This is a genomic window from Flavobacterium sp. SORGH_AS_0622 (assembly GCF_030818825.1).
In the GTDB taxonomy this organism is placed as follows: domain Bacteria; phylum Bacteroidota; class Bacteroidia; order Flavobacteriales; family Flavobacteriaceae; genus Flavobacterium.
The window spans coordinates 2,422,205-2,479,875 of the sequence record NZ_JAUTAX010000001.1 but is presented as its reverse complement, the minus strand read 5'-3'; the positions used below and the strand labels follow the sequence as shown (position 1 = coordinate 2,479,875).

General features: G+C 32.4%; 58 protein-coding genes and 1 tRNA gene (2 of these 59 running past the window's edge). 26 read left to right on the top strand and 33 right to left on the bottom strand.

From position 1 onward, the window contains the following. Both QE431_RS10795 and aroB read right to left on the bottom strand, forming a co-directional pair. Positions 1–73 carry the 5' portion of an arginine decarboxylase gene (locus QE431_RS10795; RefSeq protein ID WP_281865664.1) on the bottom strand. The gene continues 1,331 nt to the left of window position 1, outside the view, so the window shows 73 of its 1,404 coding nt (coding positions 1–73); the start codon lies at positions 71–73; the stop codon falls past the left edge of the window. A gap of 307 nt (positions 74–380) precedes the next feature. Further along, on the bottom strand, positions 381–1,448 hold the full coding sequence (gene aroB, locus QE431_RS10790; protein ID WP_307295606.1) for a 3-dehydroquinate synthase: 1,068 nt from the start codon (positions 1,446–1,448) through the stop codon (positions 381–383). Between the two features lie 267 nt (positions 1,449–1,715). Between aroB and QE431_RS10785 the strand changes: the two genes are divergently transcribed. Continuing rightward, on the top strand, positions 1,716–2,885 hold the full coding sequence (locus QE431_RS10785) for a proline dehydrogenase family protein (RefSeq protein WP_281865662.1): 1,170 nt from the start codon (positions 1,716–1,718) through the stop codon (positions 2,883–2,885). A gap of 214 nt (positions 2,886–3,099) precedes the next feature. On the opposite strand, the gene QE431_RS10780 is transcribed toward QE431_RS10785, so the two are convergent. Further along, positions 3,100–4,884 carry an ABC transporter ATP-binding protein gene (locus QE431_RS10780; protein WP_307295603.1) on the bottom strand — a complete coding sequence of 595 codons (1,785 nt, stop codon included), beginning with the start codon at positions 4,882–4,884 and terminating at the stop codon, positions 3,100–3,102. Positions 4,885–5,150: 266 nt separating this feature from the next. Between QE431_RS10780 and QE431_RS10775 the strand changes: the two genes are divergently transcribed. The 9 genes from QE431_RS10775 (at position 5,151) to QE431_RS10735 (ending at position 10,298) form a co-directional block, all read left to right on the top strand. Continuing rightward, positions 5,151–5,225: transfer RNA gene (locus QE431_RS10775), tRNA-Val, on the top strand. A gap of 61 nt (positions 5,226–5,286) precedes the next feature. Then, entirely contained in the window at positions 5,287–5,538 is a 252-nt protein-coding gene (locus QE431_RS10770) for a GIY-YIG nuclease family protein (protein WP_307295601.1), read from the top strand. 130 nt (positions 5,539–5,668) lie between these two features. After that, entirely contained in the window at positions 5,669–5,920 is a 252-nt protein-coding gene (locus tag QE431_RS10765) for a GIY-YIG nuclease family protein (protein WP_307295601.1), read from the top strand. 128 nt (positions 5,921–6,048) lie between these two features. Further along, a complete protein-coding gene (locus QE431_RS10760; RefSeq protein WP_307295601.1) occupies positions 6,049–6,300 on the top strand; it encodes a GIY-YIG nuclease family protein in 252 nt (83 codons plus the stop codon). A gap of 379 nt (positions 6,301–6,679) precedes the next feature. Continuing rightward, positions 6,680–7,039 carry a VOC family protein gene (locus tag QE431_RS10755; RefSeq protein WP_307295599.1) on the top strand — a complete coding sequence of 120 codons (360 nt, stop codon included), beginning with the start codon at positions 6,680–6,682 and terminating at the stop codon, positions 7,037–7,039. Between the two features lie 107 nt (positions 7,040–7,146). Further along, entirely contained in the window at positions 7,147–7,608 is a 462-nt protein-coding gene (locus QE431_RS10750; RefSeq protein WP_307295596.1) for a MarR family winged helix-turn-helix transcriptional regulator, read from the top strand. Positions 7,609–7,800: 192 nt separating this feature from the next. Continuing rightward, entirely contained in the window at positions 7,801–9,000 is a 1,200-nt protein-coding gene (locus QE431_RS10745; protein WP_307295595.1) for a PQQ-binding-like beta-propeller repeat protein, read from the top strand. 107 nt (positions 9,001–9,107) lie between these two features. Beyond that, positions 9,108–9,683, top strand: coding sequence for an HD domain-containing protein (locus QE431_RS10740; RefSeq protein WP_307295593.1), 576 nt, complete (start codon positions 9,108–9,110; stop codon positions 9,681–9,683). Between the two features lie 219 nt (positions 9,684–9,902). Further along, a complete protein-coding gene (locus QE431_RS10735; RefSeq protein WP_307295591.1) occupies positions 9,903–10,298 on the top strand; it encodes a VOC family protein in 396 nt (131 codons plus the stop codon). Between the two features lie 17 nt (positions 10,299–10,315). Here the strand turns inward: QE431_RS10735 and QE431_RS10730 are convergent, their stop codons facing one another. Beyond that, positions 10,316–11,527: a hypothetical protein gene (locus QE431_RS10730; protein WP_307295589.1), complete on the bottom strand. Its 1,212-nt coding sequence runs from the start codon at positions 11,525–11,527 to the stop codon at positions 10,316–10,318. Positions 11,528–11,650: 123 nt separating this feature from the next. Here QE431_RS10730 and QE431_RS10725 point away from each other — a divergent pair, with 123 nt between their 5' ends. From QE431_RS10725 to map, 3 genes are all read left to right on the top strand, one after another. Further along, positions 11,651–12,220 (top strand): Crp/Fnr family transcriptional regulator, encoded by a 570-nt coding sequence (locus tag QE431_RS10725; RefSeq protein ID WP_307295587.1) that lies wholly within the window; start codon positions 11,651–11,653, stop codon positions 12,218–12,220. A gap of 81 nt (positions 12,221–12,301) precedes the next feature. Beyond that, positions 12,302–13,039, top strand: coding sequence for an SDR family oxidoreductase (locus QE431_RS10720; RefSeq protein WP_307295586.1), 738 nt, complete (start codon positions 12,302–12,304; stop codon positions 13,037–13,039). Between the two features lie 119 nt (positions 13,040–13,158). Then, entirely contained in the window at positions 13,159–13,923 is a 765-nt protein-coding gene (gene map / locus QE431_RS10715) for a type I methionyl aminopeptidase (RefSeq protein ID WP_307295584.1), read from the top strand. Between the two features lie 109 nt (positions 13,924–14,032). On the opposite strand, the gene QE431_RS10710 is transcribed toward map, so the two are convergent. Next, positions 14,033–14,440: a VOC family protein gene (locus tag QE431_RS10710; protein WP_307295583.1), complete on the bottom strand. Its 408-nt coding sequence runs from the start codon at positions 14,438–14,440 to the stop codon at positions 14,033–14,035. A 132-nt stretch (positions 14,441–14,572) separates the two neighbouring features. Here QE431_RS10710 and QE431_RS10705 point away from each other — a divergent pair, with 132 nt between their 5' ends. Continuing rightward, positions 14,573–14,923: a DUF2200 domain-containing protein gene (locus QE431_RS10705; protein WP_134141268.1), complete on the top strand. Its 351-nt coding sequence runs from the start codon at positions 14,573–14,575 to the stop codon at positions 14,921–14,923. A gap of 42 nt (positions 14,924–14,965) precedes the next feature. On the opposite strand, the gene QE431_RS10700 is transcribed toward QE431_RS10705, so the two are convergent. The 15 genes from QE431_RS10700 to QE431_RS10630 form a co-directional block, all read right to left on the bottom strand. Continuing rightward, positions 14,966–15,523: a DUF4256 domain-containing protein gene (locus QE431_RS10700; protein ID WP_307295580.1), complete on the bottom strand. Its 558-nt coding sequence runs from the start codon at positions 15,521–15,523 to the stop codon at positions 14,966–14,968. A 4-nt stretch (positions 15,524–15,527) separates the two neighbouring features. Beyond that, positions 15,528–15,914 (bottom strand): DoxX family protein, encoded by a 387-nt coding sequence (locus tag QE431_RS10695; RefSeq protein WP_307295579.1) that lies wholly within the window; start codon positions 15,912–15,914, stop codon positions 15,528–15,530. A 5-nt stretch (positions 15,915–15,919) separates the two neighbouring features. Beyond that, positions 15,920–16,387 carry an SRPBCC domain-containing protein gene (locus QE431_RS10690; protein ID WP_307295577.1) on the bottom strand — a complete coding sequence of 156 codons (468 nt, stop codon included), beginning with the start codon at positions 16,385–16,387 and terminating at the stop codon, positions 15,920–15,922. A 4-nt stretch (positions 16,388–16,391) separates the two neighbouring features. Next, positions 16,392–16,709 carry a helix-turn-helix transcriptional regulator gene (locus QE431_RS10685; protein ID WP_057117955.1) on the bottom strand — a complete coding sequence of 106 codons (318 nt, stop codon included), beginning with the start codon at positions 16,707–16,709 and terminating at the stop codon, positions 16,392–16,394. A 125-nt stretch (positions 16,710–16,834) separates the two neighbouring features. Beyond that, a complete protein-coding gene (locus tag QE431_RS10680) occupies positions 16,835–18,199 on the bottom strand; it encodes a hypothetical protein (RefSeq protein ID WP_307295576.1) in 1,365 nt (454 codons plus the stop codon). Between the two features lie 107 nt (positions 18,200–18,306). Beyond that, complete coding sequence (locus QE431_RS10675; RefSeq protein ID WP_134141274.1) at positions 18,307–19,356, bottom strand: linear amide C-N hydrolase; 1,050 nt, start codon at positions 19,354–19,356, stop codon at positions 18,307–18,309. A gap of 221 nt (positions 19,357–19,577) precedes the next feature. Continuing rightward, a complete protein-coding gene (gene abc-f, locus QE431_RS10670; RefSeq protein WP_307295574.1) occupies positions 19,578–21,164 on the bottom strand; it encodes a ribosomal protection-like ABC-F family protein in 1,587 nt (528 codons plus the stop codon). A gap of 202 nt (positions 21,165–21,366) precedes the next feature. Further along, complete coding sequence (locus QE431_RS10665) at positions 21,367–21,735, bottom strand: hypothetical protein (protein ID WP_241774379.1); 369 nt, start codon at positions 21,733–21,735, stop codon at positions 21,367–21,369. Between the two features lie 125 nt (positions 21,736–21,860). After that, a complete protein-coding gene (locus tag QE431_RS10660) occupies positions 21,861–22,793 on the bottom strand; it encodes a hypothetical protein (protein WP_057117959.1) in 933 nt (310 codons plus the stop codon). A 19-nt stretch (positions 22,794–22,812) separates the two neighbouring features. After that, entirely contained in the window at positions 22,813–23,664 is an 852-nt protein-coding gene (locus tag QE431_RS10655) for a substrate-binding domain-containing protein (RefSeq protein WP_057117960.1), read from the bottom strand. A 58-nt stretch (positions 23,665–23,722) separates the two neighbouring features. After that, entirely contained in the window at positions 23,723–24,196 is a 474-nt protein-coding gene (locus QE431_RS10650) for a DUF4265 domain-containing protein (RefSeq protein ID WP_057117961.1), read from the bottom strand. Further along, positions 24,196–24,588 (bottom strand): VOC family protein, encoded by a 393-nt coding sequence (locus QE431_RS10645; protein ID WP_281865645.1) that lies wholly within the window; start codon positions 24,586–24,588, stop codon positions 24,196–24,198. Before QE431_RS10645 ends, QE431_RS10650 begins: the two co-directional genes overlap by 1 nt. Before the next feature lie 49 nt (positions 24,589–24,637). Further along, entirely contained in the window at positions 24,638–25,507 is an 870-nt protein-coding gene (locus tag QE431_RS10640) for a nucleoside phosphorylase (RefSeq protein WP_307295570.1), read from the bottom strand. 104 nt (positions 25,508–25,611) lie between these two features. Next, positions 25,612–25,944: a translation initiation factor gene (locus tag QE431_RS10635; protein ID WP_057117964.1), complete on the bottom strand. Its 333-nt coding sequence runs from the start codon at positions 25,942–25,944 to the stop codon at positions 25,612–25,614. Positions 25,945–26,054: 110 nt separating this feature from the next. After that, positions 26,055–27,005 (bottom strand): isopenicillin N synthase family oxygenase, encoded by a 951-nt coding sequence (locus QE431_RS10630; RefSeq protein WP_307295568.1) that lies wholly within the window; start codon positions 27,003–27,005, stop codon positions 26,055–26,057. A 187-nt stretch (positions 27,006–27,192) separates the two neighbouring features. Here QE431_RS10630 and QE431_RS10625 point away from each other — a divergent pair, with 187 nt between their 5' ends. Then, the gene (locus tag QE431_RS10625) at positions 27,193–29,169 is read left to right on the top strand and encodes a dehydrogenase E1 component subunit alpha/beta (RefSeq protein ID WP_307295566.1); all 1,977 of its coding nucleotides are present in this window, start codon (positions 27,193–27,195) and stop codon (positions 29,167–29,169) included. A 67-nt stretch (positions 29,170–29,236) separates the two neighbouring features. Here the strand turns inward: QE431_RS10625 and QE431_RS10620 are convergent, their stop codons facing one another. Next, on the bottom strand, positions 29,237–29,638 hold the full coding sequence (locus tag QE431_RS10620; protein ID WP_307295564.1) for a glyoxalase: 402 nt from the start codon (positions 29,636–29,638) through the stop codon (positions 29,237–29,239). Positions 29,639–29,708: 70 nt separating this feature from the next. Between QE431_RS10620 and QE431_RS10615 the strand changes: the two genes are divergently transcribed. Beyond that, positions 29,709–30,125, top strand: a complete 417-nt coding sequence (locus QE431_RS10615) for a hypothetical protein (RefSeq protein WP_307295562.1) — start codon at positions 29,709–29,711, stop codon at positions 30,123–30,125. Positions 30,126–30,245: 120 nt separating this feature from the next. On the opposite strand, the gene QE431_RS10610 is transcribed toward QE431_RS10615, so the two are convergent. Together QE431_RS10610 and QE431_RS10605 are read right to left on the bottom strand one after the other, a co-directional pair. After that, positions 30,246–31,502 (bottom strand): mechanosensitive ion channel family protein, encoded by a 1,257-nt coding sequence (locus tag QE431_RS10610; protein ID WP_057117971.1) that lies wholly within the window; start codon positions 31,500–31,502, stop codon positions 30,246–30,248. Continuing rightward, entirely contained in the window at positions 31,495–31,779 is a 285-nt protein-coding gene (locus QE431_RS10605; RefSeq protein ID WP_057117972.1) for a DUF3817 domain-containing protein, read from the bottom strand. Before QE431_RS10605 ends, QE431_RS10610 begins: the two co-directional genes overlap by 8 nt. A gap of 104 nt (positions 31,780–31,883) precedes the next feature. Between QE431_RS10605 and QE431_RS10600 the strand changes: the two genes are divergently transcribed. The 4 genes from QE431_RS10600 to QE431_RS10585 all read left to right on the top strand — a co-directional run bounded on the left by QE431_RS10600 (position 31,884) and on the right by QE431_RS10585 (position 36,923). Beyond that, positions 31,884–32,417: a DUF6155 family protein gene (locus QE431_RS10600; RefSeq protein WP_057117973.1), complete on the top strand. Its 534-nt coding sequence runs from the start codon at positions 31,884–31,886 to the stop codon at positions 32,415–32,417. Positions 32,418–32,526: 109 nt separating this feature from the next. Next, positions 32,527–34,065 (top strand): DEAD/DEAH box helicase, encoded by a 1,539-nt coding sequence (locus QE431_RS10595; RefSeq protein ID WP_057117974.1) that lies wholly within the window; start codon positions 32,527–32,529, stop codon positions 34,063–34,065. 174 nt (positions 34,066–34,239) lie between these two features. Next, the gene (locus QE431_RS10590; protein ID WP_307295558.1) at positions 34,240–35,574 is read left to right on the top strand and encodes a DEAD/DEAH box helicase; all 1,335 of its coding nucleotides are present in this window, start codon (positions 34,240–34,242) and stop codon (positions 35,572–35,574) included. A gap of 83 nt (positions 35,575–35,657) precedes the next feature. After that, positions 35,658–36,923, top strand: a complete 1,266-nt coding sequence (locus QE431_RS10585) for an NAD(P)/FAD-dependent oxidoreductase (protein ID WP_057117976.1) — start codon at positions 35,658–35,660, stop codon at positions 36,921–36,923. Positions 36,924–37,069: 146 nt separating this feature from the next. On the opposite strand, the gene QE431_RS10580 is transcribed toward QE431_RS10585, so the two are convergent. Further along, complete coding sequence (locus QE431_RS10580) at positions 37,070–38,299, bottom strand: multidrug effflux MFS transporter (protein ID WP_307295556.1); 1,230 nt, start codon at positions 38,297–38,299, stop codon at positions 37,070–37,072. Between the two features lie 143 nt (positions 38,300–38,442). On the opposite strand from QE431_RS10580, the gene QE431_RS10575 reads away from it, so the two are divergent. From QE431_RS10575 to QE431_RS10560, 4 genes are all read left to right on the top strand, one after another. Next, a complete protein-coding gene (locus QE431_RS10575; protein WP_057117978.1) occupies positions 38,443–38,859 on the top strand; it encodes a hypothetical protein in 417 nt (138 codons plus the stop codon). An 86-nt stretch (positions 38,860–38,945) separates the two neighbouring features. After that, entirely contained in the window at positions 38,946–39,329 is a 384-nt protein-coding gene (locus QE431_RS10570; RefSeq protein WP_281865639.1) for a hypothetical protein, read from the top strand. 358 nt (positions 39,330–39,687) lie between these two features. Further along, positions 39,688–41,601 carry a DUF294 nucleotidyltransferase-like domain-containing protein gene (locus QE431_RS10565; RefSeq protein ID WP_057117990.1) on the top strand — a complete coding sequence of 638 codons (1,914 nt, stop codon included), beginning with the start codon at positions 39,688–39,690 and terminating at the stop codon, positions 41,599–41,601. 3 nt (positions 41,602–41,604) lie between these two features. Further along, positions 41,605–42,201, top strand: coding sequence for a 3'-5' exonuclease (locus QE431_RS10560; RefSeq protein ID WP_134141297.1), 597 nt, complete (start codon positions 41,605–41,607; stop codon positions 42,199–42,201). A gap of 206 nt (positions 42,202–42,407) precedes the next feature. On the opposite strand, the gene acs is transcribed toward QE431_RS10560, so the two are convergent. The 7 genes from acs to QE431_RS10525 form a co-directional block, all read right to left on the bottom strand. Then, positions 42,408–44,318, bottom strand: coding sequence for an acetate--CoA ligase (acs, locus tag QE431_RS10555; RefSeq protein ID WP_057117992.1), 1,911 nt, complete (start codon positions 44,316–44,318; stop codon positions 42,408–42,410). A gap of 492 nt (positions 44,319–44,810) precedes the next feature. After that, positions 44,811–46,280 (bottom strand): ketol-acid reductoisomerase, encoded by a 1,470-nt coding sequence (gene ilvC / locus QE431_RS10550; protein WP_281865637.1) that lies wholly within the window; start codon positions 46,278–46,280, stop codon positions 44,811–44,813. A gap of 45 nt (positions 46,281–46,325) precedes the next feature. Beyond that, positions 46,326–46,847: an acetolactate synthase small subunit gene (gene ilvN / locus QE431_RS10545; protein ID WP_057117994.1), complete on the bottom strand. Its 522-nt coding sequence runs from the start codon at positions 46,845–46,847 to the stop codon at positions 46,326–46,328. Between the two features lie 77 nt (positions 46,848–46,924). Beyond that, positions 46,925–48,613, bottom strand: coding sequence for a biosynthetic-type acetolactate synthase large subunit (gene ilvB / locus QE431_RS10540; RefSeq protein WP_307295551.1), 1,689 nt, complete (start codon positions 48,611–48,613; stop codon positions 46,925–46,927). 104 nt (positions 48,614–48,717) lie between these two features. Next, on the bottom strand, positions 48,718–50,391 hold the full coding sequence (gene ilvD, locus QE431_RS10535; RefSeq protein WP_307295549.1) for a dihydroxy-acid dehydratase: 1,674 nt from the start codon (positions 50,389–50,391) through the stop codon (positions 48,718–48,720). 269 nt (positions 50,392–50,660) lie between these two features. Continuing rightward, positions 50,661–51,779 carry a 3-isopropylmalate dehydrogenase gene (gene leuB / locus QE431_RS10530; RefSeq protein WP_057117997.1) on the bottom strand — a complete coding sequence of 373 codons (1,119 nt, stop codon included), beginning with the start codon at positions 51,777–51,779 and terminating at the stop codon, positions 50,661–50,663. Positions 51,780–51,856: 77 nt separating this feature from the next. Beyond that, complete coding sequence (locus tag QE431_RS10525; RefSeq protein ID WP_057117998.1) at positions 51,857–53,032, bottom strand: 2-isopropylmalate synthase; 1,176 nt, start codon at positions 53,030–53,032, stop codon at positions 51,857–51,859. A 155-nt stretch (positions 53,033–53,187) separates the two neighbouring features. Between QE431_RS10525 and QE431_RS10520 the strand changes: the two genes are divergently transcribed. Then, a complete protein-coding gene (locus QE431_RS10520; RefSeq protein WP_134141302.1) occupies positions 53,188–54,732 on the top strand; it encodes a hypothetical protein in 1,545 nt (514 codons plus the stop codon). A gap of 247 nt (positions 54,733–54,979) precedes the next feature. Here QE431_RS10520 and QE431_RS10515 read toward each other — a convergent pair whose 3' ends face one another. Then, positions 54,980–56,635: a M1 family metallopeptidase gene (locus QE431_RS10515; protein ID WP_307295546.1), complete on the bottom strand. Its 1,656-nt coding sequence runs from the start codon at positions 56,633–56,635 to the stop codon at positions 54,980–54,982. Positions 56,636–56,800: 165 nt separating this feature from the next. On the opposite strand from QE431_RS10515, the gene QE431_RS10510 reads away from it, so the two are divergent. Further along, entirely contained in the window at positions 56,801–57,499 is a 699-nt protein-coding gene (locus QE431_RS10510; protein WP_307295544.1) for a carbohydrate-binding family 9-like protein, read from the top strand. A gap of 83 nt (positions 57,500–57,582) precedes the next feature. On the opposite strand, the gene hisIE is transcribed toward QE431_RS10510, so the two are convergent. Then, positions 57,583–57,671, bottom strand: the 3' end of a protein-coding gene (hisIE, locus tag QE431_RS10505) for a bifunctional phosphoribosyl-AMP cyclohydrolase/phosphoribosyl-ATP diphosphatase HisIE (RefSeq protein WP_057118002.1). The gene runs 508 nt beyond the window's last position; the window shows 89 of its 597 coding nt (coding positions 509–597); its start codon lies beyond the right edge, outside the window; its stop codon occupies positions 57,583–57,585.

The window sequence follows — 57,671 nt, the reverse complement described above, 5'->3', positions numbered from 1 at the left end:
CTTTGTTTAGTTTAAATTCCTCTTGTGGAAAATAGTATGTTTGATTTATTAGATCAGAATATTTTGTATTCATTTATATGTCAATATTTTAGAGAGTGAAATTTTGTTTTTAATTTAGATGTTTTTAGAACTAAATCTTAAATTCAAACTCTAATATTGGCAAATATAATAGGCAGTTTTTCGTGCTCGGCTTTTGAACATTGGAAAACATCAAAACAAAGCGGGCTTTTACTATTATAAAAACGGTTCAACATTCTAAGTAAAGAACTGTTGAGACGGTTTCTATAAGAACTGAATTGTCTTTGTTTACTGTTTGTTTTCATCGTGGCAAATGTAAAAAATAATATATACCTAACGCAATGCTTTTGATTAAAAAAAGTTTAAGATTTATAATCTTGAAACGCGTCTAGAATTAATTTATTTTCAACGGATTGGTTAATTTTTATTTTTCCTATTCCTTCAATCAATGCAAATTGAATTGCGCCGTATTCATTTTTTTTGTCATGAATCAGTAATTCTAAGATCGGATCAATGTCATTTTCTTCAAAAATCACATCATCATAAATACCTTTAATTACCGTTTTGATTTCTCTGTATTCTTCTTCTGAAATTAAATTTTTATGCAGTGAAATATAACTTTCCAAGATCATTCCAACAGCTATAGCTTCTCCGTGCAGTAAAGTTGTTTTAGTATCGCTTTCTAAAAAATAGCTTTCTATGGCGTGTCCTAAAGTATGTCCAAAATTTAAGGCTTTACGAATGTTTTTCTCTGTTGGATCCTGAATTACGATTTCATTTTTGATTTCTACTGAACGGTAAATTAATTCGTCCAGATCATCAAAAATAATTGATTTTAAGTCTGAGAACTGTCTCCAATAAGGTGCATCGAAAATCAAACCGTGTTTTAGCATTTCAGCCAAACCAGAACGCATTTCGCTTTGCGGTAAAGTTTCAAGATATTGTGTATCTATTAAAACCATCTGCGGTACATTAATTACACCGATTTGGTTTTTAAGATTTCCTAAGTCAACACCTGTTTTTCCTCCAACAGAAGCATCAACCATAGATAATAAAGTAGTAGGGATATTTATAAAATCTAAACCTCTTTTGAAAGTAGACGCAACAAAGCCGCCTAAATCTGTTACAACACCACCTCCTAGATTAATTACAAGTGATTTTCTGTCACCTCCAAGTTCGGTTAAAATATTCCAGATTTCAATACAAGTTTCTATATTTTTATTGGCTTCACCAGCCTCAAATTCTATAATTTCAATTGTCAAATCTGTTTCAAGAAGGGGAATAAATTTATGCAGGCAATGTTCATTAGTTTGATCATCAACAATTATAAATATGTTAGAGTATTTATTTTCTCTTAAATGTTTATTTAAAGCTTCGTATGCATTTTGGTTAAAATGAACGAAATAATTATTGGCTTGAATAGATTGCATAATTCTTTAGTTAATTGAAACCGCAAAATAAGGCATTTTTAAGGAAATAATATTCAAACTTTACTGCTAATTTGTTTTAAAACGAATCATTCTAATTAACGGAGAGAGGCATATATTTTCTTTTTAATAGAAAGTAGCACGACATATTAAAATTTTACTTTCTAATTTGTCATATATAATAATCTCATTAACAATTTGAAAAAATATGATCGCATTTAGTAAATAATATTCAAAACACTCTATATCTTTGCACAAAAACTAAACTTAATGGAAAAAATATTCGATAACACTCAAGTTGCTTTTTCACTTAAAAGTGATACCGAACTTGATAGGGCTTATTTTCTTTTTAAAATGATTGACAGCGAGCCTTTAGTACGTATAGGAACGGCTGTTACTAATTTTGCAATCAAAGCACATCTTCCTGTTGAAGGACTGATTCGTGCAACTGTTTTTGATCATTTTTGTGGCGGTGTAAACGAAAATGACTGCTTAACTGTAGTTGATAAAATGTTTACCAAAGGTGTTTCTTCTGTATTAGATTATTCAGTTGAAGGAAAAGAAGAAGAAGAGCAGTTTGATGCAGCTTTGGAAATGACCTTAAAAACTATTGAATTTGCAAAAGAACGTTTAGCGATTCCGTTTGCAGTATTTAAACCAACTGGTTTAGGACGTTTTGAATTGTATGAGAAATTAGGCGAAAAACAAACTTTAACTCCAGCAGAACAAGAGGAGTGGAACAGAGTAGTTTCTCGTTTTGACCAAGTTTGCAGCGAAGCTCATAAAAAAGATGTAGCACTATTGATTGATGGTGAAGAAAGCTGGATGCAGGATGCTGCAGATGATTTAGTTACAGATATGATGCGTAAATACAATAAAGAAAAAGCTATTGTATTTAATACTTTACAAATGTACCGTTGGGATCGTTTGGATTACTTGAAAAAGCTTCATGATATTGCTAAAGTTGAAGGTTTCTATATCGGAATGAAGTTAGTTCGCGGCGCGTACATGGAAAAAGAAAACAAACGTGCTGAAGAAAAAGGATATGTTTCGCCAATTTGTGTTTCTAAACAAGCTACAGATGATAATTATGATGCTGCTGTAAATTATATGTTAGATCATTTGGATACTATGGCTATTTTTGCAGGAACACATAATGAATTGAGCTCATACAAGTTAATGGAAATGATGGCTCAAAAAGGAATTGCAAAAAATGATAATAGAATCTGGTTTGGGCAATTATACGGAATGAGCGATAATATTAGCTACAACTTAGCTGAAAACGGTTATAATGTAGCAAAATATCTGCCTTTTGGTCCCGTGAAAGATGTTATGCCATACTTAATTCGTCGTGCAGAAGAAAATACTTCTGTTGCTGGACAAACGAGCCGTGAGTTATCTATGATTAAAGCAGAACGTAAACGTAGAAAAGGGAAATAATTTTCAGTTTTCAGTCTCGTTTTACAGTTTACATATTAAAAAGGTTCCAACTAAAATTGGAACCTTTTTAATTCGTATTAAACCCGACAGGTTTTAAAAACCTGTCGGGTTTGCTGGAGATGTATGATTTTAGATTTTAACAAAAAAGTCCATTTGCTTTACAAATGGACTTTTTTGTATTGGAATTTGGAATTTTAAAAAATTGAAATTTTACTTAAGAATTACTAAACTGTAAATTACTTAAGTTCTTATATATTCCGTTTTCTAAGTTTATCAATTCTTGGTGAGTTCCTTCTTCGGAAATTTTTCCGTTATCTAAAACTAGAATTTTATCTGCGTTTCTAATAGTCGAAAGGCGATGTGCAATAATAATACTTGTTCTTCCTTCCATTAAAACTTCTAGAGCTTCCTGAACTAGTTTTTCGCTTTCACTGTCTAAAGATGAAGTGGCTTCGTCTAATATTAAAATACTTGGATTTTTAAGCAAAGCTCTCGCAATTGCAATACGCTGACGTTGTCCGCCAGATAATTTAACACCGCGTTCTCCAACTAATGTTTCAAATTTTTCTGGGAAACCTTCTACAAAATTGAATGCATTTGCTTGTTTCGCAGCTTGAATAATTTCTTCATCTGTAGCGTCTGGTTTTCCGTAAGCAATATTCTCTCTAATTGTTCCTCCAAAAAGAATAACATCTTGCGGAACAATACTCATATTACCACGAAGATCTTCCAAATCATAATCATAGATGTTTTTTCCATCAACAGTAATTTCCCCAGAAGTAATATCATAAAATCGTAAAAGAAGCGAAGAAATAGTCGATTTCCCAGCACCGCTTGGCCCTACAATTGCAATTTTCTGACCAAATTCAGCTTTAAAATTTACATTTTTCAACACTTGGATTTCCTGACGTGTCGGGTAACTAAAAGCTACGTTGTTGAATGTTACATCTCCCTTTATTTTTTCTTTGTTTTTGTTAGAATCAGAATTGATTTTTTCTGGATTTTCGTCTAATAATTCGAAAACTCTTTCCGTTGCGCCAATTGCTTTTTGAATCTGTGCATATAATTCAGCGATTCCACCAAATGAAGCTCCCACAAAAGTAGAATATAAAACAAATGATATTAATTGTCCTACGCTCATTTCTCCCGCTATACTCAAACGAACGCCAAACCAAACTACAGCTACGATAGCACCAAATAAGCAAAATATTATAAATGAAGCAAAATAACCGCGGTATTTACCACCTTTAATGGCCAATTTTACAACATCACTGATTTTACCTTTATATCGTGCAATTTCATACCATTCGTTTGCAAAAGCCTTCACAATGCTGATTCCCTGCATTGTTTCTTCAACAATTACCTGACTTTCAGCAACCTGATCTTGTACTTTTTTAGAATATTTTCTAATAAACCTTCCAAAAACTACTGCAGCAATTGCAACTAATGGAACAACTGACAGCATTAATAAGGTTAATTTTAAACTTTCGGTTGCCAGTAAAATTACACCTCCAATAATCAATATAAACTGACGTAAAAATTCTGCTATAGTCGTAGTTAAAGTATCTTGAATCTGAGTAATATCGGCGCTGATACGGCTGTTTAATTCTCCAACTCTTTTTTGAGAAAAGAAAGTCATGGGCAGTTTTACCAAATTTGTATATAAAGCCAAACGCAGGTTTGCTAATGTATTTTCAGTAAAATTGACAAATAATGATAATCTAAAGAATGAGAAAAATGATTGTAAAAACAAGATTGCAATTAAGCCTAAAGCAATATTGTTTGCTTCGTCATTGTCCTTATTTTTTACGCAGTCTACCAGCATTCCCATTAATTTAGGAAAGGCTAGGGCAGTAGCTCCTGTTAAAAGCAGAAAAATCAATCCGATGAAAAATTTCCATTTGTGATTTCCTGCGTATGTAAATATTGTTTTTGCTTTGGTAAGTGAAGTAGCAGTTATTTTTGATTTAGGTAAATCATTTTCTTTAAATCGTGCCATTAGAATATACTATTTTTAGGTATGCAAATGTATGACTATAGCAAATGAATACAAAGCAATATTAAGAATTACAGATCCAGATTTCGTTTTTTAACTTAATTATAAGAAAATAGAAAAATTTCTTTGTTTTTTAAGGAGCTGAAAAATAGATTGCTAAAGAAAAAGATGAGAAATAATTTCATTTTTTTTCTAATTATGCTTGCAAATACAAAATCTAGCTGTATATTTGCACTCGCAATCACAAACGATAGCAGCCTAGTAAAATAGGGCGATTAGCTCAGCTGGTTCAGAGCACCTCGTTTACACCGAGGGGGTCGGGGGTTCGAACCCCTCATCGCCCACAAAAATTCCAAAAACTCCAAAGTCTTATGATTTTGGAGTTTTTTTTTATTTTAATCATTCATGGAATTCATTGTATATATACTTTTCAGCGAAACTAAAAATAAATTCTATATTGGCTTTACTTCAAATTTAGTTGAAAGGCTTGTAAGGCATAATCAAAAAAGTAAAGGTTTTACTGGAAGCGTTAATGACTGGCAAGTTGTTTATACAGAAAATTACGAAACAAAGGAAACTGCTCATAAAAGAGAATTACAAATTAAATCTTGGAAAAGCAGAATTAAAATCGAAGAATTAATTAAAAATAAAAACTAGCTCAGCTGGTTCAGAGCATTCCGATTTTTCATCGGAAGTGGTCGGGGGTTCGAACCCCTCATCGCCCACAAAAATTCCAAAAACTCCAAAGTCTTATGATTTTGGAGTTTTTTTTTTATTTTAATCATTCATGGAATTCATTGTATATATACTTTTCAGCGAAACTAAAAATAAATTCTATATTGGCTTTACTTCAAATTTAGTTGAAAGGCTTGTAAGGCATAATCAAAAAAGTAAAGGTTTTACTGGAAGCGTTAATGACTGGCAAGTTGTTTATACAGAAAATTACGAAACAAAGGAAACTGCTCATAAAAGAGAATTACAAATTAAATCTTGGAAAAGCAGAATTAAAATCGAAGAATTAATTAAAAATAAAAACTAGCTCAGCTGGTTCAGAGCATTCCGATTTTTCATCGGAAGTGGTCGGGGGTTCGAACCCCTCATCGCCCACAAAAATTCCAAAAACTCCAAAGTCTTATGATTTTGGAGTTTTTTTTATTTTAATCATTTATGGAATTCATTGTATATATACTTTTCAGCGAAACTAAAAATAAATTCTATATTGGCTTTACTTCAAATTTAGTTGAAAGGCTTGTAAGGCATAATCAAAAAAGTAAAGGTTTTACTGGAAGCGTTAATGACTGGCAAGTTGTTTATACAGAAAATTACGAAACAAAAGAAACTGCTCATAAAAGAGAATTACAAATTAAATCTTGGAAAAGCAGAATTAAAATCGAAGAATTAATTAAAAATAAAAACTAGCTCAGCTGGTTCAGAGCATTCCGATTTTTCATCGGAAGTGGTCGGGGGTTCGAACCCCTCATCGCCCACAAAATTTCAAAACTCCAAAGTCTTATGATTTTGGAGTTTTTTTTTATGCCTATATTTTTAAAAGAAATATATAAGTCCTAAACAGATAGAAATCCTATCATATTCTATCATAGCCTAAGATTCGACCTAAACTACAGACTAAATTAAGTATTATTTATTAATTGCTTAAATAGTCAAAATGTTGTCCACATCTAGAATTCTAAAAAGTAATAATCTATAATTTTTCGCTACTAAAAAGAAATAGCTAAAAATATTTGCGTATTGTTGTCGTGTATATTATATTTGCGACAACAATTTAATTTTAAGAAATATGAGAGAACTAACATTTGCATCGCTACAAGTAAAAAATCTAGAAGCATCAAAAGACTTCTATGAGAAAAAATTAGGATTTGAAATTGGAAACACCAATCCCCAAGCCTGTATTTTTAAGTATAATGAAGGGCAGGCAAGTTTTGCAATTCGTACGCCTCTTGAACCTCTTGAAGAAAGAGAATTAGGAATTGGAGTCGCTCTTTGGTTTGCCGTTGACAAAAATGTAGATGAATTGAAAGAGCAATTCATAGAAAATGGACTTACAAACTGTGGTCCAATTATAGATACACCTTTTGGCAGAGCTTTTCACGTCAAAGATCTCGATGGTTATAAACTTACTTTCTTGGAAACAAAATAAAAGTAAGTTATTTACTTTTTAGAACCAATTTTCATTATCCAAGCTTATGATTATCTTTGGAATTAATAAAGACGATTTAATATCGACAAAAACGCTTCAATATCATTATGGCTAAAGAAATTAATTTTCATTTTAAAAGTCCAAAAGATAGCCCTGGTTATTTGCTGGGACAATTAACTATGCTCTGGCAGAGGAAACTAAAAAAAGTTTTAGATCCGTTAGACTTAACTCAGACACAATTTGTTTTGTTGGCGGCTTTAGGCTGGCTTTCAAAAAAAAGCAATTCTGTAACACAAGTAGACATTGCGAACCAAAGTAATGCTGATAGAATGATGGTATCAAAAGTATTGCGAACGTTAGAAGAAAAAGGTTTTATTACAAGGCAAGAACATGAAACTGATACAAGAGCAAAAACAATTCGGCTAACGGAAATAGGAGAAACTGTTTTACAAAAGGGACTTATTGAAGTGGAAAATGCCGACCTTGATTTCTTTGCTTCGTTAGACGAAAATCTATCATCATTCAATTCTAATATGGCAAAACTTATTGATAAAAATAAGAATGAATAAAAAATATTAATTCTCCAAAGTCATTAGATTTTGGAGTTTTTTTATGCTTTTATTTTTTCTTTTTATTATTGAGATATGGAAGCTACATCATCAAAATCCTATAATATTTTTTTTATTACATTTGGCAGAGATTGTTTTGTTTAGCAGCTTTATTGCTAAACAGAAATCGATTCATCAAACCCAAATCTTAAAATGAAAAAAAAATTAATAACTCTTTTATTTGTCTTTACTGCGATAAATATATTTGGGCAAGCTCCCGCCAATAAAACTAATTATTCTAATAAAGGTTTAAGCGAAAGTGAAATTGTGACGAATAAAGCCATGAAACCACTTAAAAAAGTTGCATTAGACGAAGCATCAATCTTAATTTACGATTACGATGGTTCTCTTTTTTCATATGACTTAGAAACTGAAACAATTGGCTGGACTGTAAAAGCTGCGGATTCGCACGCAGAAATGTGTGCCAATAAAGTAACAATAGCTGATGGAGTTGTTTATGTTCCGTTTATTAATGGTGAGATTTTCGCAATAGATAATGAAACAGGCGCTATTTTTTGGAAATCAAGATTAGGTAATATTACAGATCAGATTGTTTTAAAAGACCAGACTCCAGTTATACATAACGGAAAACTTTATATAACCGCCCAAAACCAAAATCAAGGCAGTAATTTATATGCTCTTGATATAAAAGACGGTAGTTTAGCATGGAATTATAAACTGGATTCGGCAACCAACGAAATTCCAGTACTTTTTTTTGATAACAAAATTTTTACCCAAAGCGGTTCAAATGTTTATAGTTTTGATGCACATACAGGAAAAGTTCTAAACCAAAAAAACTTTGAGGGAACTATGAACGGAAAGCCTGTAACAGATGGTCAAAATATATTTATAGAAAATGATAAAGATGTTCTTTTTGCTTTAAGTCCTGACAAATTAGATGTTGTTTGGCAGTTTAAATTAGCTGAAAATCAATACAATATTAAAGAACGCATACTTTGCAATGATAATAAACTTTATTTTGGAGCACAAGGAACCAATGTTTCTTCTCTTTATGCTGTTGATTCAAAAACTGGAACTCAGCTATGGAAAACTGATTTTAAAGATGATAATATCGAATACATTATCAAAGAAAATGAGAATATTTGGGGTTACACCAAAAAAGCAAAACTTTTTGAATTAGACTTAACAAATGGTGAAATAGCATTCGAAACTAAATTAACAACTCTGCCTGTTTCAAACATTGAATTTCCAAATGATGATAACTTGTTGTACTATTATTGTGATGCGGGTTTAATTCAATTTGATTTGAGAGAAAAAGACGAAAATGTATATTATATGAGAACTTCTCTTCTGGATAATATCTACACCGCATATCTCAAAATAATTCGATAATAAAAGCCGTCTTAAATTCTATAAAATGAAAAATCTTAAAGTAAAATTGTTGCAGATATTCAAAAAAAGCAATAAATTACATAAAATCTAAAAATTCATTATAGAATATGGAACAACAAAAGGACTGGTCAATAGACGAAATTCAGAATGTTTGGCAATTGGTTTCAAAACTACATGACGGACAAAAATATGGTGGTGTAAGTGAAGGGGAAAGAGTAGAGTATATCAATCATATAGGAAGTGTTGTTTTTGAAGTTTTAAACGCCACTCGATTAACAGAAAACATGAATTCTGATTTGGCTGTTAAATGTGCAATGCTCCATGACACAATAGAAGATACGACGTTTGATTATGAAAAAGTAAATGATTTATTTGGAAGCCAAGTTGCATCTGGAGTTCTGGCTTTAACCAAAAATGATCAAATAACTGATTCATTGGAAAAAATGCTGGATAGTCTTAACCGAATTAAACAGCAGCCTATAGAAGTTTGGGCAGTTAAAATGGCCGACAGAATATCAAATTTGTATGAGCCTCCATATTATTGGAATGACGAAAAAAAGCTGAAATATATTGAAGAAGCTGAAATTATTCATAATGAACTGAAAGATGGAAATGAATATTTAGCAAGACGATTAAAAATTAAAATTAAAGAGTATTATCGTTTTCTGAGTACCTCCAATTAATTTTCAGTCTACAAAAAACAACCTCCAAAGAATTCCCTTTGGAGGTTGTTTTTTATAAATTATTTCAAAACGGTCTCTATAATTTTGTTCTACTTCTATAAATGATAAAGTCTAATAATATCTATATGAGTTAAAATAAAAAAAACTACAAGACAAGTTGTGAATTAGAAATTGATTAACTTAGTATAATTGTATAATTCAATCTAATGAAAATTAATTATGAAAACGAAAATGATCTGGGCAAACCTAGTTTCGCATGATTTGCAAAAAACAATTCAGTTTTATACCGATTTAGGGTTCAAACAAAACGGAAAAGAAACTGACGAATTAGTTAGTTTTGCTTTCGGCGACAATAATTTTATAATCAACTTTTTTATTGAAAAAAGGCTTGAAAATGCTGTAAAAGGAAAACTTACCAATACAAAAAACGATAATGAAATTATATTTTCTTTATCGGCAGCCAGCAGGGAAGAAGTAGACCTTTGGTACGATAAAGTCAAAGAAATTGGCGGAACTATTTTTTCTGAACCAGAAAATTTTGAAGTGGGTTACACTTTTGGTTTTGCTGATCCTGACGGACATAAATTTAATTTTCTTTATTGGCCTGGAATGTAGTTTTTTAGAAACTATAGCTACTCTTTGAGCTGAATTACAATTCCTCCAAATCTTGCTTCTTGTGCAAAAAACAATTTACCATCAATTATACAATCACAAAATTGGTCGGTATCATTTTCTTTGATAATTTTTCCATCCTTATTTTTTGTAGTTGCTTTAAAACCGCCTGAGATTCCGAGGTTAGAAAACTCAAGTATATTTCCGTCTTTGTCGTTTGCGTCTTTAGCAGCACATTCTTGACAAATATATTTTGGATAACGTCCATAATAACTCACTGGCTCAGAACAATTGGCACACCATTGTTTTACTTCTTTCTTTTTATACTCATCACTCCAAACGCTTCCTTGCCACTCATTAATTTTTTCATATTCTTTAAATGAAGATTTTTGTTCCCTGCGCAATTCATTCAAATACTCTGTTATATGTTTTGCTAAAACCAATATTTTATGCTCAAAACCATAATGTATATTATATTTTAAATACCATTTTTCGTCTTTGATAAAATCGTTCCAAAATTCATCTACATTAGAATAAACAGTGATTTCATCATATTGTAATGACTGCCAATCTTCTTGTTTTGAAGGAAATCTTTCTCCTTTAGACAAAACAAATTTATCATTTACGAAAGTAAGTTTGAATGTATCAAAAGCATCGTAGTAGTACATTATAACATCCTGATCTTTTAACTGATTAATCTGAATCTTATAGAATTCAGCTAAATTTGGTTTAGCATTATATATTCTTATTCGATCTTCTAATTCTCTCTCAGAACGGTATTTACTTTCTAATAAATTTTCATTTTTATCTTCACTAAAAGCGATCGAACGGCTCGAACTTATTAAATTGCCAGAAATATTATCATATAACTCTTCAATGATTGAATCATTATTGTTTTCAGGTTTAAAAACTCTCTGCGTGATCAATTTGTATTTTCCATCTTCGCTTATTATTTCAATTTTATTGTAATTGAAATAATGCTTCCAATCTTCAAATTCTAAAATACGTAATGTTTCTAAGTCGACTTTATACTGCTTAGTTGGAATAATAGTACCATTATAACCATGATTTTCCCATTTGGTTTCGTCTTTAATGCTTAGAGATACTATTAAGAGTTTAGATTCATAATCAATGAATGTCTGCGAAAATTCCCAACCGGCATCTGGTATTATTTCAAAATTACCATACTCACATTTCCTTGGACTGAAAAAACTGCTTTTTATTATTTTCATTTTCTATGCAAAAAAAGATTTTTAACGCAAAGTAAGAATAAAGGGGCGCCTAATAAATTTTATTCAATTCTTTTTTTGCCATATGACAAATTTCGATTAAAAACTTATAACTAACTTTCGTGCATGAAAGAATTAGTAGCATATATATTGCAGTTTGGAAGTTTAAATCAGCACCAGATCGATTTAATTTTAAGCAAAGCCCAAGTAAAAGATATTGGCAAAGACAATTATTTTTCTGAAGCTGGGAAAATTTCCGTAGAAGTTGGTTTCATTATCGAAGGAATCATGAGAGTCTGTTACTACAATAATAAAGGCGAAGAAATTACCAAATATTTTATAGACGAAAATAATCTCGTTGTCGATTTAGAAAGTTTCGAAAACAGCATTTGTTCTTCTGCCTACGTTCAAGCTGTTACCGATTGTAAAATGATTGTTTTTTCTAAAAGAGATTGGGAAGAACTATTAAATACAATTATTGGCTGGGACAAAATAGTTCATAAAATTATCAATAAAGCTTTGATTCAGAAAGTGGCTAGAAGAAGTCCGCTGGTTTCAGAAGATGCTACAACACGTTATTTATCTTTTATGGAAATGTTTCCAAAAGTGGTTAATCGGGTTCCGCTTTCTTATTTGGCTTCTTATTTGGGTATCACGCAATCTTCTTTGAGCAGAATTAGAAAAAATATCCGTTAAAGTTGCTTTTTGCCAAATGGCAAATGTTTTTGTTTTTTATCAACGCAACTTTGTAATCAATAATTTAAAAATATAAAAAAAATGGATTCAGTATTAATTACAGGCGCAAATAGAAGCATTGGTTTAGAAACGGCAAAACAACTTTCACAAAAAGGATTGTTTGTTTATTTAGGAAGTCGCGATCTTCAAAAAGGAGAGGAAGTAGTAAACAAACTAACTCAGGAAGGTTTTAATAATATTAAAGCAATTCAGATTGATGTAACAAACGCTGATAGTGTTTTAAGTGCGAAAGAAATTATAGAAAACGAGCAGGGAAAATTAGATGTTCTAATTAATAATGCTGGAGTTTTAGGAGATGTACCGCAAGATTCTTCAACAACTTCTGTCGAAAAAATCCAACAGACATTTGACACTAACTTTTTTGGTGTTATCAGAGTTACTCAGACTTTTTTAGAATTGCTTAAAAAATCAAAAAATCCGAGAATCAGTAATATTACTTCTGGTTTGGGTTCGCTTACTTTACACAGCGACCCAGCTTGGAAATATTATACAATAAAAGCAGTTTCATACGTTTCATCAAAAACGGCTTTAAATGCTTTTACAGTTACTCTAGCTTATGAATTAAAAGATTTAGGTTTTAAAGTAAATTCAATTGATCCAGGCTACACTGCTACAGATTTTAATCATCACAGCGGACCTGGAAGCGTAGAAAGTGCGGCGAGTTTTATTATAAAACATACTGTAACTGATGAAAACGGACCAACTGGAAAATTCTTTAGTAATGATATTGAAGACGAAAGCGAAGAAAGTCCTTGGTAATAAAACCATATTAAAACCTCTAAAGTCTTTGATTTTGGAGGTTTTTAATTTAATAATCATCTTAAAAAAAATAAAAAGTGGTAATTTTGATTCAGATTTAATTCTAAAGAAAACAAATTATGTCAATTACAACAGAAGCAGAATTAGCAGGAATGAAAAAAGCGAGTGAAGCAGTTGCATTCACTCTAAAAGAAATGAGAAAGTTTGCCAAACCAGGCATGTCAACCAAAGAATTGGATGATTATGGCGGAAAAATTCTAAATGATCTCGGCGCTAAATCTGCACCTTATTTGACTTACGGTTTTCCTGGATGGACTTGCATTAGTGTTGATAATGAGTTTTGTCATGGCATTCCATCTGAGACTAGAATTTTAAAAGAAGGTGATTTGATTAATATTGATGTTTCTGCAGAATTAGACGGTTTCTGGTCAGACAACGGCGGCTCCTTTGTAATTGGTTCTGATGTAAACGAACATCAAAAATTGGTTGAAGCTTCGAGACAAATCTTGCACAAAGCCATTCATAATATAAAAGGCGGCGTTCGTATTTCTGATATTGGTTTTTTAATAGAAACTGAAGCTAAAAAAAGAGGATACAAAGTTATAAAAAACCTTACTGGGCATGGAGTAGGGCGAAGCCTTCACGAAGCACCGCACGAAATAGCCAATTATAGAGATCGTTTTAATGTCACGAGATTTAAAAAGAATTCCGTAGTTGCCATAGAAACGTTTATTTCAACAACGTCAACTTATGCAGAGACTTTGCAAGACGGCTGGACAATGGTAGGAAATAAAGGCGGTTTTATGGCACAACACGAACATACAATTGTAGTGACAGAAGGCAAACCAATCATTTTAACCGAAATGAATGAAATCTGGAATTAACGCAAACATAAAACTAAAAAACTCCATTAGAAATAGTGGAGTTTTTTTTATATCTCAAGATCAACCATTAACCATCAACCATCAACCATCAACAATTAAAAATTAAAAATTAAATCGGTTCCCAAAGCTCAATTTTATTGCCTTCTGTATCCATTATGTGTACAAATTTTCCATAATCGTAAGTTTCAATATCATCTAAGATTGTTACGCCATTTTGTTTGAGTTTTTCTAAAAGGCCTTCAATATTTTGAACACGGTAATTAACCATAAAGTCTTTTTTAGACGGAGAAAAATATTCATCTCCTTTCTTAAAAGGACACCATTGAGTCGATTCAATTTGCTCTGGATTATCAAGATTTCTCGATTCAAAACTTGCTGAACCCCAATCATTAATTTCTACTCCTAAATTTTTGGCGTACCAATCTTTAGTTTCCTTTGGATTGTCTAGAAAAAAGAAAATACCGCCAATTCCTGTCACTTTTGGCGTGTTGTCGTTTGAATGGTTTTGGTTTTCCATATAAATAGTTTTTTAGTTAGCAAAAATTGACATTAATAAAACAAATCTAAGGTATAAATAATTCTTGTATTGGAGTTTTTTTAGTTTTGAATTATCTTTACCTTAAAACCTAAATTATCTAAAAAGCGTGAAATGAAAAACGAAAGAGTATATAAATTACTATTTTCAAGCGTTTATCCTTTATATATTCAAAAGGCAGAAAAGAAAGGAAGAACTAAAGAAGAAGTAGATACAATAACAAAATGGTTAACAGGATATAGCGACGAACAACTTAAAGCTCAGATTGAGAAAAAGGCAGACTTTGAAACCTTCTTTGCAGAAGCTCCAAAATTGAATCCGAATGTATCCAAAATTACTGGTGTAATATGTGGTTATCGTGTGGAAGAAATTGAAGATCCGCTAATGCAGAAAGTTCGTTATTTAGATAAATTAATAGACGAATTGGCAAAAGGAAAAAAGATGGAAAAGATTTTAAGAGAGTAAATACAAAACCTCCAAATGAATTATTTGAAGGTTTTAATCTTTCTAAACTCTTAGTAAACCGCGAAAACCTCTTGCAGCATAATAAGATTCTGCACCGTTATGATATACAAAAACGGTATTGTATCTAAAATCACAGAAAATTGCACCTCCTAATTTTCTTATTTCTGGCGGAGTCAAAATCCAGCTTGATGTTTTGGTGTCAAACTTTCCAAGCTTTTGCAATTCTTTGTATTGTTCTTCGTTCAGAATTTCAATTCCCATTCCTTCGGCCATATTTACAGCGCTGTCAGCAGGTTTGTGCTCTTTTCTTTTTTCAAGCGCTTCATGATCGTAGCAGATACTTCTTCGTCCTTTTGGACTTTCTGCAGAGCAGTCAGCAAAAAGGTATTGGTCTGTTTTTTTATCATAACCAATAACATCTGGTTCACCTTCCGTTTTTTCCATTTCTTCCAGTGACCATAATTTTTTAGGATTAGCTTTTAATTTGGCTTCAATTTTTGTCCAATCTAAATCTTTATGACGGTTTTTATTTTGCTCAAAACGTTTTTCAAGCGTACTTAAAATCTCATCCTGTTCGTTGGTTGTCAATACTTTTTTCATTTGATTAACTTTTTAATTCACTAAAACACTTTCTTTCCGCTGGTCTGTAATACCACGAAAAAATAGTCAAAACAATTAATATGAATGGTCCAAAAAGTTCTTTTGCACCATCTCCACAAGCTAAATGAGAAACTACTGCTCCAGACATTGCAAAGAAGAAACCAGCATACGCCCATTCTTTTAATAAACCAAATTTAGGAATAAGTATAGCAATAACACCTAGTAATTTCCAAACCCCTAAAAGCGTTAAAAAATAAAGCGGATAACCTAAATGTTTCATCATTTCTGTTTCTTCTTTATTCTGGATTAATTGTACAATTCCAGTCGAAGCCATTCCTAGTGCCAGCCAAAGCGTAGCAATCCAGTAGAGAATTTTATTTCTTTTAGTCATAATACTTATTTTAGTTTCGTTACAATTTCTTCTAATCTATTATGTGCCATATTTAAACCTTGCGCAAAAGGTAATTTTAATTGCTGTTCTCTATGCTCAATAGATTTGTAAATAATCAGCATCGTTAATTTACTAGTTTCATCTGTTAGTTTTTCAAATTCAAAAAACTCTAATTGAGGCGCAAAATTTGCATTATCCATTTCAAAAGTTCTTGTAATTCTCTCATTTAGAACAAAATCATGAATTACGCCATTGGCGCTAAACACCACATTTCCGCTGGGATCGCTAGTTTCAAAATGCCATCCTCCGTGTTTTTTGCTTTCCAATTTTAAAACTTTTGTTCCCATCCATTGCGAAACAATTTCTGGATCAACATGCGCTTTAAACAATAATTCTAATGGCAGATCAAATTCTCTAGTGATAATGAGATCTTGTTTACCATCTTCTGCCGTTATTTTTGTCTTTCTTTCCATGTTTTTATTTTTTATGATTTTTCATGATTGATTCTAATTTATTGAAACGATCATCCCACATTTGTCTGAACGGCTCGATGAAGTTGTCAATTTCTTTCATTTTTTGAGGATTCAAATGATAATAAATTTCTCGTCCGTTCTGTACTTGATGTAGTAACTCACATTCATTCAATATCTTGATATGCTTAGAAATAGTCTGTCTAGACGAATCAAAGTTATCTGCTATTGCGCCAGGCGTCATTGCTTGAATGGCTACTAAACCTAAAATAGCTCGTCGGGTAGGATCGGCTATTGCTTGAAAAACATCTCTTCTAATTTCCATTACGCAGTTATTTGACTGCAAATATAATGAAGTCATTTGACTGCGCAATATTTTTTTACTTTTTTTAAATAAAAAAACCTTCAAACTATATAATTTGAAGGTTTTACTGTATGTTTTGTAATAACTTAAAGCTTAATCGAATATGTTTCAAATGTATAATCACTTACAGTATATACATTTGTTTTCCACAACAAAATATCATTTAAATAGTTTAACATTACATTGGTAGAAGATCTTGTATCGTAGACTTGGCCATAATCTCCAGTTTCCCATTCTCTTTGATCCGTTTGTTTGATATTTGGAAATTTATCTAATAAGCCAGCTGGAAATTTAAAAGGTTTTAAATTTAAAGTTCCTGTACTTTCTGTACTGTCAAAATTCCAAATATAAGTTATACTATTCGCTGAATATCTATATTTATAAAAGGAAACGAAAGTCCTTAAAAGTTTTTTATCTGGAAAAACAGCGCCATGTTTAAAAGAAAATTTATCTCCATTTTTGGTTATACTATGCCCAGAAAGTTCTTTTACGTTTACAAGTGACGGTACATCTTTTTTATTACTTTCTGCAACGTAAGAAGTGTTTCCAGTTTTAGCAGAATATACTAATCGCCAGTAATTAATTGGTATTTCGTCATTACTGCTCACATACCAAATTTTATTACCCTCAATTATATGATTAAATGATCTTATAATATTTCTTCTGTCTGCTTGTATATTGTACGTATACAAAAACATATTCTCATACGGAACGTTGTTAGCGTCTACCTGTACAGTCTTAATTTCCGCCGGACTAAAATCACTTTTATTTAACGTAATTACATCATTGCTTGTGTAGTTTTGAGTAAGCATTTTTAAATCTAAATATTTGACGTAAGGTTTATTAGTGTTTTTTTCAAAAAGAAGCAGCTCAGCTCCATATTCCTTTTCTTCTATATCATTCCCTTTAGTAAAAGTGATATCAGCATAAGTATATCCGTTTTCAATTTTACTCCAAGTTAAAGGATTAAAAGTTGCATAACCGCTATGAATTAAATATGCTGTGCTCGAAAATCCGTTTTCTACATTACCATTTCCTTCTCTTTTACCAAAATCTTCAACTTTAAATTTAAAGGTTTTACGATCTGTTTCCTGATAAAGGAAAATATTTCGCAAATTGGTAAAAGTTTGTCCAACACTAATATTTTTGATATGCTGAACTTGCATTCCATTCACCACTTCAAAATATAAAATATCTATTTTGTCACCATTGTATTTTGCTTTCAAATCCCATTTTAAAGAATCTCCCAAACTGCCATAATTTAATAGCTCACCTTCTGGAGTATATGCGGCAAGGTATCCCTTTATGTCTCCGGTATGAGAACTTCCATAATTTACTGAGAATAAAACCTTTTCCTGCTGAACAGGAGAATCTGAATCATCGTTCTGGCAGCTAAAAAGAAATATGACGGAAAAAATACTCAACAATACTTTACTGTAAAATTGTTTCATGGTTTTAGGAATTTGTTTAGGATTAGTTAATCAAATATAACAATTTTGTATGATTTTAATTATAAAACCTAAAAAAACACCAAAAGCATTCAATTTTTTAATTTTATCTAATCCAATCCCGCAAATTGAAACGGTTTCGTTTCTTTAAAATTCAATAAAGATTCACCAGAATAGTTTTCATTATTGGCTAAGCTGAGTTTTTTAATCTTTCCCTTTTCGCTAAAATCTATTTTATTGAATTCAACCCAAATTACATTCGGGTTTAAAACATTATCAAAATAATAAACGAGATTTTTTTGATCTGCAACAGTTCTCCAGCGAGTAGAGGAGATATTAGGCTCTGTTTCTGAAGCAATTCCTAAAGGAACAGAACAATTTCGAATCACACCGAATACACTTGCCAAAGCTCTTCTGGTGTCATCCGTTTTCGGAATTGCATCAATATAATATGAAGCTCTCACAAAACGATCGGCAGCTCTATTCGTTCCTGGAAGCATAACTGTTCCGGGAATACTTTTCCAATAAGTATTTATAGCCAGCTGTTCGTCAAAAATTGGAGAATTAGTCATTGTAACATATTTTCTATCATGATGAATTACCAATTTTCCATTTATATATTCGAAAATAGCATTATCACCGGTAGCATCAGAAATAGATAAATGAACTGTAGCAAAAATGTCTGTTCCGGGAATATGCGATGACACTATTACGAATTCATTTTTTGCTAATGCATTTACAGCCTCAGAAACGGTCGAGAAATTATCCAAAACATATTGCAGCCACAAAGAAACGGCCAGACCTTTTACTTTTCCGTTTTTTTCAAACTTAGGATATTGAGATTCAACCAGCCATAAAAGATTGCCCACAAGTCCTTTTTCGTTCATTCCGTCTGAAGATGCAATATCCCAAGAGCTCGTAATTACACTTCCATACTTAGATTTCCATTTTACCGAACTAGTGCCGGCTTCTCCAGATCGGTCAATACCACGCGGGAAAATCCACAAATTTGCTGGAATTTCTCCTTTCCAGTCCATTGATCTTGCAGTTATTATTGTACCATTTATGCCTTCGTATACAACTCTTGTACAAGGAAGTACAGTTTCACTTATAAAACAAAAAGTAAGTAAAAGCGCCAAAATTCTGTTTCTTGATTTCATAATTTTTTACCATTCAATTAAACTTGATTTATATATAAATTGCTTGATAGCCAAAACTATTTCTGTAAAGAAAATCTTTCGATGCAATTTACGAATTTTAAATAATGTTTTGTTTATCAGATAAATATAAAAGCAAAAGTTTTAGTGATAACAAAAGGCAGTTATCACTAATTGATTCAATAAACAATGAGCAGCGCCAAAATATTTGTAATGCTGCTTATTTAAAGCCAAATTTCTTTTTCGATATTTATTTGTTTTAAAAACAACTGATCGTGTGAAACAACAATCAAAGTTCCCTGATATTCATTAATTGCTGTTGTTAAAATTTCGATATTTTGAATATCTAAATTATTTGTGGGTTCATCCAAAATAATAATTTCAGGAGATTCATTGCTTATCGTTAAACAACATAGCATAAGACGCATTCTTTCGCCACCGCTTAAAGCACTGCATGGTTTATTCCAATCATTTTGAGAGAACAAAAAACGATTTAATCTCATCTTAATTTCATGCTCTTCTAATCCAGAATCATTAAAAAGCTGTGCTTGCTGGTAAATATTTAAATTGCTGTCAAGCAGAGAATAATCCTGATCGATATAAATTGCTTTTTTACTTAAGGAAGTAACATTTCCCAGCTTCGGGCGCAGCTCTCCAAGAATAATTTTGATTAAAGTAGTTTTTCCAGAGCCATTTGAACCTTTTAGTACCAATCGCTCTCCAGAAAGTATTTCAAAATTTAGATTTTCTTTCCAAAGTAATTGATTTTCATAGCTGTAATTAATTTCATCGGCTTTAAAAAGTGTTTTCCCTTTATGAAAAGCAGCTGTGTTAAAACCAAATTTCATTTGATCTATAGCCGAAAGTGATGATCGAAGCTCACGCAAGTCATTAGAAATATTATCAATTTTTTCTGCGTGAACATCTTTTAACTTCGAACTGCTGTTTTCACCCTTGTTACGAAGCGTATTCATCATAATCCTCGCAACTCCCGATTTTTCTTGTTTCTTTTTGCCTCTAGAATCTAATTTGTTTTGGCGTTCAATAGTTTCCCGTTCTTTTTCCTTGGCTTTTTTGAGTGCTTTTTCTTTGCTCTGGACATCTTGTTCTAAAGCGTTATTTTCAATCTTTTTCTGTTCGTCGTAAAAGTCATAATTCCCGCCATAAACAGAAATCCCATTTTTACTCATTTCTAAAGTATTATTGAGAATATTCAGCAATGTTCTGTCATGACTTACAACGAGTAAAGCGATAGAAGTAGATCTTATAAAATCATACAGCAAGTTTCTACCAGCAAAATCCAAATGATTGCTGGGTTCGTCTAATAAAACCAAATCTGGTTCGTGTATCATAATTCCAGCCAAAAAAACTTTTGTTTTCTGTCCGCCGCTCAAAGTTTCCATTTTCTGGTCAAGGTCTAAATCTTGAAGCTGCCAATACATTAAAGCCTCATTACAGCGTTCTTCAATTGTCCAGTCATCATTTAACAACTCTAAGTTTTCGTCGGTTACAATACCTTCAAGTATTTCTTTAAGTGAAGTTATTTTATCCTTTATATTTAAGGCTTCCGCAATTGTCAAATTATTGAATTGTCCAAATAATTGTGGAACAAAATAAGGTTTAGAATTTTGATTAATTTGCCCTGAAAAGGGGTGAAGATGTCCAGCAATAATTTTTAATAACGTAGATTTTCCAACGCCATTATTTCCGATCAAAGCGGTTTTATCGTGATTGTTTAGAGTAAAACTAATGTTTTGAAACAGCATGTCTTTATTCTCATGCTGATATGAGATATTTTGAAGAATAAGCATAATTCCTTTCTTTTATAGATAAATAAATTAGGTGACCACAAAATGCGGTTACTTACTAAACTTTTCGAAAGAAATTATTTTTCACATATGTTGTACTTATTTAAAGAGATGCAAAGATATTTATTTTAAAGCAAAAAATCAAAAAGCCATTCTCAGATAAAAAGAATGGCTTTTTGTATTGATATAAACTGAAATGCTTAATTTAAATTTTATTGAATGTTAACTTAGCTTCTTTAGCTTCTAAAATTAATTTATCGTCGGTAATTGTGCTTACACAAGGATAAGGCGTACCAACTTCATCTTTAATAACCAGACTAGTTCCTTTTTTTGTTAATGCATAAGTTCCGTCTGTTATTTCTCGAAGTAAAAATCCAGTAACATGACCATCTTCTGTAAAAGTAAGTTCTCCATTGGTTAGAATTACATTTTTAGCAGAATCAGTCATCGGAATTTTGGCTTCGACAGCACTAACTTTCCATGAATTCACTAGTTTATTTCTTTTACTATGACATGAAACCATTAATACAACAGCAATTGCAATTACGAGGGTAAATAATTTAGAGTTTTTCATGATTATGAGGTTAAAAGTTAAACAGGAAAAAGTTACAAAAAAAAATGACATTAAATTATTCGTAATCAAATATTTATAAAGATTTTTTTTACCTGACATTACGCAAGGCCTTTTCCAGAGAAACTTTAATTAAGAGTCAAAGCTCCTAAAATTTCTTCATACATGAATGGACCGCCGGGATAAGTTGCAGTGTAGTCAAGATTCATCCAAACTTGACCGCGCTCGTCTATATGGTAATGCAGTTTCTTGCCGTAGCTTTCTTTTGGAAAAAGAACGTTTTTAATCAAGTAATTCACTTTCTCCAAATCAATCGTAGAACCAATCAAAATCTCTGGATAAATATGTCCTTTTGTATGAATAAGTCGGGGAGTTCCGCCAATAGATCGAATCGCCGCCGCCATCAAAATAGAATGATCATCGCAGTCGCCAGAAAAATAATCTAAAGATTCGCTAGCGGTAGCAATATAATCACCTTCTTTTGGATCGTTAACATAATTCCATCTGCCGTTTATCTCTTTGAAAACTGCAAAACATTGAATAATAGTTCGATAATCTGAATAACCTCTAATTCCTTTAAAATGCTTCGTTGTCGCCATTATAGCAAAATTTCGCACTTTAGGGTTTTGGTATTCTATTGCATTGATAATTTTTGTTTTATTCGGAAAAGGAAGCAGTTTCGCTACAATGATGTCCTGCGGATACGGATTATCAGACATGGTATAAATCATAGAATTATAATCTTCTGAGATTTCGCTGAAACCATAATTCCCAATAACAGTTCCGTAAAACAAAACCAATAAATAAACCGCAATGCACAGAATAATAATCGTTCTGAGATACATCAGCAGAAAAAATATTGCTGTAAAAAGAAAAATAAAGATAAATACACGATCGAGATTGAATGACCATTCTAAATCGATTAAATTTTGATGCAGTATGATGAAAATCGGAATCGTAATTAAAAGACTCAAAATCGAAATAATAATCCTATCCCAGGGTGATTTCACCTGTAGCTTGGATTTTAACTGCGGAAAGTCAATTTTAGGGAATTTCATCATACGAATCAAAAAAGCAGTATTACAGTGCTTTTACGGTTTCTACAAAAATACTTTTTTTATCAATAATTCCCAGATCAAATAATTGATTTTGAATTTTATTAAAGGACTTTTCTGTTAGGTTTTTCTGTGACCATTGTGTTAGTTTCAGCCACTCTTTAATATCTTCAGCTTTTTGGTGAAAAAGTTTAGATAATTTCTCGTCTATTTCTGGAATTTCTTTAAAATCAACCGTTGTTTTGTTGATGATTTCAAGAATTTTCTCTATGATCTTTGGATTCTTTTTCAAGAATTCATCGCGTACCGCAATTACAAATGAAGGCCAAGGAGTAGGGCAGTCGTCAATGCGTCTAAAAATTCCTTGATCTACAAGAGGTTTTGTCATAAAACGTTCCCACATAAAGTAGTCTGCTTTTTTGTTGGTCAGAGCATCAACAGCGCCGTCAATGGTATTTACAATTTCAAATTCTAAATCATCCATTTCCCAGCCTTGCTCATTGGCATTTACATATGCCATTAACTGCGATCCAGAACCAAGTCTTGAGATAGCGGCTTTTTTATTTTTAAGATCTTTTAGGGTTTGATAATCTGATTTTGCAGCAACGTGAATTCCCCAAATTAAAGGCGACTGCACATAAATCTGAACAATCTTACTTGGGTTTCCAGCTGCGATATCTTTTAGAATTCCTTCGGTCAAAATAACAGCTAAATCTGTTTCTCCATCACGAAGCATTTGGCACATCTTACCAGTTCCTTCGGGTACATTTGTCCATTGTAAATCGATGTTCTCTTCTTCAAATTCACCATTTTCTATACATAGATGCCATGGCAAATTGAAGTGTTCCGGAACACCCGCAATTTTGACAGTTTTCATTTATTTTAAGTTTAAGTTAAGTTGCTTGCTTGGTATGCGTATTCTAAAGTTTGTTTGTTTAGTTTTTTAATAAATCTGCTCTGTGTTTTTCTGAAAGACAAGGTTCTGCAAATTCGATAATTTCCTGCGACTCGTATTCGTTCAATAGGCTTCTTACCAATGTATAATCAACATCTTTCGCAATTTCTGCTGCAAAAAAAGTTTCGTTCAATCCTTCCGACAAACAATTTATTGCCTTTAATTTTTCGCGGATGATTTCCTTATCAAAACCTTTTTCTAAAATAGCGATCTGTACAATCGAGTTTCCTGAATTTTGTATTGTTTTTCTATGCATAAAACGTTCTTCAGTTTCATCGAATTCTGCGTAAAATATATCATCTGTTGCAATTAATGGACCAAAAAATGGAATATTATCCAGTTTAAAAAGACCTTTTTCCAGATCTATAATTTCTGCCCACATGGTTTCAGAAACTACTTCGTCCAGATAATCGCTATAGTATTTAAATAGTATTTTTTTATGGGTTTCAGACATTATTCTATTTCGTTTATTATGGCTTTTAATGAGGATATTACTATGCGATAACCGTCTGGATCCTGAATCATTTTGCCATTTTCATTCCAATACGGATTAATCGCTGGTATCATTTCAATATTTTTGCGTGTAATTTTATGTATTAAATCGTTGTAATTTGAAATTGTTTTTGGATAAAGTACGATTATATCATCTTCATCAAAGGTATGTTTAGCTTCTATTTCAGACTTTGTAAACTCAAAATGCCAGTCTAAACCTGGCTTTCCTATAAAAATTCCATCGTACTTATTATGTTTTTCAAAACCGCCTAATCGCTCGAAACCTAGAATATTTACATAAAAATCTTCTATTTTTTCTAGATTATTGGTATGTCTTGCCACTCTCAAAAACATAAGTCAGGATTTTATAATTATCTCATTTTTTAATAAACAATTATCAAATTTAATTTCCAGCCAGCTTATTCAACGTATAACTAATTAATTCATCAACAGCTTTATATGGATCTGCACTAAAAGTTCCAGAAGCACGATTGGCGATAATAGCATTTAGCGACAACGCATTATGCCCAAGAAGCGCAGAAAGGCCGTAGATTGCTGCGGTTTCCATCTCTAAATTAGTGATTTTAGTTTCATTAAAACTAAAATTATCCATTTTATTATTCAATTCACCATCTTGAATATTCAAACGCAAAACTCTTCCCTGCGGACCGTAAAAACCTCCTGCAGTTGCCGTAATTCCTTTAAATATTCCATTAGATTCGATTAATTTTTCTAATTTTTCAGAACATTTTGTTACATAAGGTTTCCCTTTTCTAGGATCCCAATCGGTATGTTTTACAAAAGCATCTTCTATTTCGGTAATCGACACGTCGTCAATTAAATAGGAGCGAAGCATATTATCTAAACCTAAACCAAATTTTGACATCACGAAGCTGTCTACAGGAATATCTGCCTGAAGAGAACCAGAAGTTCCAATTCGGATAATATTTAGTGAAGTTAAGGTTTCTTTTGGCTCACGCGTCTTTAAATCGATATTAACTAATGCATCTAGTTCGTTTAGAACAATATCAATATTATCTGGACCGATTCCGGTAGAAATTACAGAGATTCTTTTTCCTTTGTAAATTCCTGTTTGGGTTTTAAATTCTCTTTTTTGAGTTGAATATTCGATTGAATCGAAAAACTGAGTAATTTTTTCAACTCTATTTTGGTCACCAACAAAAATAATGTCGTGTGCAATATGTTCAGGACGAAGGTTTAAATGATAAACACTTCCGTCTGGATTTAGTATTAATTCTGATGATTGGATCATTTTTCTTTAAGTTGCTAAGGTTCTGAGGTACTAAGGTTTTTTTTGTTTCAAGTTTCAGGTTTCAGGTTGCCTTGAAGAACTTGGAACCTGAAACTTGAAACTTTTTATCCTCCTACACGTTTGGTTTTAAATCCTTTTTCTTTTAAGATTGCCATAATTTTATCACGATAATCGCCTTGGATAATAATGGAATCATCTTTAAAGGTTCCGCCAACACTGAGTTTGGTTTTGATTTCTTTGGCTAAAATTTTAAAATCTTCGTCAGAGCCTTCATAACCTTCGATAATGGTTGTTGGTTTTCCTTTTCTTTTCTCAAATTTGCAGATCATAGGTTCTTTTTGAACATAGAGAACATGTTCTTGTTCTTCAACTTGCTCTGGTTCATTTGATTCTACATGATCTGGAAATAAATTCTTTAATTGATCTTTAAAGTCCATAACTTTTTTATTCTATAAATAAATCCCAATAAATATAGTTCATAAAAATTAAATTCCAAACTCCAACAAAAGATTGGAATTTGGAATTTAATATTAGAATTTATTTAAGTTTATTTTTTAATTAAACCTAATTCTACTAAACGTTCGTGTAAAAACTCTCCCGCAGAAATATCTTCAAATTTCTTTGGGTTTTCTTCATCAATACAGTTTTCAAGACAATCTAAACGCATATCGCTTACAGGATGCATAAAGAACGGAATTGAATAACGTGAAGTTCCCCATAATTCTCTCGGCGGATTTACCACTTGGTGAATTGTAGATTTTAATTTATTGTTTGTATGTCTTGACAACATATCACCAACGTTAATTACCAATTCGTCATCTTCAGCAATGGCATCAATCCATTCACCATTATGATTTTGAACTTGTAACCCTTTACCTTGAGCTCCCAATAATAAAGTAATAAGGTTGATATCACCGTGAGCCGCTGCACGAATAGCGTTTTCTGGCTCAGATGTAATTGGAGGGTAGTGGATAGGTCTTAAAATTGAGTTTCCTTCTTTTGCATAGTTATCAAAATAGAATTCGTCAAGACCTAAGTGCAAAGCCAAAGCTCTTAAAACATAAACACCTGTTTTTTCTAATTTTTGATACGCTTCTTTACCAACCGCATTAAAACGAGGTAATTCAGTAACTTCCACATTATCTGGATATTCCGAAGCCCATCTGGAATCTTTGTCAACGTATTGACCAAAATGCCAAAATTCTTTTAAATCTCCTTCTTTGCGACCTTTAGCATGTTCTTTTCCAAAAGAAACATAACCTCTTTGTCCGCCGATTCCAGGAATTTCATATTTATGCTTAGTTTCTATTGGCAAGGCGAAAAAGTTTCTAATTTCACCATAAAGTTCGTTTACCAATTGATCATCAAGAAAATGACCTTTTAAGGCTACGAAGCCAATGTTTTCAAATGCACTGCCGATTTCATTTACAAATTTTTGTTTACGTTTCGGGTCGTCCGAAAGGAAATCACGTAAGTCTACACTAGGAATGTTTTGCATACTTTACATTTTATATTTAAGAACAAAAGGTGTCATAAGCACCTTTCGCTAACAAAGGTATAGAATATTTAGAAAATAATATTAAGCTCAGGCATTAAAAGCAGATTTCTGATTAAAAAAATATTTCAGAATTGAATAAAATTAACGCAAATTGTTATATTTGAAACACTAAAAAACAAAAAAGTAAATGATTTTTTACCGACAAAACCTAACCGACGCTCAATTATTAGACCTCTATAAAAAGATATTAAAACCCCGATTAATCGAAGAAAAGATGCTGATCTTGATTCGACAGGGAAAAGTTTCTAAATGGTTCTCCGGAATCGGGCAAGAAGCTATTGCTGTTGGTATTACAGCTGTTTTAGACTCATCTGAATACATACTTCCAATGCACCGAAATTTAGGTGTTTTTACTACAAGAGAAATTCCGCTTCATCGTTTATTTTCGCAATGGCAGGGAAAAGCAAACGGTTTTACAAAAGGCCGTGATAGAAGTTTTCACTTTGGAACACAAGAATATAATATTATTGGAATGATTTCGCATCTCGGTCCGCAGTTAGGAATTGCTGACGGAATTGCTTTAGCGGATAAACTTCAAAACAATAAAAAAATTACTGCCGTTTTTACAGGCGAAGGCGCAACAAGCGAGGGAGATTTTCATGAAGCATTGAATATTGCTGCAGTTTGGAAGCTCCCAGTAATGTTTATTATTGAAAATAACGGCTACGGACTTTCAACGCCGACAAATGAACAATATGCCTGCGAAAACCTTGCCGATAAAGGAATTGGCTACGGAATTGAAAGCTGGATTATTGACGGAAATAATATTGTAGAAGTTTATAATAAATTGTCTCAGCTTAAAAAAGAAATGCAGGAAAATCCGCGTCCCGTTTTATTGGAATTTAAAACGTTCAGGATGCGCGGCCATGAAGAGGCGAGCGGCATTAAATATGTTCCTCAAGATTTAATGGATCAGTGGGAACAAAGAGATCCAGTTACCAATTACAGAAAATATTTGACTGAAAATGATATTCTTACTTCAGAATTAGACGAGCAATTTCACGCAGAAATCAAACAAGAAATTGATGAGAATTGGGCAATGGCAAATGCCGAACCTGAAATTGAAGCAACTTATAGCGGAGAATTAGATGATGTTTACAAACCATATGAATATGAAGAGTATAGCCATAATTCTGAATTAGAAAATATTCGTTTTATAGATGCTATTCGAAATAGTTTAGAGCAATCTATGTGGCGCCATAAAAACCTTGTCATTATGGGACAGGATATCGCTGAATATGGAGGGGCTTTTAAAATTACAGATAATTTTGTTGACGTTTTTGGAAAAGACAGGGTTCGCAATACACCTATTTGTGAAAGTGCTGTTGTTTCGACAGGAATGGGACTTTCTATAAACGGTTATAAAGCAATTGTAGAAATGCAGTTTGCTGATTTTGTTTCAACAGGATTTAATCCGATTGTGAATTTATTGGCAAAATCACATTACCGCTGGGGCGAAAAAGCAGATGTTGTCGTTCGTATGCCTTGCGGAGGCGGAACGCAGGCAGGACCTTTCCATTCGCAGACCAATGAAGCTTGGTTTACCAAAACTCCTGGTTTGAAAGTGGTTTATCCAGCATTTCCCTACGATGCAAAAGGACTTTTAAACACTGCTATTAACGATCCAAATCCGGTCTTGTTTTTTGAACATAAATTATTGTACCGAAGTATTTATCAAGATGTTCCTAAAGATTACTATACGATTCCGTTTGGAAAAGCAGCTGTATTAAAAGAAGGAAACGCAGTTACGATAATCACTTTTGGTGCGCCAGTACACTGGGCTTTAGATACTTTAGCGCAACATCCAGAAATTGATGCCGATTTAATTGATTTAAGAACTTTACAGCCTTTGGATACTGAAACAATTTTTGCTTCTGTAAAAAAGACAGGAAAAGCTATTATTTATCAAGAAGACACTATGTTTGGTGGAATCGCAAGTGATATTTCTGCTTTGATTATGGAAAATTGTTTCGAATATTTGGATGCTCCAGTAAAAAGAGTTGCTAGTTTAGATTCGCCAATTCCGTTTACAAAAGCTTTAGAAGATCAATTTTTACCAAGAAATCGTTTTGAAGAAGTTTTACTTGAGCTTTTAAAATATTAAAATAGTGAGAAACTAAGATTCTGAGTTAAAAAACTTAGAATCTTAGCATCTTAGAAACTTAGTATCTTTATTTAGCTTCCACCTCAAACAACTGCACCTGATTTTTCAATCGGTCAATTAACAAATTCATCATTCGTTTGTTTAAACTTGAAGAGTTCTGAATGTAAGTATCATACTCTTGAATGGTAAAAAGCGCCATTACAATTCCTTTTAACGAATTTCTGAACTTAATATCTTTTTGAATTGAATTTTCAATTGCCTGTAATTTCTTTTCGACGGAATACGAATAAAAATCGGGTTTGTTTTTATTCACATAATTTATAAAAACCGCTACAAAAAGGTCGTTTTGAAGCTTTAAAATAGGTCGAATGGTTTGATTTTGAAAGATCTCATCTGGAGAAGATTGAGCACTTACAGTTCCTAAAGTTTCGCCTCTGAATTCTTTTAAAAAAGTGTCTCTATCTGCCATGTTTTTTCTTTAAAGTTAAATAAATAATCCCACAGTAAAAACCTATTTTTGTTTTTTATAAAATAAAAATATGCGATTATTTCTATTTCTGAGCTTACTGCTAGTCTCCTGCAATTCAAAAGAAGATAAAGATAAATACAATCATGCCCTTTATCGTGCTGTAAACAATAAAGATACTGCGGTTTTAGATATTCATATGAACGACAAACGTTTTTATGGACGATATGAAATTTCGCGTTACGGATATGGAAAAGATTCTGGCGACGTAAGAGGTGATCTTAAAGGCGATACACTTCGAGGCGATTATCATTATATTTCTTTTGGCGGAAGCTGGAAAAGAGTTCCACTTGCACTTTTAAAGAAGGATAACAAACTTTACTTAGGAAAAGGTGTTATCGGAACCTACTTCAACCTTCCCTGTTTTGTACCTGGAGTTCCAATTGAGTACAATAACTCAGAGTTTATTTTTGAGAGAATAGAGGAGTAGGAGATTGGTTTCAGGTTTCAGGTTTCAGGTTTCAGGTTTCAGGTTTCAGGTTTCAGGTTTCAGGTTTCAGGTTTCAGGTTCTTTGCGATAACTTGAAACCTGAAACTTGAAACAAAAAAACTATTCTAATTTTCCAATCTGAGAAGGAAGTTCAAATATTTCCAAATCAAAATAACCTACAGAAGCCATAACGTGGTCGAAAATATCTGCCATAATATATTCGTAGTTTGCCCAGCGTTTATCGCTTGAAAACACATAAATTTCTAACGGAACTCCGTGGGCTGTTGACTGCAATTGTCTGCACATAATATGCATGTTTTTATTCAATCCTGGATGATCCATCAAATACTGCATGATGTATTTTCGGAACAAACCTAAATTAGTCATATTACGTCCATTTAGCGAAAGCGTTTTGTCAACACCTCTCAAATCGTTGTATTTTTCAATCTCGGCTTGTCTACTGTCAATATAAGCTGTAATAAGTTGAATTTTTCGCATTTGAGCCAGATCTTCAGTATTCAAAAAACGAATCGTACTGCTTTTTATTAGAACATGTCTTTTAATACGTCTTCCTTCTGATTTCTGCATGCCGCGCCAGTTCTGAAAAGAATCTGAACTTAAAGCATAAGTAGGAATTGTAGTAATGGTATTATCAAAGTTTCGAACTTTTACTGTCGTCAAATTGATTTCAATAACATCTCCATCAGCACCAAATTTATCCATTGTAATCCAGTCGCCAATACGAACCATATCGTTGATTGCAACCTGAACACTGGAAACAAATCCAAGAATGGTATCCCTAAAAATCAAGATAATAATTGCCGAAAGCGTTCCTAGAATGGTTAAAAGTTCGCCTTTTTTGATTCCGAATAAAGTTGAAATAATAAGTGCCACTCCAAAAATCCAAAGCACAATCATAATTACCTGAACGAAACTATCGATCGGTTTATCGCTGTATTCTGGTTTTTGCTTTAAATAATCGCGTAACGAATTAAAAACGGTTCTAACGATCCATAATCCAAGTAATACAATATAAATACCAACTATTTTTCCGAACAATAATTCCCAATAATCGTACTTATCCAAAATAATTGGAACTGCTTTATAAATAAAGAAAAACGGAATTAAATAAGCGGTATATCTTGTGGTTTTGTTTTGGATTAAATAATCGTCAAATTTTGTTTTAGTACGCTGTGCAAAAACTGCTGTCAGGGTTACTAAAACAAATTTGGCAGCATAGTAAATAACGTATGCTAATGCTATTAAAATAATTATGTTAAAGATCAAACTGATATAAGACGCAAAGTTGCGGCTCATTCCCCAATCTCTAAAAACAGGATATAAAAAATTGAATACTTTATCCAAAAGCTTATGCATTTTCTAAGTATTTTTTCTCAATATAGAAAGTTCCAAAAGGAATAAGAGAAGCGATTAAAATGATCCCAAAAGTTTTTAAATCCCAATTTTGAGATTTTTTCAATAAAAAAGCCAAAATAATATATCCGATAAATAAAACACCATGTGTCATTCCTAACGGACGTAATAAGGTATGATAAAGTTCAGGATTATTCGTTTTGATAATAAGCATATTAGCGAATAACACTAAGTAAGAAATTCCTTCTAGGATGGCTGTAACTTTAAAAATCTTGAGCATTGATACTATTTTTTTAAATTATAGCAGCAAAATTAAGTATTATGGTTGGTTTTTAAGTTATGTATCAAGAAAGTAATTTACTTTTGTATTCTTAAACTTTGATAATGAGCAAACGCGATTTAAAAAAATATTTATCTGAATTAAATAAGGAACAACTCGAAGAACAATTGATCGAATTGTATGAAAAATTCAGTCCAGTAAAAGTATATTACGACTTTGTTTTTAATCCGAAAGAAGACAAATTACTGCAGGATGCCAAAGTTAAAATCTCACACGAATATTTCCCAATTAAAAAACCAGGAGCAAAATGGCGTCCGAGAGCCAAAATGCGTAGATCTGTCGCTCAAAAGCTTATAAAACATTTTATTATGCTTGGCGTTGATGCGTTCGTTATTGCAGATATAATGTTGTACAATATTGAAATTGCACAGACTTATTCTTCTCAAAATTTCATAAAACAAGAATTATTTTACAAAAGTATTTTTAATTCTTTTGAGCAGGCTGTCAATTTTATTGTTTCAAATGGCATTTTTAACGAATATAAATTGCGAATTAATGCAATTCAGCAAGAAACTTTAGACCAAAAATGGAAAAATAAGTACGATTTTGAAGCCATTTTGGAGAAAATCGACTACTAAATGCCTCTCTCATAAAAAATCTTAGTTTAAAAAAAACATTTATTTTAGGTTAAAATAAGATGAATAACTGTTTTTTCGGTGTATTTTTGCAAAAATCCAAAAATAAACAATGTCTCAAAACACTTTAGAAATAGAAAGAGAAGAGAAAAAAGAACTGTATGCATATCAAAAAGGTGATATTGATGCCATTTTTGACCGTTTAGACAATGCTCCTCCAAGACACCATTTACTGTACCAGCTTCCAACAGGAGGAGGAAAAACAGTAATATTTTCTGAAATCGTTCGCCGCTATTTATCTAATAATGATAAAAAAGTGGTTGTTTTAACGCACCGTATCGAACTTTGTAAACAAACTTCAAAGATGTTGACAGGTTTTGGTGTTACAAACAAAATTATCAATAGTAAGGTAAAAGAACTTCCAGACCAAAACGATTTTTCATGTTTTGTGGCTATGGTTGAAACTTTAAAAAACCGTATTAATGATGAAAAACTTCATTTGGATAATATTGGTTTGGTTATTATTGATGAGGCGCATTACAATTCATTTCGTAAATTATTAAACTCATTTAAAAATGCTTTTATTCTTGGAGTAACAGCAACGCCTTTGAGTTCTAATATAAAATTACCAATGCACCAAAGTTACCACGAACTTATTGTTGGTGATACAATTGGATCATTGATTGACAAAGGATTTTTAGCTAGAGCAACTACTTATAGTTATGATGTTGGTTTAACGTCATTAAAAGTAGGTATCAATGGTGATTATACAGTAAAATCATCTGATGATTTGTACACGAATACTTTGATGCAGGAAAAACTGCTTCATGCGTATACAGAACGTTCGTTAGGCAAGAAAACATTGATTTTCAATAACGGTATTCATACTTCTTTATATGTTTATGAAACATTTAGAGAAGCAGGTTATGATATTAGACACCTTGATAATACAAGTAGTTCTGAAGAACGTAAAGACATTTTGCAATGGTTTAAAAAGACTCCAGATGCGATTTTGACTTCTGTTGGAATTTTGACAACTGGTTTTGATGAGCCGACTGTAGAAACTATTATCTTGAACAGAGCAACAAAATCTCTGACTCTTTATTTTCAGATGATTGGCCGTGGTTCTCGTAAATTACCTGGAAAAGATGAATTTACAGTTATTGATTTAGGAAATAATGCTGCACGTTTTGGTTTATGGAGTGATCCTGTAAACTGGCAGCACATATTTAAATCGCCAGAGTTTTATTTGGAAAATCTGCGTGATGACCATGAAATTGAGTTGTTTTTCAAATATAGCATGCCGCCAGAATTGCGAGCTAAATTTAGTAAAACAGCCGATGTTACTTTTGATGTTGATGAAGAACATAAATTAATTATAAAACAAAATCTTCGTTCAAAAGTAGTTTTAGATAAATCGCTTGATCAGCATGCTGCAATGTGTGTAGACAATACTGAAACATTACAGGAAGCAAAATCATTAGCAAAAGAACTTGATGACGATATCGAAGATCGTATTAAGCGTTATTCTAAATGTTTGAGCCAGTGCAGTAAAAACTACCGTGAATGGCTTGTAGACGATTACAAACAAAGATTAACTTTATTAATAGGTAAAAAATATCGTGAGAAAATCATGAACGAGCCGGATTGATAAATTTTAGTTGAAAAGTTTCAGGTTTCATGTTTCAAGTTGTTGGAATCTAAAACATTAATATATTTACAAAAGGAGAAATAGCATTTCAGAGCAAATGTGATTTCTCCTTTACAACTTAATAAGTTTCTGTGTAACTTGAAACATGAAACTTGAAACAAAAACTAAATAACTATGTCTAAACAATTCTCAACATTAGGACTTTCAGCGCCAATTTTAAAAGCTTTAAGCGAATTAAACATTGTTGAACCTACTGAAATTCAACAAAAAACAATTCCGCTTTTATTGTCTGAAATCCATGACGTTGTGGGTTTAGCAAAAACTGGAACAGGAAAAACAGCTGCTTTTGGTTTACCAATATTACAATTGGTTAATTCAGAATCAACTGTAGTTCAAGCTGTTATTTTAGTTCCTACTAGAGAACTTGGACAGCAGATTTTTAGAAACTTAGAAGGATTTTCAAAATATATTCCTAATATATCTATTGCTTCAATCTGCGGAGGAACTCCTATAAAACCACAAATTGAAAGACTTAAAGAAGGCGCACAAATTGTTGTAGCAACTCCAGGACGTCTTATCGATTTGATTCAGCGTAAAGCAATTGATCTAAAGCAGACAGAATATTTAGTTTTGGATGAAGCCGATGAAATGGTTGCTATCCTGAAAGAAAGTTTAGACGAAATAGTCGCTGAATTACCAAAAAAACATCGTACACTATTATTTTCGGCAACGCTCCCTGGAACAATCAAACAACTGATTCAGAATTATTTGAACAAAAATGTAGTTCAAGTAAGTGCGAATATGGAAACTGTTGGAAACGAAGGAATTGATCACGAATATATTGTTGTTGATCCGATCGAAAAACTGGAAGTTTTAATGCATTTCTTGAATTCAAAAGATGGGGAACGTGGTATTATTTTCTGTAAAACTAAAGCTGCAGTTAATAAACTGGCTAAAAATCTGGCTATAAATAAGTTCTCATCTGGAGCACTTCATGGAAGTTTGAGCCAGGGAATCCGTGACAGGATTATGGAGCAATTTCGTGAAGGACATATCAATATTTTAGTCGCTACCGATTTGGCTGCTCGAGGAATAGACGTAAAAGAAATCTCTTATGTGGTGAATTACCATCTTCCTGATACATACGAAAATTATGTTCACAGAAGTGGAAGAACAGCAAGGGCAGGAGCAAAGGGACTTTCTCTAACAGTTTTACAACAAGAAGAAACTTCTGAAATTGCCGATTTTGAAAGAGAATTGGGAATTAAATTTTTAGAATTTAAAAAACCATCTGCAGCAAGTCTGGAAGAAAATAATATGCTTTTATGGGCAAAACAAATCTTCAAAACAAAACCAAATCATGAGATTGCTGCTGAATTAAAAACAAAAGTAAAGACGGTTTTTCATCATTTAACAAAAGAAGAACTAATCGAGAAATTGATGGCGAATTATATTTTGCAGAACAAAATCGATATAGTTGAAAAACCTGTTAAAAAATTCAAAAAGTAATAATTATGACTTTTGTCATTGTATATTAAAGTTGTACATTTATAAGGAATAATTTTATAATCCTACTTAAATTAACAACATATATGAAAATAGTCATTATTGGAGGTGGATTTGCAGGAATCAATCTGGCAAAAGAACTTGTAGACCATCCTCAAATACAAGTAACACTTGTAGACAAGAATAATTATAACTTTTTCCCACCACTTATATATCAAGTTGCTACGGCTTTTTTGGAGCCATCAAGCATCAGTTATCCTTTTAGAAAGTTTTTTGCAGGTAAAAAAAACCTGCAGTTTCGTTTAGGTGAATTATTATCTGTTGTCCCAGCAGAAAAGAAAATCGTGCTGAACAATGGAGAATTGACATACGATCATTTGGTTTTTGCAACTGGAGCCGAAACAAGCTACTTTGGCATGGAAAACGTAATGAAAAATGCCATTCCGATGAAGACATTAAATGATGCCATCGAAATGCGTAACGCATTGCTTAAAAACCTAGAAAAGGCTGCTATCTGTAAAGATATGCGCAAAAGACGCAAATTATTGACCATCGTAGTTGCCGGAGGAGGACCAACAGGAGTGGAGGTTTCTGGAATGTTTGCAGAAATGCGAAAAAATATACTTTTAAAAGAATATCCAGAATTAGATACATCGGCTAGTAATGTTTATTTAGTTGATGGAGGAGATGCTTTACTGTCTCCAATGAGTAAAGAATCTCAAAAAGATACTTTAGAGGCGTTGACAAAATTAGGAGTTGTGGTAAAACTAAACACTAAAGTTGTTGATTATGTAGATGATACTGTGTTTTTTGAAGGTGGAGAAACGATTAAAACTAAAAACTTAATCTGGGCCGCTGGAGTTTCTGCTAAAATTTTCGAAGGAATTCCGAAAGAAAGTTATGGCCGCGGAAGACGTATGGCAACTGACCAATACAATAAAGTAAACGGATTAGAAAATGTCTATGCGATTGGTGATACAGCAATTACTGCTGGAGATAAAAATTTCCCTGACGGACACCCACAGGTTGCGCAAGTTGCTATTCAACAAGGACTTAATCTAGCTAAAAACTTTAAAGCTATGGTTAAAAATAAACCTTTGACTCCATTTATGTATAAAGACAAAGGTTCTATGGCAATCATTGGAAAAAACAAAGCTGTAGTAGATTTACCAAGTCCAAAATGGCATTTTAAAGGATTTTTTGCTTGGGTTATCTGGCTGTTTATTCACTTGATTTCTTTGATTACTTACAGAAACAGATTAAATACATTCTGGAATTGGATGGTTGCTTATTTCGCAAAAGATCAATCTCTTAGAATGATTATTCGACCAGAAAAAAGACAGCAAAGTTAGAGTTTTTAAATTCCAAAAATTTAAATTCCAAAACTTTAAATTCCAAATTCCAAGATAGGAATCAAAAAAAAGCAGAATCTATATTTTTAGATTCTGCTTTTTTATAAGTTGGAATTTGGAATTTAAAAATTGAAAATTTAAAAGTTTTAATGAGCAATCATAACATCATCGCTATCCGAAAGTTCTACTTTATTTTTTATAAATCGTTTCCCGATATTTAAAATAATAAATGCTGTTATAGTTGTAGTTGCCATAATGGCAACCATTGGAGCTACAGAATCTTTTACGAAAACACCAATTGCAAATGATGCTAACGCACCTAATCCCAACTGAATAGCTCCCATTAAAGCAGATGCACTTCCTGTATTTTTAGCAAAAGGAGCAAGCGTTAATCCAGCTGTATTTGGATTTGAAATTCCTAAGCAGGCTAAAAATAAAAACAACATTCCGATAGTTTGGTATAATCCTAACAGGTCATTTAAAGCTAAAATCAAAAATACAATACTGATTATTGATTGCGCAATTAATGCTCCAAAAATCATTTGTTCACTCGAAAATCTCTTTAATAACATAGAATTCAATTGACTAGAACCAATAAAACTGACAGACATTAAAGCAAAAATCCAACCGTAAGTTTTGGCGTCAACCTTATAAATATCCATAAACACGATAGGAGATGCTGCTACATAAGAAAATAATCCTGAGAAAGCTATTGCTCCAGTGAAAGCATACGTATAAAATTGAGGTTCTTTTAAAACGGCTAAGAAATTAGTAATAATCGGTTTTGGTTTTAATGAAATTGAAGTGTCTGGTTTATAAGTGTTTGGAAGCCCAATTTGAGACGCCGTTAAAATTACAATTCCCATACACATTAATATAAAGAATACGGCGTGCCAGCCTAAATCTTCTGTAACGTAACCGCCAATTGTAGGCGCCAGCATTGGCGAAAGCCCGACAACAAGCATTAAAAGTGAAAATACTTTTGGAATATCCTTTACAGGAAACAAATCTCGAACCATTGCAACAGAAGCTACAGTTGCAGCACAACTTCCAATTGCCTGTACAAAACGAAGTAATATAAAAGAATCAATATCAGCAACATAAATACAGCCTAAAGAAGCCAAAATGTAAACAAGTAGACCGATGAAGAGCGGTTTTTTTCGTCCAAAACGATCCAATAATGGTCCATAAAGCAATTGTCCAGCGGAAATACCGATGAAATAACTCGATAAACTCATCGAAACTTTTGCTACAGTTGTATTTAAATCTTTTGCAATTCCAGAGAAACCAGGCAGATACATATCAATAGAAAAGGGACCTAAAGCTGTAAGTGAACCTAAAATGAGGATCAACTGAATATATTTTTTTGTTGTCATTTTCTTAAAAAAAGGCTTTTAATTTCGTGCAAAGGTAAAGATTTCATACCTTGTAGTATAACTTCAAGAAGTTTATAACAATAAATTACAGTTATTGCCAAATATTTTGGCGTAACTATTTATTAATCATTAATTTAAAAAATATGAAAAAGTACATTTTACTATTAACCATTTTATTTACATCTCTTTCTTTTGCTCAAACTATCACATCAAAACAAGAAGAGGCCAGTGTTGCCCAGTACGAACTCTTAAAAAAAGTAAATCAGTATTATCCTGATATAACTTTAAGTAAATCTGTAACAAATTTTTATGCAGATGGAAATGTTATTGATACACAGCAGGATTTTGATTTGAGAGGCACAAAATTTTCAAGCTACAAATTAGGAATTGAGCCTGGTAATAAAAAAGTAGTTTTTGATTATGTTTCAAATGAAGCTGGCCACGTATACGGCGACGTTACAATTTTTAACGGAAATGCTTTGAGAACAACTTTCAATGAAAAAACAAATCAAATTGACGTTTCATTAAATGGAAAATCAGTTTATTTGAAAAAATTATAGTTTTTATTAAACTTAGAAAAAGCATCATGATTCATGATGCTTTTTTTGTTTTATATTTGGTTCAAATTTTTATACAACAATCTACAATGAAAAAATTTCTTTTTCTGGCAATTTTAATTTCTCTAAAGTCATATTCACAGCATAATAGATTTTCTGGAACCTGGAGCAATGAAAATTGTAAAAACTGTAAAAAAGAATATATTTTCACAATTACAATCGCACAATCTAATTATGCGATTTTTGGAACTGCAGAAGTTACCAGTGAACATAAAGAATTAAATTCTGGAGTTTTAGAAGTTTCCGGATATGTTTATCCGCTTGGAGACAGAGCTCAAATCAAACTTAAAGATAAAGATGGAATTTCTGCAAGCGCAGTTTTAATTACGAATGAAGGAGTTTTACAATTCACAAAACGTGGTGGCGGAGATTTGGTTCCTAAAGACGTTGTTTTGAATAAATTATATGAATAGCTCTTCTATCAGAGTTATTTCAATTTGAACTATAATTTATATTATGTAAAATAGAATATTTTAAAAACCGCTGCTCATGCTTACTTTAAGCTTTTTTATATAACCGTTTACAAACGTCTCTGGGTACTCCTCTGAAAATATTTATTCTAAATTTAGTTTAAACGCAAACTGATAAATTTAAACTTTTTAAAAAAATAAACAGCCAAATCTTAACTTTAAAAAACCATTTTTAAGCCTTTAAATCAGTAATGTTTAACATTTTCTTAATATTCCTTATATTCTCATCAAGATGCTTTCATTGTAAGACTTTATTTTATTATTTTTACATTCGATACTTTAAAAATAAATTATCAAACATATGAATACAGTCGCTGAGCATATTGCAGATTTTTTAAAAGAATACAAACCATTTGATAATTTAACTTTTCAGGAATTATCAGATATTGCTACGAATATTCGTGTCATTAATTTAGAAAAACATGCGGTTTTGTTTCAAAATAACGATCCGCTTCATGATAGTTTTTATGTTGTAGCTTCTGGTGTAATTAATCTTACGACTATTGCAGATGCTGAAGAAACAATTATAAATAAATGTCACGAAGGAGATATTTTTGGTTTACGTCCGTTTTTTGCCAAAAATAATTACATGATGACCGCTAAAGCACGTGAAGAAAGTATTATATACGCTATTCCAATCGCTGTGTTTAGACCTTTTGTTGCTAATAACTCAGACGTTTTAAACTTTTTATTAGAAAGTTTTGCTGTAAATTCAAGACATACAAAAGACAGCGTGAGCTCAAACGGTAAACTGATTTCTGATACTGATTTCTTAGATCAGCAATCAGAAATGCAATATATTCAGTCACTTAACTACAATAATTCGCCATTAACAACGCAATCTAATCATATCATTAAAGATGTTGCGATCTTAATGACCGATTCGATGGTCGATAATATTATAATCTGCGAAAAAAATCATCCTATTGGTATTGTTACCAATGCCGATTTATCTTCAAAGATTGCAACAGGACGTTATCCTATTACTGAAACTATTGACAAAATTATGTCTTCGCCGGTTGTTACAGTTTTAGAAAATGTTTCATTAGCAGAAGCGCAATTGTTAATGCTGAAACATAATGTGACACACCTATGCGTTACAAAAGACGGAACAAGCAAATCTGTTGTAAAAGGAATTATTTCTGAACATGATCTTATTGTGGCTCAAGCCAGTAACCCTGGTGTTTTAATTAAAGAAATTAAACGTTCGCAGCTTCCGAAAGATTTAAAACAAATACGTGATCGTTTATCTGATTTGATTCAAAATTCAATTCAAAAAAATATTCCAATTTCGCATGTAAGTAATATTGCGAGCGAAATTAATCTGGCAATCATTAAACGCGCTGTTGAGCTTTCTATTTTAGATTTAGGCTCCCCTCCTGCACGTTTTGCATGGTTAAGTATTGGAAGTCAAGGCCGCAAGGAACAACTGTTACTTACAGACCAAGACAGTATTCTAATTTTTGAAGATGTTACACCTGAAAAATACAGAGAAGTAAAAGATTATTTCTTGAGATTAGCAAAAAGAACAACTTCTATACTTGAAAAAGTAGGTTACGAATATTGCCCTAATGGACATATGGGAAGCAACATGCTTTGGTGTAAGTCATTGAGTGACTGGACAAAACAGTACAACAGCTGGATGAATACTCCAGGTGAAAACAGTAATGATTTGAGCAGTATTTTCTTTGATTATGAAATTGTTTTTGGTGAACCAAAAATTGAAGAAGCTATTGAAAATGTCATTTTCAAAAATGCTGTCAACAATACTTTGTTTTTTGACTTTTTAGGAAATGATGCCTTAAAAAGAAATTCTCCTTTAAGCTTCTTTAAGAAATTTATTGTTGAAGAAGAAGGTCCGCATAAAGGTAAATTTGATATAAAAACACGTGCTTTAATGCCATTAATTGATGGTGCGCGTTTATTGATATTAAATGCTAACATTAAAGGAATTCAAAATACTTACTTAAGATTCAAACAATTAGCGATAACAGATTCTAAAAACGCAGAAATTTATTTAAGCTGTGCAGATGCTTTCTTAACGCTTTCGAAATTTAGAACTGTTGAAGGATTAAAAAATGACGACTCTGGCCAATATATTAATTTAAGAGAAATGTCAAAAACTGACAAAGAGAAATTAAAAAATGCTTTAACCCCAATGAAAGACCTGGAGGAACTGATTAAGAGTAAATTTCAATTGACACAATTCTCATAAAATATGCTAGACTGGCTGAAAAATATTAATAAAGACTATCCAGAATTCTGGAAAGATTATTTAACTAAATTCGAAACTAAACCTAATAAGTTTGTTGTTCTATCAACAGAAACATCAGGGTTAAATCCGGATAGAGATGTTATATTGTCTCTTGGTGCGTTCTCAGTTATTGATGATAGTATTGTTATTAAAGAAAGTTTTGAAACTGTTTTACTTCAATACAAATATCTTCAGGATAATGGTCTTTCAAATGAATTTATCATTGAAAGCAAAATGATGAAAATGCCTGAACCAGATGCACTTGAAGCTTTTGTTAATTTTATCGGAAATTCAGTTTTGGTCGGACATCATATTAATTTTGATGTGGAAATGCTCAATGCAGCTTTAGAACGTCTGGATTGCGGCAGATTAAAAAATGAAGCTCTTGATGTTGACGTGATGTACAGAAAACTAACTGATATAAATGACAAACAGTTTTCGCTTGACGATTTATGCGAAATTTATAAAATTCCGAAAAGCGATCGAAATTCTTCTTCTGAAGATGCTTACAGAATTGGTTTGCTATTTTTGAAGTTAAAATCTCGTTTAGGAATTAAATAAAAGTAAAATTTCTTTTTTTAAATTTTTATAAAAGAAAATAATGCGGTTGCCAGACTGGGCGAAGTCGAAGTCTCGCAAAGTGATTCTGCAAACGGAGTTCGACTTCGCTAAGTCCAACATATTATTAAGCCATTTTTCTTTTAGATTAAAATATAAAAAAATGCCTCTTAAATTTAAGAGGCATTTTTTATTTTTCTATAGTTTACTTAAGAAATTCTTTCTTTCATAATTTGTTCTACAACTTCTGGATTTAATAAAGTTGAAGTATCACCAAAATTAGAAAAATCTCCTTCAGCTATTTTACGTAAAATTCTACGCATGATTTTTCCTGAACGTGTTTTTGGCAAACCAGATACAAACTGAATTTTATCTAATTTAGCAATTGGTCCAATGTGATCTGCAATATATTGATTGATCTCTTTAGACAAATTCTCTTTATTTCTAACTTCTCCAGTTTCTTTTAGAATAACGTAACCATACAAAGCATTTCCTTTAATATCATGAGGGAATCCAACAATAGCAGATTCTGCAACTGCAGGGTGTTCGTTGATTGCATCTTCAATTGGCGCTGTTCCTAAATTGTGGCCAGAAACAATTACAACGTCATCTACTCTACCTGTAATTCTGTAATATCCTACTTCATCTCTTAATGCTCCGTCTCCTGTAAAATATTTTCCAGGAAAAGCAGAGAAATAAGTTTCTTTGTAACGTTCGTGATTATTCCATATAGTTCTAGCAATTCCAGGCCACGGGAATTTAATACATAAACTTCCCACTACTTGGTTTCCTTCAATTTCATTACGTTTCTCATCCATCAAAACGGGTTGAATTCCTGGTAATGGTAAAGTTGCATAAGTAGGTTTTGTAGGTGTAACAAACGCAATCGGTGAAATCATGATTCCTCCAGTTTCTGTCTGCCACCATGTATCTACAACTGGACATCTTTTATCTCCAACATGGTCATTGAACCAGTGCCAAGCTTCCTCGTTAATTGGTTCTCCAACAGATCCAATAACTTTAAGAGATTTTAGAGGATATTTTTGAATATAATCTAGGCTTTCTTTTGCTAACGAACGAATTGCTGTTGGTGCTGTATAGAATTGTGTAATTTTATGTTTTTCGATAATTTCCCAAAAACGGCTGAAATCAGGGTAAGAAGGAACACCTTCAAAAAGTACAGTCGTACCTCCATTTAATAATGGTCCGTATAATATATAAGAATGTCCTGTGATCCAGCCTATATCTGCTGTACACCAGAAAATATCATTTTCTTCGTGGCTGAAAACATTTTTAAAAGTATACGCTGTATAAACCATGTAACCAGCAGTAGTGTGAACCATTCCTTTTGGTTTACCTGTTGATCCTGAAGTATATAAAATAAACAAAGGATCTTCTGCATCCATAATTTCGGCAACACTATTGTCTAAAGCTGCATCTAATAATGGCTGTAACCAGATATCACGGCCTTCTTTCATTTTTACATCAGTTTTAGTTCTTTTTGCCACTAAAACTTTTTCTACAGATGGACAAGTTTCTAAAGCTTCGTCAACAATTCCCTTTAAGTCAATTGTTTTGTTACCTCTATAACCTCCATCAGATGTGATAACCATTTTACATTCGCAGTCGTTAATTCTTGCAGATACTGCAGATGCAGAAAATCCAGCAAAAACAACAGAATGTATCGCTCCAATTCTAGCACAAGCCAATACAGCAACGGCTAATTCTGGAATCATTGGCAAATAAATACAAACTCTATCTCCTTTTCGAACACCCTGCTCGCGAAGAACGTTTGCCATTTTTGAAACTCTTTCGTATAATTCGTTATACGTTATATGTAAAGCATCTTCAGAAGGATCGTTTGGCTCAAAAATAATAGCCGTTTTATCTCCCCTTTTGCTTAAATGTCTATCGATACAGTTTTTGGTAATGTTAACTTTAGCTTCTGTAAACCATTTTACTTCCGCATCAGCCATATTAAAATCAACTACTTTTTCCCATTGTTGGTACCATGTGAAATTCTCCTCAGCTATTTTTCCCCAAAATTTTCTTGGCTCCCTTATTGACTTATTGTAATGTTTAAAATATTGTTCTAAATTTTCAATTTTGTAATAGCTCATCGTTTGTTGAATTTTTTTATAAATGTATTAAATCTGAATGTATTCTAGAAACAATTTAATTCATAAATTTTATCAAAAAAAAACATTTCTTTAATAAAATATTACAATTATTTGCATATGATATAAAATTTTACTTTTAAACCAAAATAGAAAGGGCAAAAAAGGCATAATAAATAGATATTATGCCTTTTTTAATTTAACAAATTTCAATAACAATTAATTTCTTAAATGCCTTACCATACTTTTCTCTATTTTGAAAATAGCAGCATCATTATTAATTAAAACAGAAATTTCAACAAGTATATTTTATCAAATATACCCCATTATAAGGGATCAGCTTCACTTAACTACTCTCACAGAAGTTAAGTGAATGCAATATGCATCTATATCTTTTTTCTTTAATAAGTGCTTACTAATTCAAAATATTACAAATCATTGATACAGTGCAAAACCCGCAAAATCCAATTTTGCGGGAATTCCCAAATTTTTTAATTATCCAATTTTTTTCATAGCTGTCATAGACTCTCTCAACCATGCTCCAACTTCTTCGATAGGATGCTGGCGGATTTCTTTGTTTACAGCGATTAATACTGCGTTGTCTACTCCATTTGAAGTTGAAAATGGTTTACCAATAATATTAGTATCCACTTTTTTCATGAATTCAGTCAATAAAGGCTTACATGCATGATCAAATAAGTAACAACCATATTCAGCAGTATCAGAAATTACACGGTTCATTTCGAATAATTTCTTTCTTGCAATTGTATTTGCAATTAATGGCAATTCGTGTAATGACTCATAGTAAGCTGATTCTTCGATGATACCTGCTTCAGTCATTGTTTCAAAAGCTAACTCAACACCAGCTTTTACCATTGCAATCATCAATACTCCATTATCAAAATATTCTTGCTCAGAAATTGGAGCTTCTTGCGGAGCTGTTTTTTCGAAGTTAGTTTCTCCTGTTGCAGCTCTCCATTTTAATAAATTCACATCGTCATTAGCCCAGTCGATCATCATAGTTCTTGAGAATTCTCCAGAAATAATATCGTCTTGGTGTTTTTGGAATAATGGACGCATAATGTCTTTTAATTCTTCAGCTAATTCATAAGCTTCAATTTTAGAAGGATTATTTAAACGATCCATCATATTTGTGATACCGCCGTGTTTTAAAGCCTCAGTGATAGTTTCCCATCCGTATTGAATTAATTTAGAAGCGTATGCTGCATCAATTCCTTTTTCAACCATTTTATCAAAACATAAAATAGATCCAGTCTGCAATAAACCGCAAAGAATTGTCTGCTCACCCATTAAATCTGATTTAACTTCAGCTACGAAAGATGATCTTAAAACTCCAGCTCTGTGTCCTCCAGTTGCAACGGCGTAAGCTTTTGCCTGATCTAAACCAAAACCGTTTGGATCGTTTTCTGGGTGAACTGCAATAAGTGTTGGCACACCAAAACCTCTTTTGTACTCTTCACGAACCTCAGAACCAGGACATTTAGGAGCACACATAATAACAGTGATATCTTTACGAATCTGCATTCCTTCTTCTACAATGTTGAATCCGTGAGAATAAGCTAGCGTAGAATCTTTTTTCATTAATGGCATAATAGCATTTACCACAGCTGTATGTTGTTTGTCTGGTGTAAGGTTACAAACTAAATCTGCAGTTGGAATCAATTCTTCATAAGTTCCTACAGTGAAACCATTTTCAGTTGCATTTTTATAAGAAGCTCTTTTTTCAGCTATTGCATCTGCACGTAATGCATAAGAAATATCTAAACCAGAATCTCTCATATTTAATCCTTGATTCAAACCTTGTGCTCCACAGCCTACAATTACAACTTTTTTTCCTGCTAATGCCGCAATTCCGTCTGCAAACTCAGACTGCTCCATAAATTCGCAAACTCCTAATTGTTCTAATTGTAATCTAAGTGGTAATGTATTGAAATAATTTGCCATTTTTGTTTTAATGTTTAATGATAATGTTATAGTAACTAAATTGTTTTATTTATAAGATTCTAATAATGAAGATATTTCCATTTTTTCTTTAGAAACCGAAATTCTTCCTGAACGTACAAACTGCATAATTCCGTACGGTTTGAATTTTTCGTATAATTCTTCAATTTCTGAACGTCTTCCTGATTTTGAAATCACAAAGAAATCTCTTGAAACTGTTACAATCGTAGACTGGCTGTCTTTAATTATATTTTGAATTTGTTTTTCATCGAACAACAAATTAGAAGCGATTTTAAATAATGCATTTTCTAGATAAATAGTTTCTTCATCTGTGTGATAAAATGCTTTTATAACTTCAATTTGTTTTTCAATTTGTCCAACAATATTCTGAACCCATTTTTCTGTAGTGTTTACTACAATGATAAATCTTGAAACATTCTCTATTTCTGATTCAGAAACATTTAGACTTAATATATTAATGTGACGCTTTAAGAATATTCCAGATATTCTATTTAATAAACCCACGTTATTTTCTGAGTATACCGATATGGTAAATGTTTTATCTTCCATTTGTTTTTTAGTTTATTTTGTTTCAGGTTTCAGGTTTTCCAACTTGAAACGTAAAACTTGAAACATGAAACTTTTCTTTAGCTTAATCTAATTTCTGAAACACAAGCTCCTGTTGGAATCATTGGGAAAACGTTATTTTCTTTTTCCACCATAACTTCTAAGAAGTAAGAATCTTTTGAAGCCAGCATCTCAGCGACCGCTGCATCTAAATCTTCTCTTTGTGTAACTTTTTTAGATTTGATATAATATCCTTCGGCAATTGCAATGAAATTTGGATTAATCATTTTTGTTGAAGCATATCTGTTATCAAAGAACAATTCCTGCCATTGACGTACCATTCCTAAGAATTCATTGTTTAAAATCACAATTTTCACAGGAACTTTGGTTTGAAAAATTGTTCCAAGCTCTTGAATTGTCATCTGGAAACCTCCATCACCAATAATCGCAACTACTTCACGTTCTGGTTTTCCCATTTTTGCCCCAATTGCAGCAGGCAAAGCAAATCCCATAGTTCCTAAACCTCCGGAAGTAATATTACTTTTAGTCGAATTAAATTTAGCATAGCGACAAGCAAACATCTGGTGCTGCCCAACATCTGAAACGATAATTGCATCTCCATTTGAATGTTTATTGATCATTTCAATAGTTTCTCCCATTGAAATTCCTTTGCCATTCGTTGGATTTAATTCTTCTTTAATTACAGATTCAAATTCAATATTTCTTAATTCTCTAAATTGATTGAACCACAAGTCATGAGATTTTGCTTCAATTAATGGCAATAAAGCCGCTAAAGATTCTTTTACGTCTCCTAAAACTGCAACTTCTGTTTTCACGTTTTTATCAATCTCTGCTGGATCAATTTCAAAGTGAATTACTTTTGCTTGTTTTGCATATGTTTTTAAATTACCAGTCACACGGTCGTCAAAACGCATTCCGAAAGCAATTAAAACATCGCATTCGTTTGTCAATAAATTTGGAGCGTAATTTCCGTGCATTCCCAACATTCCCACATTCAACGGATGATCTGTTGGTAATGCTGATAATCCTAAAATTGTCCAAGCTGCAGGAATTCCAGATTTTTCTACAAAAGCTTTGAATTCAGCTTCGGCTTGACCTAAAATAATTCCCTGACCAAAAACGATAAGTGGCTTTTGAGCACTATTAATTAAAGCTGCAGCTTCGGCAACTTTATCTAATTTTAATTTTGGAACTGGAACATAACTTCTAATTCCAGTACATTTTTGATAACTAAAATCAAACTCATCAAATTGAGCATTTTTAGTAATATCAATTAATACAGGCCCTGGACGTCCAGAACGAGCAATATAAAATGCTTTTGCAATAATTTCTGGAATTTGAGAAGCTTCAGTTACCTGAAAATTCCATTTTGTAACCGGAGTTGAAATTCCGATAATATCTGTTTCCTGAAAAGCATCAGATCCTAATAAATGTCTTCCAACTTGTCCTGTAATACAAACTAACGGAGTCGAATCGATTTGAGCATCTGCAATTCCTGTTACAAGGTTTGTTGCACCTGGTCCTGATGTTGCAATTGCCACCCCTACTTTTCCTGTTGCTCTTGCATACCCCTGAGCCGCATGTGTTGCGCCTTGTTCGTGGCGTACTAACACATGGTGTAACTGATCTTGAAATTTATATAATTCGTCATAAACCGGCATGATTGCTCCTCCCGGATAACCATAAACCAAGTCTACACCTTCTGCTAATAAACATCTTATAACGGCTTCTGCCCCTGATATTTTCATAGTATATTTTGTTTTCAAAAATCAATTTCAAATTTCAATATCAATTTTATATTTCGATTTAATATTGTTATTGCAATTGATTTTTGATATTGTTATTTTATTAATTAATTATCGGTAACACAGCCTGTTGATGCACTAGAAACCGATCTTGCGTATTTAAGTAAAACTCCTTTTGTAACTTTTAACGGCGGTTGTACCCAAGCCGCTTTTCTAGCTGCAAATTCTTCGTCGGAAATTTTCAGGTCAATAGTATTTTTCACGGCATCGATCGCAATTAAATCGCCATCTTTTACTAGAGCAATACCACCCCCATCATAAGCTTCTGGTGTAACGTGTCCTACCACGAATCCATGCGAACCTCCAGAGAACCTTCCATCTGTAATAAGAGCACAGCTGCTTCCTAATCCAGCGCCAATAATAGCAGATGTAGGTTTCAGCATTTCAGGCATCCCTGGACCACCTTTTGGCCCGCAATACCTGATGACGACTACATTACCTGGTTTAATTTTTCCTGCTTGAAGACCTGGAATTACTTCAAATTCACCTTCAAATACTACAGCTGGACCTTCAAAATACTCCCCTTCTTTACCGCTGATTTTTGCTACAGCACCTTCAGAAGCAAGATTTCCGTATAAAACTTGAATATTTCCAGTTGGCTTTAAAGCTTTTTGAATTTCATGAATTACTTCTTGTCCGTCTTGTAAATCTGGAGTCGAAGCTAAATTTTCGGCAACTGTTTTTCCTGTTACAGTCAAACAATCTCCGTGAATAAGTCCTGCTTTCAATAAATATTTCATTACAGCTGGAATTCCTCCAACTTCATGAATATCTTCCATCATGTATTTACCACTTGGTTTCATATCAGCCAAAACTGGCGTTCTGTCATTAATTGCTTGGAAATCATCCAAAGTAATTTTAATATCAACAGAGTGAGCCATTGCGATTAAGTGCATAACTGCATTTGTAGAACCTCCTAAAACTGCTACAATTGTAATAGCATTTTCGAAAGCCTTGCGAGTCATAATATCTCTTGGCTTAATATCTTTTTCTAATAAAACTTTAATTGCAGCTCCGGCGGCAAGACATTCGTATCTTTTTTCCTGGCTTAAAGCAGGGTTTGATGAACTGTATGGTAAGCTCATTCCTAATGCTTCAATTGCCGAAGACATTGTGTTTGCCGTATACATACCACCGCACGCACCAGCACCTGGACAAGCATTTTGAATAACTCCTTTAAAATCTTCTGGAGTAATTTCGTTTTTAACCTTTTTTCCTAAAGCTTCAAATGCTGACACAATATTTAAAGATTCACCTTTCCACTTTCCAGAGTGAATAGATCCTCCGTAAACCATCATTGCTGGACGGTTTAATCGTCCCATTGCGATTAAAGCTCCCGGCATATTTTTATCACAGCCTGGAATTGCAATTACACCATCGTACCATTGCGCTCCAACTACTGTTTCTATAGAATCTGCAATTACATCACGAGAAACCAATGAATAACGCATTCCTTCAGTTCCGTTTGAAATTCCGTCACTTACACCAATGGTATTAAAAATAAGTCCGACAAGATCTGCATCCCAAACACCTTTTTTAACATCTTTTGCTAAATCGTTCAAGTGCATATTACAAGTGTTACCATCGTAACCCATGCTCACAATTCCAACTTGTGCTTTTTTTAAATCTTCTTCAGTTAAACCAATTCCGTACAACATTGCTTGCGCCGCAGGCTGTGTTTGATCTTGAGTGATGGTCTTGCTGTACTTATTTAATTCCATTATTGCTTTATTTTATTTTAATTTTTATTCAAAAAAAAAACCTTCCAGTATTTGGAAGGTTTGTAATATAGTTTTTCAATTATATTTATAACATTCCCGATGCAGATGTGTGAATCACATTGACAACAACGACAGAAATAATAATAATTGAGATTTGCATCATTTATTTTTTAGTGTCACAAAAGTACAGAAACTTTAGGAACTAAAAAAATAAAATCTCAACATTTCAAATACTTCTTGTTATTAAATTCACTTTTTAACAAAAAATATTAAACAATTGTAGATTGTCCAATACTTACATTGTCATTATTAAAATACAGTAAATCATCTTTACTGAAAATAAAATTAGAAACGAACTCCCCTACTTCGTTTGTTCCGAATTTTGAATCTGGTTTTAAATCAACTGTTACAACTTTGTATTCAATTGCTTTTTCTACCGCTTTATAGATTACATTAGCCTCTTTAGTTAATCCAAAATGCTCTAACAAAAGTGCCGCTGCTAAAATCGAAGCAATCGGATTGGCGATGTTTTTTCCTTTTGCCTGCGGATATGATCCGTGAATTGGTTCAAACAAAGCATTTTTTTCTCCTAAAGATACTGATGGCAGTAAACCAATAGATCCTGTGATTACACTGGCTTCATCAGATAAAATATCTCCGAATAAGTTCTCAGTCAAAATCACATCAAATTGTTTCGGATTTAAAATCAACTGCATTGCCGCATTATCAACAAATAAAAAATCAAGCTTAACATCTGGATAATTTTCGCTCACTTTCTGAACTACTTTTCTCCACAATCTTGAAGTTTCCAAAACATTGGCTTTGTCTACCATTGTTAACTTTTTGCGTCGTTTTTGTGCCGATTTAAAAGCTAAATGTGCAATTCTGGTGATTTCTTCTTCTGAATATTCGCATAAATCCGAGGCATGCGTTCCTTCTTCATTAAGTGTTTTAGCTCCGAAATAAGCACCGCCTGTTAATTCTCTGAAAATTGTAAAATCAGCTCCTTCAATAATTTCTCTTTTTAAAGGAGAAGCTTCAATTAATGCTTTGTAAGGTTTTATCGGACGGATATTCGCAAACAAACCTAATTCTTTACGAAGCTTTAATAAACCTTGTTCAGGTCGAACTTTTGCATTCGGATTATTATCATATTTAGGATCTCCGATTGCACCAAGCAAAACTGCATCTGTATTTAAACACAGATTTAGTGTTTGTTCCGGCAAAGGGCTTCCTGTTTTATCAATTGCAACCGCTCCCATGAGCGCATCTTCAAAAACAAATTCATGATTATAAACTTCAGCAATAGCATACAATGCTTTTTTGGCTTGTAAAATAACCTCAGGTCCAATTCCATCTCCTGGCAAAACTGCAATTTTCAAATTCATAACGTCTCGTTCTTTATGTATTTAAATCCTTTATTATTTTTCTCTTTCTTCTTTGCTCTATTTTCTATTCTTCTTAACTAGCTTCTAATTAATTCACCTTCAATTTTAGAAGCCTCGATGATTTGATGAATATCAGCATCTAAAACTTCTTTTTTAATATCTGCAAATTTCAAAAACTCAACATATACAATATCTAACTGTGTTTTTGTAAGTTCGTAACCCACTTTTTTAGCTCTATAAGCCAAAGCAGCTCTTCCGCTTCTTGCAGTCAAAATAATTGAAGATTCGTTTACACCAACATCAAGCGGATCCATAATCTCGTAAGTTGCTCTGTTTTTGATTACACCATCTTGGTGAATACCAGAACTGTGTGCAAAAGCATTTGCTCCTACAATCGCTTTATTTGGCTGTACAATCATTCCCATACTTTCAGAAACCAAACGGCTCATTTCGTTTAATTCTCTAGTATTAATGTTTGTATCTAAATTTAAATATGGGTGTTGTTTGAAAATCATTACCACTTCTTCAAGTGCAGTATTTCCAGCTCTTTCACCAATACCATTAATAGTACATTCTATTTGTCTTGCTCCATTTATAGCCCCTGCAATTGAGTTTGCAGTTGCCATTCCTAAATCATTATGACAGTGACATGAAAGGATTACGTTTTCGATTCCTTTTACGTTTTCCTTTAAGTATTTAATTTTTGCTCCGTATTCTTCTGGAAGACAATATCCAGTAGTATCAGGAATATTCAGTACTGTTGCTCCAGATTTAATAACTTCCTCACAAACTTTAGCCAAGAAAGCGTTATCTGTTCTACCTGCATCTTCTGCGTAGAATTCAACATCTTCTACATACGATTTTGCGTGTGCTACAGCATATTTTGCTCTTGCAATAATATCTTCTGGCGTAGTATTTAATTTGTGGAGTATGTGAGATTGTGAAGTTCCGATTCCAGTATGGATTCTTGGTTTCTTAGCGTGCTTTAAAGCAGCTGCAGCAACATCAATGTCATTTTTTACGGCTCTTGTTAGTCCGCAGACGGTTGCATTTTCTACAATTTTACAAATCTCAGAGACCGATAAAAAATCGCCTGGACTTGATACAGGAAAGCCTGCTTCGATGATATCAACTCCCATTTTGTCAAGTCTTTCTGCGATAACTAATTTTTGTTTAGTATCTAACTTACATCCTGGAACTTGTTCACCATCTCGCAAAGTGGTGTCAAAAATTTGAACTTTCTCTCTATTCATATTCATTTATTTAATGTAATTTCACATCTTGATAACAAATATATATCGTACTATCGCAGTACGAAATTCATTTTAATGAAATTATACTGTTCATAAAACGATTTATACCTTATTAACTAATTTATTATCAATAAGTTACATTATTATTTTTTACAATGGCTAACCATCAAAAAGATTTCTTATTTGTTTTAATCAAATCACTTTCGAAATCAGAAAAAAGACAGTTTAAAATTTTTGCAAGCCGATTAGAGACGAGTTCAAACACAAAATTTATTGAATTATTCAACATTCTTGATAAATCTGAAGTTTATGATGAAAAGCTCATTCTTAAAAGTGGCATTATCCAAAAAGTTCAGCTATCTAACTTAAAATCATACTTATACAAGCAAATCTTAGTAAGTATAAGATTGAATATTCCCAGCCAGAATATTCGCTACCAGCTTCGTGAACAAATGGATTTTGCTGTAATTCTTTATAATAAAGGATTGTATAAGCAGAGTTTGAAAATTTTGGATAAGACCAAACAACAAGCGCTGGAGAATGATGAAAAATATATGGCGTATGAAATTGTTGAATTTGAAAAACTAATCGAATCCCAATATATTACCCGAAGTATTCAAGGTCGAGCAGACGAATTGGTTGTGCAGGCTAAAGAATTGAACTACCGCAATACGATTTCAAGCAAACTGTCAAATTTATCGCTTCAACTGTACGGAATCATGCTAAAAACGGGATACGTAAAAAGTGACGCCGAATACAAATATATTGACGATTATTTTAATAGACATATTTCAAAATTGGATGAAAGTAAATTTGGCTTTCGCGAAAAATACTGGTTTTATAATGCCAACTTGTGGCGAAGCTTTCTAGTTCAAGACTTTTTGGCCAGTTATAAATATGCCTATAAATGGGTTACATTGTTTTATGATAATCCGAACATGATTTATCTTAATCCTGTATTTTTCTTGAAAGGAAATCATTATTTCTTAGAATCGCTTTATATGTTAAAGTATAAATCTAATTTCAAGAAGTATCTGAATCTTTTAGAAGAAACTATTGCAGATCCTAAATTTCCTGTAAACGATAATATTGCATCACTATCATTTTTATATGTATATAACAATAAACTAAATCTGCACATCTTGGAAGGAACTTTTGCGGAAAGCGAATATCTAATTCCTGAGATTTTAAGCAAACTTAAAGTACATAGTGAACATCTTGATGAGCACCACGAAATGCTGTTTTTCTATAAAATTGCTTCCATTTATTTTGGAAATGAAAAATACAATGAATGCATCAATTATTTAGATAAAATCATCAACAACAAGAACTTAACAATGCGAGAAGACTTGATGTGTTTTGCAAGATTATTGTCTTTAATTGCGCATTATGAGTTAGGAAAAGATTATTACTTAGAAAATCATCTTAAAAGCACGTATAAGTTTTTATTGAAAATGAATGATTTACATGAAGTTCAGAAAGAAATCATCAAATTCCTTAAAAATTTAAATAACTTTTATCCAGCCGATATTAAGAAGGAATTCAAAAAAATGCACGATCGCTTTGTAGAGCTTGAGAAGAACACTTATGAGAAAAGAGCATTCTTATATCTTGATATTATTTCGTGGCTTGAAAGCAAAATAGAAAATAGAAAAATTGCTGATATTATAAAGGAAAAAGCGAAATTAAATAATCGTTAAGATTAAATTCCAATAGAGAAATTCCAAATTCCAATAAAAAAAAGGCTGAAAAACAATAAGTTTTTCAGCCTTTTTTTTAATTTCTGCCTTCGGTCGAAATGACAAAACGTTACGAAAACAATAAACCAGACAGGATTTACAAACCTGTCGGGTTTACTGAAGGACTTAAAATAAAATCCCAAACTCCACTTAATTGGAATTTGGGATTTTTTTATTGGATTTTTTTTTATTGGAATTTTCAAAAACTTTATTCGACAATATTCGAAGTAGTTACATAGAAATTCTTATCAACTTCGAGTTTTCTATCTTCATTTTCAGTTTTAATAGACTGCCAGTCTGTAGTTGGTTTCAACCAAGTTTCTACACCACTTATTTTTACTTTTACAGGCATATCAAATTTTGAAACACAATTGGTCCAATGATATCCTAAAGTTCCATTTTTAAACATATATTCAAAAACAGGAATTTTAGTAGTAGTTAAATACTGTGCATACACTCTGTTGAACTTAATTCCAGACTGATCGTTGATATAATCCTCAATTTGCTTAGAAGTTACCGTTTGATGATAAAAGGTCTTATTTAAGCCTCTTAAAATCGATTTCCATTTCGCATCATCATTAACAATCTGACGAATGGTGTGCAGCATATTTGCACCTTTTGGATACATATCTCCTGAACCTTCATTATTTACATCATAATGACCGATAATTGGTTTGTCGTTTTCAATACCTCTTCTGCATCCAATAACATATTCAGCGCCAGCCTCTTTTCCGTAATAATATTCCAAAAATAAACTTTCAGAATAGTTTGTAAAACTCTCGTGAATCCACATGTCTGCGATGTCTTTATAAGTGATGTTGTTTGCAAACCACTCGTGTCCAGACTCATGAATAATAATAAAATCAAATTTCAGTCCCCAGCCTGTTCCGCTTAAATCTTTTCCTAAATAACCCTGTTTATATTGATTCCCGTATGTCACAGAGCTTTGGTGTTCCATTCCTAAATAAGGCACTTCTACTAATTTGTAACTGTCTTCGTAAAATGGATAAGGTCCAAACCAATCTTCAAAAGCTTTCAGCATTTTTGGAGCATCTTTAAAATGTTCTTTTGCTAAAGCCAAATTATCTCTTAAAACATAATAATTACAATCTAAATTACCTTTTTCTCCTTTAAATATTTCAGAGAAATTAACGTAATCGCCAATATTGATATTTACGCCGTAGTTATTAATCGGATTAGAAACATACCAATTAAAAGTTTTAGTTCCGTCTTTTTCCTTTTTAACGCTTTTTAACCTTCCATTTGAAACTTCTGTCAAATCTCCGGGAACATTCACGCTGATCAGCATATTTTCTACTTCATCGTACATATGATCTTTACACGGCCACCAAACGCTTGCGCCTAAGCCCTGGCAAGAAGTAGCAATAAAATCTTTTCCGTTTTTATCTTTTTTCCAAGAAAATCCGCCATCCCATGGTGCTCTAACCGCTTCTTTTGGTTTTCCTTCAAAAGAGATGATAATTTCTTTTGTGTCTCCAACTTTTTGCTTTTCAGTCAAAGTAATAAAGAAAGCATTTCCATCTCTTTCAAATTTTACTTCTTTTCCGTTTTGAGTAACTTTAGTAATCTGCATTGGCTGCTGCAAATCGATCTGCATTTTATTATTTTCTGTCAAAACAGTATAACGAACAGTATTTGAACCCGAAATTGTTTTCTCAGATGGTTTTACTTTTACATCTAAATGATAGTATTTTAAATCCCACCAAGCTCTTTCTTTTGTAATACTGCCACGTAATGTATCCTGATGCGTAAAAACAGTTTCAGACTTATTTAAAAGTCCTTGGGCATTTGCCGTGAAACCAACTAAAAAGGCGATAAATACGCCACCAAAGTATTTTTTCATTATTTATAAATTTGTAATAAATAAGGTAATTAAACCACTTAATCTTCAACAAATGTAAACATTCAGATCAAGTATTTTAAAATTTTATGTTTTAAGGATGAAAAAATAACACCTAAATTCATTATTCTTCTATATTTTAGTGTTTTTAATCAATAAAATTTAAATATGAGATTTGATGTAATAGCTTCTTTTTTGGTTGTAATGTTATCGACAGCTGTAAATTCACAAAATATAGCTATTCATAAAACGAAAAATAAAATCAGCATTGATGGAAATTTATCAGATTGGGAAACACCTTTTCTAGGTCCGTTTGCGATTCACGATTCTGGAGAAAAAGCTGCTCAAAATACATTTGTATCACTTTCGTGGAATGACGAAAACCTTTATATAGCTTACAATTGTATCGATTCTAAAATTATTGGAAAAGCTCAAAAGAAAGATTCCCAGATTTTTTACACTGATGATTTAGTAGAACTTTTTCTTGATCCAGATGGAGATGGGCAGAATTATGTTGAAATTGGAGTAAACGCTTTTTCAAGTAATTATGATCTGCTTTTAAAATGTATTTCGCCAGAATGCGGCGGATGGAAAACCACAATGGATTTTGATATTAAAGGACTAGAATCTGTAAGTAAAATAAATCCTGATGGTTATTGTGTCGAAATTAAAATTCCTTTTTCAAGCCTTAAAAATATTAAAAACGGTAATTTTTTAAAACCAGAAATTGGTACAAAATGGAAAGGAAGTGCTTTTAGAATAGATTACGGTAACAGTATCGAATACCTTGCATTACAACCTTATAAGAGTTTAAAATTTGGTTTTCATCAGCCAGCAGAATTAGCGGTTTTTGAGTTTGTGGAGTAATTAGTTTCATTTGTTTCAGGTTTCAGGTTTCAGGTTACGCACGTTAGCCCGAAACCTGAAACCTGAAACTTGAAACAAAACTTTTACTTCTGACGTTTCTTTAAAACATCCACAACATCATTCAGCTGATAACCTTTTGCCTGCAATAAAATTAGGTAATGAAAAAGCAAAT

Bases quoted from the DNA above. Each gene is read 5' to 3' on its own strand.
- aroB (WP_307295606.1), bottom strand. From the start codon at position 1,448: ATGCAATCTATTCAAGCCAATAATTATTTCGTTCATTTTAACCAAAAT.
- QE431_RS10785 (WP_281865662.1), top strand. From the start codon at position 1,716: ATGGAAAAAATATTCGATAACACTCAAGTTGCTTTTTCACTTAAAAGT.
- QE431_RS10780 (WP_307295603.1), bottom strand. From the start codon at position 4,884: ATGGCACGATTTAAAGAAAATGATTTACCTAAATCAAAAATAACTGCT.
- QE431_RS10770 (WP_307295601.1), top strand. From the start codon at position 5,287: ATGGAATTCATTGTATATATACTTTTCAGCGAAACTAAAAATAAATTC.
- QE431_RS10765 (WP_307295601.1), top strand. From the start codon at position 5,669: ATGGAATTCATTGTATATATACTTTTCAGCGAAACTAAAAATAAATTC.
- QE431_RS10760 (WP_307295601.1), top strand. From the start codon at position 6,049: ATGGAATTCATTGTATATATACTTTTCAGCGAAACTAAAAATAAATTC.
- QE431_RS10755 (WP_307295599.1), top strand. From the start codon at position 6,680: ATGAGAGAACTAACATTTGCATCGCTACAAGTAAAAAATCTAGAAGCA.
- QE431_RS10750 (WP_307295596.1), top strand. From the start codon at position 7,147: ATGGCTAAAGAAATTAATTTTCATTTTAAAAGTCCAAAAGATAGCCCT.
- QE431_RS10745 (WP_307295595.1), top strand. From the start codon at position 7,801: ATGAAAAAAAAATTAATAACTCTTTTATTTGTCTTTACTGCGATAAAT.
- QE431_RS10740 (WP_307295593.1), top strand. From the start codon at position 9,108: ATGGAACAACAAAAGGACTGGTCAATAGACGAAATTCAGAATGTTTGG.
- QE431_RS10735 (WP_307295591.1), top strand. From the start codon at position 9,903: ATGAAAACGAAAATGATCTGGGCAAACCTAGTTTCGCATGATTTGCAA.
- QE431_RS10730 (WP_307295589.1), bottom strand. From the start codon at position 11,527: ATGAAAATAATAAAAAGCAGTTTTTTCAGTCCAAGGAAATGTGAGTAT.
- QE431_RS10725 (WP_307295587.1), top strand. From the start codon at position 11,651: ATGAAAGAATTAGTAGCATATATATTGCAGTTTGGAAGTTTAAATCAG.
- QE431_RS10720 (WP_307295586.1), top strand. From the start codon at position 12,302: ATGGATTCAGTATTAATTACAGGCGCAAATAGAAGCATTGGTTTAGAA.
- map (WP_307295584.1), top strand. From the start codon at position 13,159: ATGTCAATTACAACAGAAGCAGAATTAGCAGGAATGAAAAAAGCGAGT.
- QE431_RS10710 (WP_307295583.1), bottom strand. From the start codon at position 14,440: ATGGAAAACCAAAACCATTCAAACGACAACACGCCAAAAGTGACAGGA.
- QE431_RS10705 (WP_134141268.1), top strand. From the start codon at position 14,573: ATGAAAAACGAAAGAGTATATAAATTACTATTTTCAAGCGTTTATCCT.
- QE431_RS10700 (WP_307295580.1), bottom strand. From the start codon at position 15,523: ATGAAAAAAGTATTGACAACCAACGAACAGGATGAGATTTTAAGTACG.
- QE431_RS10695 (WP_307295579.1), bottom strand. From the start codon at position 15,914: ATGACTAAAAGAAATAAAATTCTCTACTGGATTGCTACGCTTTGGCTG.
- QE431_RS10690 (WP_307295577.1), bottom strand. From the start codon at position 16,387: ATGGAAAGAAAGACAAAAATAACGGCAGAAGATGGTAAACAAGATCTC.
- QE431_RS10685 (WP_057117955.1), bottom strand. From the start codon at position 16,709: ATGGAAATTAGAAGAGATGTTTTTCAAGCAATAGCCGATCCTACCCGA.
- QE431_RS10680 (WP_307295576.1), bottom strand. From the start codon at position 18,199: ATGAAACAATTTTACAGTAAAGTATTGTTGAGTATTTTTTCCGTCATA.
- QE431_RS10675 (WP_134141274.1), bottom strand. From the start codon at position 19,356: ATGAAATCAAGAAACAGAATTTTGGCGCTTTTACTTACTTTTTGTTTT.
- abc-f (WP_307295574.1), bottom strand. From the start codon at position 21,164: ATGCTTATTCTTCAAAATATCTCATATCAGCATGAGAATAAAGACATG.
- QE431_RS10665 (WP_241774379.1), bottom strand. From the start codon at position 21,735: ATGAAAAACTCTAAATTATTTACCCTCGTAATTGCAATTGCTGTTGTA.
- QE431_RS10660 (WP_057117959.1), bottom strand. From the start codon at position 22,793: ATGATGAAATTCCCTAAAATTGACTTTCCGCAGTTAAAATCCAAGCTA.
- QE431_RS10655 (WP_057117960.1), bottom strand. From the start codon at position 23,664: ATGAAAACTGTCAAAATTGCGGGTGTTCCGGAACACTTCAATTTGCCA.
- QE431_RS10650 (WP_057117961.1), bottom strand. From the start codon at position 24,196: ATGTCTGAAACCCATAAAAAAATACTATTTAAATACTATAGCGATTAT.
- QE431_RS10645 (WP_281865645.1), bottom strand. From the start codon at position 24,588: ATGTTTTTGAGAGTGGCAAGACATACCAATAATCTAGAAAAAATAGAA.
- QE431_RS10640 (WP_307295570.1), bottom strand. From the start codon at position 25,507: ATGATCCAATCATCAGAATTAATACTAAATCCAGACGGAAGTGTTTAT.
- QE431_RS10635 (WP_057117964.1), bottom strand. From the start codon at position 25,944: ATGGACTTTAAAGATCAATTAAAGAATTTATTTCCAGATCATGTAGAA.
- QE431_RS10630 (WP_307295568.1), bottom strand. From the start codon at position 27,005: ATGCAAAACATTCCTAGTGTAGACTTACGTGATTTCCTTTCGGACGAC.
- QE431_RS10625 (WP_307295566.1), top strand. From the start codon at position 27,193: ATGATTTTTTACCGACAAAACCTAACCGACGCTCAATTATTAGACCTC.
- QE431_RS10620 (WP_307295564.1), bottom strand. From the start codon at position 29,638: ATGGCAGATAGAGACACTTTTTTAAAAGAATTCAGAGGCGAAACTTTA.
- QE431_RS10615 (WP_307295562.1), top strand. From the start codon at position 29,709: ATGCGATTATTTCTATTTCTGAGCTTACTGCTAGTCTCCTGCAATTCA.
- QE431_RS10610 (WP_057117971.1), bottom strand. From the start codon at position 31,502: ATGCATAAGCTTTTGGATAAAGTATTCAATTTTTTATATCCTGTTTTT.
- QE431_RS10605 (WP_057117972.1), bottom strand. From the start codon at position 31,779: ATGCTCAAGATTTTTAAAGTTACAGCCATCCTAGAAGGAATTTCTTAC.
- QE431_RS10600 (WP_057117973.1), top strand. From the start codon at position 31,884: ATGAGCAAACGCGATTTAAAAAAATATTTATCTGAATTAAATAAGGAA.
- QE431_RS10595 (WP_057117974.1), top strand. From the start codon at position 32,527: ATGTCTCAAAACACTTTAGAAATAGAAAGAGAAGAGAAAAAAGAACTG.
- QE431_RS10590 (WP_307295558.1), top strand. From the start codon at position 34,240: ATGTCTAAACAATTCTCAACATTAGGACTTTCAGCGCCAATTTTAAAA.
- QE431_RS10585 (WP_057117976.1), top strand. From the start codon at position 35,658: ATGAAAATAGTCATTATTGGAGGTGGATTTGCAGGAATCAATCTGGCA.
- QE431_RS10580 (WP_307295556.1), bottom strand. From the start codon at position 38,299: ATGACAACAAAAAAATATATTCAGTTGATCCTCATTTTAGGTTCACTT.
- QE431_RS10575 (WP_057117978.1), top strand. From the start codon at position 38,443: ATGAAAAAGTACATTTTACTATTAACCATTTTATTTACATCTCTTTCT.
- QE431_RS10570 (WP_281865639.1), top strand. From the start codon at position 38,946: ATGAAAAAATTTCTTTTTCTGGCAATTTTAATTTCTCTAAAGTCATAT.
- QE431_RS10565 (WP_057117990.1), top strand. From the start codon at position 39,688: ATGAATACAGTCGCTGAGCATATTGCAGATTTTTTAAAAGAATACAAA.
- QE431_RS10560 (WP_134141297.1), top strand. From the start codon at position 41,605: ATGCTAGACTGGCTGAAAAATATTAATAAAGACTATCCAGAATTCTGG.
- acs (WP_057117992.1), bottom strand. From the start codon at position 44,318: ATGAGCTATTACAAAATTGAAAATTTAGAACAATATTTTAAACATTAC.
- ilvC (WP_281865637.1), bottom strand. From the start codon at position 46,280: ATGGCAAATTATTTCAATACATTACCACTTAGATTACAATTAGAACAA.
- ilvN (WP_057117994.1), bottom strand. From the start codon at position 46,847: ATGGAAGATAAAACATTTACCATATCGGTATACTCAGAAAATAACGTG.
- ilvB (WP_307295551.1), bottom strand. From the start codon at position 48,613: ATGAAAATATCAGGGGCAGAAGCCGTTATAAGATGTTTATTAGCAGAA.
- ilvD (WP_307295549.1), bottom strand. From the start codon at position 50,391: ATGGAATTAAATAAGTACAGCAAGACCATCACTCAAGATCAAACACAG.
- leuB (WP_057117997.1), bottom strand. From the start codon at position 51,779: ATGAATTTGAAAATTGCAGTTTTGCCAGGAGATGGAATTGGACCTGAG.
- QE431_RS10525 (WP_057117998.1), bottom strand. From the start codon at position 53,032: ATGAATAGAGAGAAAGTTCAAATTTTTGACACCACTTTGCGAGATGGT.
- QE431_RS10520 (WP_134141302.1), top strand. From the start codon at position 53,188: ATGGCTAACCATCAAAAAGATTTCTTATTTGTTTTAATCAAATCACTT.
- QE431_RS10515 (WP_307295546.1), bottom strand. From the start codon at position 56,635: ATGAAAAAATACTTTGGTGGCGTATTTATCGCCTTTTTAGTTGGTTTC.
- QE431_RS10510 (WP_307295544.1), top strand. From the start codon at position 56,801: ATGAGATTTGATGTAATAGCTTCTTTTTTGGTTGTAATGTTATCGACA.